The sequence below is a fragment of the Kineosphaera limosa NBRC 100340 genome, from assembly GCF_000298215.1.
In the GTDB taxonomy this organism is placed as follows: domain Bacteria; phylum Actinomycetota; class Actinomycetes; order Actinomycetales; family Dermatophilaceae; genus Kineosphaera; species Kineosphaera limosa.
On the sequence record NZ_BAHD01000044.1, the window covers coordinates 1 to 56,257 of the forward strand.

At 68.8% G+C, this 56,257-nt stretch carries 55 protein-coding genes and 1 pseudogene; 25 read left to right on the plus strand and 31 right to left on the minus strand.

The genetic code is table 11. The annotated features are described in order from the left end of the window. Positions 1-835, plus strand: an 835-nt coding sequence (locus KILIM_RS12915) for an IS630 family transposase (RefSeq protein ID WP_006593145.1), incomplete at its 5' end; no start/stop codon positions are given. Between the two features lie 27 nt (positions 836-862). Here KILIM_RS12915 and KILIM_RS12920 read toward each other — a convergent pair. Both KILIM_RS12920 and KILIM_RS12925 read right to left on the minus strand, forming a co-directional pair. Then, entirely contained in the window at positions 863-1,660 is a 798-nt protein-coding gene (locus tag KILIM_RS12920; protein WP_006593146.1) for a hypothetical protein, read from the minus strand. Between the two features lie 931 nt (positions 1,661-2,591). Then, positions 2,592-3,254: a hypothetical protein gene (locus tag KILIM_RS12925; protein WP_040563308.1), complete on the minus strand. Its 663-nt coding sequence runs from the start codon at positions 3,252-3,254 to the stop codon at positions 2,592-2,594. Positions 3,255-3,546: 292 nt separating this feature from the next. Between KILIM_RS12925 and KILIM_RS24050 the strand changes: the two genes are divergently transcribed. After that, positions 3,547-3,978 (plus strand): hypothetical protein, encoded by a 432-nt coding sequence (locus tag KILIM_RS24050; protein WP_006593149.1) that lies wholly within the window; start codon positions 3,547-3,549, stop codon positions 3,976-3,978. A gap of 710 nt (positions 3,979-4,688) precedes the next feature. Here KILIM_RS24050 and KILIM_RS12930 read toward each other — a convergent pair. From KILIM_RS12930 to KILIM_RS12945, 4 genes are read right to left on the minus strand one after another with little or no spacing between them, the layout of a single operon-like run. Further along, a complete protein-coding gene (locus KILIM_RS12930) occupies positions 4,689-6,413 on the minus strand; it encodes a TniQ family protein (protein ID WP_006593150.1) in 1,725 nt (574 codons plus the stop codon). Between the two features lie 34 nt (positions 6,414-6,447). Then, on the minus strand, positions 6,448-7,512 hold the full coding sequence (locus tag KILIM_RS12935; RefSeq protein ID WP_006593151.1) for a TniB family NTP-binding protein: 1,065 nt from the start codon (positions 7,510-7,512) through the stop codon (positions 6,448-6,450). Further along, complete coding sequence (locus KILIM_RS12940) at positions 7,509-9,572, minus strand: TnsB C-terminal domain-containing protein (RefSeq protein WP_006593152.1); 2,064 nt, start codon at positions 9,570-9,572, stop codon at positions 7,509-7,511. Before KILIM_RS12940 ends, KILIM_RS12935 begins: the two co-directional genes overlap by 4 nt. A 2-nt stretch (positions 9,573-9,574) precedes the next feature. After that, complete coding sequence (locus tag KILIM_RS12945; protein WP_083876160.1) at positions 9,575-10,246, minus strand: TnsA-like heteromeric transposase endonuclease subunit; 672 nt, start codon at positions 10,244-10,246, stop codon at positions 9,575-9,577. A gap of 859 nt (positions 10,247-11,105) precedes the next feature. Between KILIM_RS12945 and KILIM_RS12950 the strand changes: the two genes are divergently transcribed. Next, positions 11,106-11,588 carry a hypothetical protein gene (locus tag KILIM_RS12950; RefSeq protein WP_006593155.1) on the plus strand — a complete coding sequence of 161 codons (483 nt, stop codon included), beginning with the start codon at positions 11,106-11,108 and terminating at the stop codon, positions 11,586-11,588. A gap of 32 nt (positions 11,589-11,620) precedes the next feature. Here KILIM_RS12950 and lnt read toward each other — a convergent pair whose 3' ends face one another. The 8 genes from lnt to KILIM_RS12990 form a co-directional block, all read right to left on the minus strand. Further along, entirely contained in the window at positions 11,621-13,171 is a 1,551-nt protein-coding gene (lnt, locus tag KILIM_RS12955; protein WP_157551699.1) for an apolipoprotein N-acyltransferase, read from the minus strand. Positions 13,172-13,214: 43 nt separating this feature from the next. Then, positions 13,215-14,129, minus strand: a complete 915-nt coding sequence (locus KILIM_RS12960) for a cation diffusion facilitator family transporter (protein WP_006593157.1) — start codon at positions 14,127-14,129, stop codon at positions 13,215-13,217. Next, on the minus strand, positions 14,126-16,120 hold the full coding sequence (locus KILIM_RS12965) for a heavy metal translocating P-type ATPase (RefSeq protein ID WP_006593158.1): 1,995 nt from the start codon (positions 16,118-16,120) through the stop codon (positions 14,126-14,128). Before KILIM_RS12965 ends, KILIM_RS12960 begins: the two co-directional genes overlap by 4 nt. Then, positions 16,117-16,545: an ArsR/SmtB family transcription factor gene (locus KILIM_RS12970; protein WP_010148050.1), complete on the minus strand. Its 429-nt coding sequence runs from the start codon at positions 16,543-16,545 to the stop codon at positions 16,117-16,119. Before KILIM_RS12970 ends, KILIM_RS12965 begins: the two co-directional genes overlap by 4 nt. Positions 16,546-16,600: 55 nt before the next feature. Next, the gene (locus KILIM_RS12975; protein ID WP_010148049.1) at positions 16,601-17,143 is read right to left on the minus strand and encodes a vitamin K epoxide reductase family protein; all 543 of its coding nucleotides are present in this window, start codon (positions 17,141-17,143) and stop codon (positions 16,601-16,603) included. Between the two features lie 55 nt (positions 17,144-17,198). Then, entirely contained in the window at positions 17,199-17,858 is a 660-nt protein-coding gene (locus KILIM_RS12980) for a DsbA family protein (RefSeq protein WP_006593161.1), read from the minus strand. A 152-nt stretch (positions 17,859-18,010) separates the two neighbouring features. After that, positions 18,011-18,565, minus strand: a complete 555-nt coding sequence (locus KILIM_RS12985) for a cadmium resistance transporter (protein ID WP_051125172.1) — start codon at positions 18,563-18,565, stop codon at positions 18,011-18,013. A 91-nt stretch (positions 18,566-18,656) separates the two neighbouring features. Next, complete coding sequence (locus tag KILIM_RS12990) at positions 18,657-19,136, minus strand: signal peptidase II (RefSeq protein ID WP_006593163.1); 480 nt, start codon at positions 19,134-19,136, stop codon at positions 18,657-18,659. Between the two features lie 503 nt (positions 19,137-19,639). On the opposite strand from KILIM_RS12990, the gene KILIM_RS12995 reads away from it, so the two are divergent. From KILIM_RS12995 to ccsB, 4 genes are read left to right on the plus strand one after another with little or no spacing between them, the layout of a single operon-like run. Further along, the gene (locus tag KILIM_RS12995) at positions 19,640-20,236 is read left to right on the plus strand and encodes a TlpA family protein disulfide reductase (protein ID WP_006593164.1); all 597 of its coding nucleotides are present in this window, start codon (positions 19,640-19,642) and stop codon (positions 20,234-20,236) included. Further along, entirely contained in the window at positions 20,233-20,979 is a 747-nt protein-coding gene (locus KILIM_RS13000; protein WP_006593165.1) for a cytochrome c biogenesis CcdA family protein, read from the plus strand. Before KILIM_RS12995 ends, KILIM_RS13000 begins: the two co-directional genes overlap by 4 nt. Before the next feature lies 1 nt (position 20,980). Next, positions 20,981-22,630 carry a cytochrome c biogenesis protein ResB gene (gene resB / locus KILIM_RS13005; protein ID WP_006593166.1) on the plus strand — a complete coding sequence of 550 codons (1,650 nt, stop codon included), beginning with the start codon at positions 20,981-20,983 and terminating at the stop codon, positions 22,628-22,630. Next, positions 22,627-23,664, plus strand: a complete 1,038-nt coding sequence (gene ccsB / locus KILIM_RS13010; protein WP_006593167.1) for a c-type cytochrome biogenesis protein CcsB — start codon at positions 22,627-22,629, stop codon at positions 23,662-23,664. The genes resB and ccsB overlap by 4 nt, the downstream gene beginning before the upstream one ends. Positions 23,665-23,872: 208 nt before the next feature. Here ccsB and KILIM_RS13015 read toward each other — a convergent pair whose 3' ends face one another. Beyond that, positions 23,873-24,430, minus strand: coding sequence for a methyltransferase family protein (locus KILIM_RS13015; protein ID WP_006593168.1), 558 nt, complete (start codon positions 24,428-24,430; stop codon positions 23,873-23,875). Positions 24,431-24,496: 66 nt separating this feature from the next. Next, a complete protein-coding gene (locus KILIM_RS13020; RefSeq protein WP_174316830.1) occupies positions 24,497-25,114 on the minus strand; it encodes a class I SAM-dependent methyltransferase in 618 nt (205 codons plus the stop codon). A gap of 136 nt (positions 25,115-25,250) precedes the next feature. On the opposite strand from KILIM_RS13020, the gene KILIM_RS25010 reads away from it, so the two are divergent. The 4 genes from KILIM_RS25010 to KILIM_RS13030 all read left to right on the plus strand — a co-directional run bounded on the left by KILIM_RS25010 (position 25,251) and on the right by KILIM_RS13030 (position 27,182). Then, positions 25,251-25,397 carry an NAD-binding protein gene (locus KILIM_RS25010; protein ID WP_246308461.1) on the plus strand — a complete coding sequence of 49 codons (147 nt, stop codon included), beginning with the start codon at positions 25,251-25,253 and terminating at the stop codon, positions 25,395-25,397. 1 nt (position 25,398) lies between these two features. Further along, positions 25,399-25,608, plus strand: a complete 210-nt coding sequence (locus KILIM_RS25015; RefSeq protein ID WP_006593170.1) for a hypothetical protein — start codon at positions 25,399-25,401, stop codon at positions 25,606-25,608. A 307-nt stretch (positions 25,609-25,915) separates the two neighbouring features. Continuing rightward, positions 25,916-26,125 (plus strand): oxidoreductase dimerization domain-containing protein, encoded by a 210-nt coding sequence (locus KILIM_RS25020; RefSeq protein ID WP_237707524.1) that lies wholly within the window; start codon positions 25,916-25,918, stop codon positions 26,123-26,125. Between the two features lie 154 nt (positions 26,126-26,279). Continuing rightward, positions 26,280-27,182: an arsenic resistance protein gene (locus KILIM_RS13030; RefSeq protein WP_006593172.1), complete on the plus strand. Its 903-nt coding sequence runs from the start codon at positions 26,280-26,282 to the stop codon at positions 27,180-27,182. Between the two features lie 169 nt (positions 27,183-27,351). On the opposite strand, the gene KILIM_RS13035 is transcribed toward KILIM_RS13030, so the two are convergent. The 4 genes from KILIM_RS13035 to KILIM_RS13050 form a co-directional block, all read right to left on the minus strand. After that, complete coding sequence (locus KILIM_RS13035) at positions 27,352-27,951, minus strand: cadmium resistance transporter (RefSeq protein WP_006593173.1); 600 nt, start codon at positions 27,949-27,951, stop codon at positions 27,352-27,354. After that, positions 27,948-28,307 carry a Cd(II)/Pb(II)-sensing metalloregulatory transcriptional regulator CmtR gene (cmtR, locus tag KILIM_RS13040; RefSeq protein ID WP_040563313.1) on the minus strand — a complete coding sequence of 120 codons (360 nt, stop codon included), beginning with the start codon at positions 28,305-28,307 and terminating at the stop codon, positions 27,948-27,950. The genes KILIM_RS13035 and cmtR overlap by 4 nt, the downstream gene beginning before the upstream one ends. A gap of 755 nt (positions 28,308-29,062) precedes the next feature. After that, positions 29,063-29,365 (minus strand): DF family (seleno)protein, encoded by a 303-nt coding sequence (locus KILIM_RS13045; RefSeq protein WP_006593175.1) that lies wholly within the window; start codon positions 29,363-29,365, stop codon positions 29,063-29,065. 444 nt (positions 29,366-29,809) lie between these two features. Further along, a complete protein-coding gene (locus tag KILIM_RS13050) occupies positions 29,810-30,211 on the minus strand; it encodes a heavy metal-responsive transcriptional regulator (RefSeq protein ID WP_006593176.1) in 402 nt (133 codons plus the stop codon). 63 nt (positions 30,212-30,274) lie between these two features. On the opposite strand from KILIM_RS13050, the gene KILIM_RS13055 reads away from it, so the two are divergent. Next, the gene (locus KILIM_RS13055; RefSeq protein ID WP_006593177.1) at positions 30,275-30,589 is read left to right on the plus strand and encodes a thioredoxin domain-containing protein; all 315 of its coding nucleotides are present in this window, start codon (positions 30,275-30,277) and stop codon (positions 30,587-30,589) included. Then, on the plus strand, positions 30,586-31,938 hold the full coding sequence (locus KILIM_RS13060) for a dihydrolipoyl dehydrogenase family protein (RefSeq protein WP_006593178.1): 1,353 nt from the start codon (positions 30,586-30,588) through the stop codon (positions 31,936-31,938). Before KILIM_RS13055 ends, KILIM_RS13060 begins: the two co-directional genes overlap by 4 nt. A gap of 343 nt (positions 31,939-32,281) precedes the next feature. Here KILIM_RS13060 and KILIM_RS13065 read toward each other — a convergent pair whose 3' ends face one another. Continuing rightward, on the minus strand, positions 32,282-32,785 hold the full coding sequence (locus tag KILIM_RS13065; RefSeq protein ID WP_006593179.1) for a GNAT family N-acetyltransferase: 504 nt from the start codon (positions 32,783-32,785) through the stop codon (positions 32,282-32,284). Between the two features lie 188 nt (positions 32,786-32,973). Here KILIM_RS13065 and KILIM_RS13070 point away from each other — a divergent pair, with 188 nt between their 5' ends. Then, entirely contained in the window at positions 32,974-33,756 is a 783-nt protein-coding gene (locus KILIM_RS13070) for a MerR family transcriptional regulator (RefSeq protein ID WP_010148347.1), read from the plus strand. 16 nt (positions 33,757-33,772) lie between these two features. Here the strand turns inward: KILIM_RS13070 and KILIM_RS13075 are convergent, their stop codons facing one another. From KILIM_RS13075 to KILIM_RS13095, 5 genes are all read right to left on the minus strand, one after another. Then, the gene (locus KILIM_RS13075; protein ID WP_237707530.1) at positions 33,773-34,084 is read right to left on the minus strand and encodes a hypothetical protein; all 312 of its coding nucleotides are present in this window, start codon (positions 34,082-34,084) and stop codon (positions 33,773-33,775) included. Between the two features lie 99 nt (positions 34,085-34,183). Further along, positions 34,184-35,965, minus strand: coding sequence for a TniQ family protein (locus KILIM_RS13080; RefSeq protein WP_006593182.1), 1,782 nt, complete (start codon positions 35,963-35,965; stop codon positions 34,184-34,186). Beyond that, positions 35,934-37,001, minus strand: a complete 1,068-nt coding sequence (locus tag KILIM_RS13085; protein WP_006593183.1) for a TniB family NTP-binding protein — start codon at positions 36,999-37,001, stop codon at positions 35,934-35,936. The genes KILIM_RS13080 and KILIM_RS13085 overlap by 32 nt, the downstream gene beginning before the upstream one ends. Next, positions 36,998-38,869, minus strand: coding sequence for a TnsB C-terminal domain-containing protein (locus tag KILIM_RS13090; protein ID WP_010148344.1), 1,872 nt, complete (start codon positions 38,867-38,869; stop codon positions 36,998-37,000). The genes KILIM_RS13085 and KILIM_RS13090 overlap by 4 nt, the downstream gene beginning before the upstream one ends. 128 nt (positions 38,870-38,997) lie before the next feature. Then, positions 38,998-39,687: a TnsA-like heteromeric transposase endonuclease subunit gene (locus tag KILIM_RS13095; protein ID WP_255247650.1), complete on the minus strand. Its 690-nt coding sequence runs from the start codon at positions 39,685-39,687 to the stop codon at positions 38,998-39,000. 398 nt (positions 39,688-40,085) lie between these two features. On the opposite strand from KILIM_RS13095, the gene dnaK reads away from it, so the two are divergent. The 7 genes and pseudogenes from dnaK (at position 40,086) to KILIM_RS13130 (ending at position 48,062) form a co-directional block, all read left to right on the plus strand. Continuing rightward, positions 40,086-42,017, plus strand: coding sequence for a molecular chaperone DnaK (dnaK, locus tag KILIM_RS13100; RefSeq protein WP_006593186.1), 1,932 nt, complete (start codon positions 40,086-40,088; stop codon positions 42,015-42,017). A 221-nt stretch (positions 42,018-42,238) separates the two neighbouring features. Then, positions 42,239-42,952 (plus strand): nucleotide exchange factor GrpE, encoded by a 714-nt coding sequence (gene grpE, locus KILIM_RS22455; protein WP_006593187.1) that lies wholly within the window; start codon positions 42,239-42,241, stop codon positions 42,950-42,952. 102 nt (positions 42,953-43,054) lie between these two features. Further along, complete coding sequence (locus KILIM_RS13110; RefSeq protein ID WP_006593188.1) at positions 43,055-44,128, plus strand: DnaJ C-terminal domain-containing protein; 1,074 nt, start codon at positions 43,055-43,057, stop codon at positions 44,126-44,128. Next, positions 44,128-44,583: a heat shock protein transcriptional repressor HspR gene (locus KILIM_RS13115; RefSeq protein ID WP_006593189.1), complete on the plus strand. Its 456-nt coding sequence runs from the start codon at positions 44,128-44,130 to the stop codon at positions 44,581-44,583. Before KILIM_RS13110 ends, KILIM_RS13115 begins: the two co-directional genes overlap by 1 nt. An 89-nt stretch (positions 44,584-44,672) precedes the next feature. After that, positions 44,673-45,712 (plus strand): annotated as a pseudogene (locus KILIM_RS13120) (NAD(P)-dependent alcohol dehydrogenase). A gap of 185 nt (positions 45,713-45,897) precedes the next feature. Next, entirely contained in the window at positions 45,898-47,328 is a 1,431-nt protein-coding gene (locus KILIM_RS13125) for an NCS1 family transporter (RefSeq protein WP_006593191.1), read from the plus strand. Beyond that, positions 47,328-48,062 carry an aspartate/glutamate racemase family protein gene (locus tag KILIM_RS13130; protein WP_006593192.1) on the plus strand — a complete coding sequence of 245 codons (735 nt, stop codon included), beginning with the start codon at positions 47,328-47,330 and terminating at the stop codon, positions 48,060-48,062. The genes KILIM_RS13125 and KILIM_RS13130 overlap by 1 nt, the downstream gene beginning before the upstream one ends. A gap of 59 nt (positions 48,063-48,121) precedes the next feature. On the opposite strand, the gene KILIM_RS13135 is transcribed toward KILIM_RS13130, so the two are convergent. After that, positions 48,122-49,126 (minus strand): GlxA family transcriptional regulator, encoded by a 1,005-nt coding sequence (locus tag KILIM_RS13135; RefSeq protein ID WP_006593193.1) that lies wholly within the window; start codon positions 49,124-49,126, stop codon positions 48,122-48,124. Between the two features lie 119 nt (positions 49,127-49,245). On the opposite strand from KILIM_RS13135, the gene KILIM_RS13140 reads away from it, so the two are divergent. The 3 genes from KILIM_RS13140 to KILIM_RS13150 are packed head-to-tail and all read left to right on the plus strand — an operon-like array spanning position 49,246 to position 51,144. Next, positions 49,246-50,115, plus strand: a complete 870-nt coding sequence (locus KILIM_RS13140) for an NAD(P)H-dependent oxidoreductase (protein WP_006593194.1) — start codon at positions 49,246-49,248, stop codon at positions 50,113-50,115. Beyond that, positions 50,099-50,776: an FMN-binding negative transcriptional regulator gene (locus KILIM_RS13145; RefSeq protein WP_006593195.1), complete on the plus strand. Its 678-nt coding sequence runs from the start codon at positions 50,099-50,101 to the stop codon at positions 50,774-50,776. Before KILIM_RS13140 ends, KILIM_RS13145 begins: the two co-directional genes overlap by 17 nt. Next, positions 50,773-51,144, plus strand: a complete 372-nt coding sequence (locus KILIM_RS13150) for a cupin domain-containing protein (RefSeq protein WP_006593196.1) — start codon at positions 50,773-50,775, stop codon at positions 51,142-51,144. Before KILIM_RS13145 ends, KILIM_RS13150 begins: the two co-directional genes overlap by 4 nt. A gap of 19 nt (positions 51,145-51,163) precedes the next feature. On the opposite strand, the gene KILIM_RS13155 is transcribed toward KILIM_RS13150, so the two are convergent. Then, positions 51,164-51,529, minus strand: a complete 366-nt coding sequence (locus KILIM_RS13155) for a DUF2784 domain-containing protein (protein WP_006593197.1) — start codon at positions 51,527-51,529, stop codon at positions 51,164-51,166. A gap of 38 nt (positions 51,530-51,567) precedes the next feature. After that, positions 51,568-52,269 carry an alpha/beta fold hydrolase gene (locus tag KILIM_RS22460; protein ID WP_006593198.1) on the minus strand — a complete coding sequence of 234 codons (702 nt, stop codon included), beginning with the start codon at positions 52,267-52,269 and terminating at the stop codon, positions 51,568-51,570. A gap of 253 nt (positions 52,270-52,522) precedes the next feature. Between KILIM_RS22460 and KILIM_RS13165 the strand changes: the two genes are divergently transcribed. Further along, on the plus strand, positions 52,523-53,746 hold the full coding sequence (locus KILIM_RS13165; protein ID WP_006593199.1) for an RtcB family protein: 1,224 nt from the start codon (positions 52,523-52,525) through the stop codon (positions 53,744-53,746). A gap of 250 nt (positions 53,747-53,996) precedes the next feature. Here the strand turns inward: KILIM_RS13165 and KILIM_RS13170 are convergent, their stop codons facing one another. Together KILIM_RS13170 and KILIM_RS23340 are read right to left on the minus strand one after the other, a co-directional pair. Then, a complete protein-coding gene (locus tag KILIM_RS13170) occupies positions 53,997-55,256 on the minus strand; it encodes an NRAMP family divalent metal transporter (RefSeq protein WP_051988786.1) in 1,260 nt (419 codons plus the stop codon). A 417-nt stretch (positions 55,257-55,673) separates the two neighbouring features. Beyond that, positions 55,674-56,126: an HNH endonuclease signature motif containing protein gene (locus KILIM_RS23340; RefSeq protein ID WP_006593201.1), complete on the minus strand. Its 453-nt coding sequence runs from the start codon at positions 56,124-56,126 to the stop codon at positions 55,674-55,676. Positions 56,127-56,257: the final 131 nt, after the last annotated feature.

Consider the following 56,257-nt stretch of genomic DNA (forward strand, 5'->3'; position numbering starts at 1 on the left):
ACCTCGCTCGGGCCGGCCACGGCGCGTGGACCACGCGCGGATCGTGTCGGTGACGCTGGCGCCGCCGCCGAAGAAGTACGGGGTGACGCACTGGTCGACCCGGCTGCTGGCCAGGCACCTGGGGATCGGGAACAGGACGGTCGCGACCGCCTGGCGCGAGTACGGGGTGCAGCCCTGGCGGGCCGAGACGTTCAAGTTCTCCACCGACCCCGAGCTGGTGGCCAAGGTCACCGATGTCGTGGGCCTGTACCTGGAGCCGCCGCAGAACGCGATCGTGCTGTGCGTGGACGAAAAGTCCCAGATCCAAGCGCTGGACCGGACCGCCCCGCTGCTGCCGATGCAACCCGGGCTACCCGAGCGGCGCACCCACGACTACCGGCGACACGGCACGTCCACGTTGTTCGCTGCGCTGGAGATCGCCACCGGGAAGGTCACCGCGGCGTGCAAGCCCAGACATCGCCACCAGGAGTTCCTGGCCTTCCTCAAGCAGGTCGCCCGCGCCTACCCCGACCAGGACCTGCATCTGGTGATGGACAACTACGCCGCGCACAAGAAGGCCCAGGTGCGTGACTGGCTCAGCGCCAACCCGCGGATCCACGTCCACTTCACCCCGACCTCCGGATCCTGGCTCAACCTTGTCGAAGTCTGGTTCGGCATCATCGAACGCCAAGCCATCCACCGCGGCAGCTTCGGCTCGGTCAAAGACCTCAACGCCAAGATCCGCGCCTTCATCGACGGCTGGAACGACCGCTGCCACCCCTTCACCTGGACCAAGACCGCCGACGACATCCTCAAGAAAGCCAACCGTCAAACAACTTCAAACACGGCCCACTAGGTCAGGCCCCGCGGCATGGGCAGGGCTTCACGCTACGTGACCGGTCAGCTTCTCGATGAGGTAGGCGACGCATTCCCAATGATCGCGCAACCAATGGCTCACGGCTGAGTTCGGATTGTGCTTAGCCGGGTTCCGTTCCTCGTTGAGTTTCGCAAGAACTTCCTCGGGAGTATGCGCGTGAAGGCCAGGGGCCGCAGAATCCGTCAAAGCGTCGGCGAAGTGGTCGGGGTCGGGCAACAGCCCGCGGTGTAGGCATTCCTGGCGCAGCTTCGGCCACGGTAAGCGGTCGCTGGAGGGCACCAGTACCCGCATGACCTTCTCCGCGGCCGTGTGCAGTTCCTCCAACGCCACCGAGTCGTCGACGCGACCCAAGGCATAGTCGGCCAGGACGGTCTCGGAGATCCGCAGCCTCGCTCCCAACATCGGTGCGGACGCGGCGTCGCTAGCTATCTCGTATACGGGGTGATACAGGGATGTCGCTTTTCGCGGACGCAGTACCTGGCGGCCCTCCCCACGCTCGAGGTCTCGACCAACTAGGAACAGGTCCGCAATGCCCATCCCCAGGGCGTACGCCCGAGCCGGCGGAAGCTCGCCGTCGACTCCCTGGCAGATCATAGGGAGATCCAGTACAAGAACCCGTGCCAGCAGGTCGAGGCGACGGGTGGGCCCATCGATTGCGTGATACGCGACCAGCAAGTTGTCGTCGTGCGACGTGCGCCATCGACACGACAGGGTTCGCGCACGAGCCTTGCCGATTCGCTCAGACGCAGTCACGTAGGGCCGTTGCAGGTCGGTGTAGGAGAACTCGTACGTAAAGCCGGCCACGGCACGCAGTCTCCCAGAGTCGTGGCGGGCCTCGGGTTCGCCCCGTCTACGACGGTTCCCGGGTCTTCGACTCGATGTCGAACACCGCTTGAACGGGTCGTCGAGTCTCTGGCCGCGACCTCCCTACAGCAAAGAAGCGGACGATCCCGATCACCCCGATGATGAGACCACGGTTCTCATGGTCAACTCCAACCACGCGCGCAATGCCGAGGACGACATCGACTCCGACCCGCGGGAGGGGCCCGCTCTGTGGGGGCCGCCCCCGCCACCACATCCCATCGAACGGCAATGTCCGTTTGTGGGCTTCCGCAGGAGTGACGCACCCAGCCGGCTATAAATGGCGGGCATCGGCGCGTGCGGGCCTCCGGGCAGCGAAATGTGATCTGCTCGCGGGCCTCGCGCATCCATCCCATCAGCGCATTAGCGGGGGCTGCGATGCGACATTGTTCGTTCGATTCCCCGCTCTCACGATCTTGTCGAAATCTTTCGCACGGCGGCAAACTTCAGCGGTCTACGGGCCACAGTAGAGTCAGCCTCGGTAGCCGTCAGATCGGCGGATTTTTGCCGAGACTATGGACTTCATAGAGAAGTTGCTTCACATCTCCAGATGAGGCTCGGCACAAAACGCCGTACGCCGTCTACATGTTGTGGTCGGATCTCATTGTGGACGTTACATTTGGGTTCTCGTTTGTCTTGTTCCGAGTTGGTTTGCGTTCACGCTCAAGCGTGCAGCGAACTGTGGGAACTCCCCGACCTTGTCATCGGGGGTACGCGACTGGCCGGGCATGAACATTATCGGGCGATCGTGAGCGTCTCACGTTTCTGCCGAATCGTCAGCATGACTGATCAGTGATAAGGGAACGGGACTTTCGCGATGGCTCGGGCAGCGATCTCCGAAGAGAATCTCACCGATCGGGCCGCACGAGGGCGGTTAGCTGCAAGTACGGGGTCCTGTGGACAGATGGGTTGGCTGAGGGGCCGGCCAGGGGCACGAAGGCTGATGGCTCCGGAACGAATCGAGGTCGAGGTCGCCACCGCGTAGCGTGATGCGGGGAACGTCGATGCCGTCGACATCGATGACACCGGGACTCATGATAGCTACCTGGGCGGGGTCGACTTCGTCGGGCACGTTCTCGATGACTGACTGCCATGCGAGCCAGACAAGGCGACCGCTGGCCAACGGAAGGGGGTGACTGACTTGGCCCTCGCAGCCGCGGGGGTCCATACCGGCGTCGGTGACTCCAACGATGAGTCGGACGTAGCCACCATTCTCGGGAAACTTGAGTTGGATCGCCTCGGGGTCGAACGAGCGCGCACAAAGGGCTCCTCGGTAGGTGTCCCAGATGAGCGCAGTGCGTACCCCATCGATGAATGGGGTCGGAGTCCAGGTGTGGGTGAGTCGGCTGCGCCCGCCCCACAGGGGCTCTGCGCCCGAATCGCGGTGTTCGCTTGTGTAGCCCATCTGCCACGCCTCAGATCGACCGTGGGTGCCGCCGTGCAGGGAGATCTTGAAAGTCCCCATCCCCAACTGCGCGCCGATGTAGATGTCCTCGCGAGACGTCTTTATGAGGGTGGTGGGGCTCGTCGCTCTCACGCCTCCATCGTCGTAATCGGACACGGCAAAGCTGACGCGGTGTCCACGCTTCTTGCTCACTCAATCAGGTTACCGGGCGCTTCCAGATAAGTGACTGCTGCGCGATGAGGAGAGAATCGCGGTGTCGCGCCTCTGCGAGTCGGTCGGCTTGGGAACGATCTCCCGGCGCAGTCTCGGCTACTCTCTTTCCTCGCCGAGGGGTAGCAGGGAGGGGGGATAGTCGGCTATTGACAGAGCTTCGGCTCGGAATTGCATATCCGCCGACCGCAGGCGCCTGCCACACTCTGGTGACATGGTGATCACCGTCACGATCCGACCCAACGGCGCCCGAACCGAGATCCGCGGCCTGCCCTGGACCGGCAACTCGCGCGACAACTACACCGTGCTGGAAGCGGCAATCGGCGCCAGTCGGCGAGGGCAAGTGACTTACGACAGAACGGGGCGGTTCTTCAGCGTCGCCCGCGGGCACACCGGCGCCCTGATTGCCTATCTGGGCCAGCGCTATGGGGAGGTGGGCATCATCCAGCACGGCGGCGTCGCGCGATGCGTATCAGCCTGCTGGAACGCCGAGCCAGACACCGCGTGGGAATGCGAATGCTCCGGCGCTGGAAGCAACCACGGCAGTCAGCGACCGATTGGCCGGGTCGTAGCCGACGTCGGTGCCGCCGGCGCCCTGGCAGTGGCACCTCTTGAGCCACGCCGGTGGACCTATACCCCTGGTTAGCGACGTCACTGATCGCAGGGCCAGCGTGCATGTCACAGAGCTTGCACGAGCGCAGCCAGTCCAGCCACGACTGGTAGTTTCGCCGAGCCCTTCCGTCCCCCGCGCCCCTATAAACCCGCGTCGTCGCCCCCAGAGCCCTCGGGACAGATCAATAGCGTGGCGCCATAAATGCCAGGGCCCTTCGACGGGCGCGACCCGTCGATGAAGCCTCGAAACGATAGCTGTAGCCCTGGAGTTCGCTCTTCAGTGCGCTACTGACGCCGGGGCCGTCTGGGTGCGAGTCGATGACTTCGCGGGCTCGGTCGCCACCTCGACTGACAGCACCACGCTCAGCTGGTGTTCAACCCGGCCTCGTAGGCGACTGGGTTGGTGCTGATCAAGCGGGGGAGTGCGAACCATGCAGGGGCATCTGCGCTGGTGAAGATGGCGTTGACGAGGTCGGTGTGAACGTCGTCGGCGATGGCGGCGTAGCTACGGCGGGCCTGTTGAACGTCGGGATGGTCCTGGTAGGCGCGCGGGAACTGATCCTGCCAGCGTCCGCGGAGTCCGGGTGAGTCTTGGGCTGCGATGTCCAGGTCGCGGCCAAGGATGTAGCGGCCGATGAGGTGCTGGTGCCAGTGCTGTGCGGGCAGGTGCAGGGTCCGCTGCGCGGGGGGCAGCGGCGGCTGGGCGGCGACCTGCGGGGGCGGGTCGTTGGTGGGGTTCGGTAGTCAAGGTGGCTGCCAGGTCAGCGGGCCGTGGACGGGGATGGCGGCGTTGCGGTGGATGGCCTCGTGTGCGGCGTGGAACAGGGCGCCACAGGTGCGGTCGAGACCGTCCCGGGCCGCGACGTACTGGCGGTAGCTCACGTCATCATCAGGTAAGACCGGGGCTCGCAGGGGTTCGGGTGCGTAGGTGATGTCGCCGCCGGAAAACAGCTCCCAGAAGCGGGTACGCGCCGCGGGGTCGGGCGGGTCGAGGGCGAGCTGGTCGGCGGCGTAATCCAGGGCGGCGGCCAGCAGGTGGGTGTCTTCGCCGAGGAGGCGCCGGTCACGGTAGTTGATCGGGGGAGGGCTCTGTTCAAGGCGCCGGTGCAGGGTTTCGAGTTCGGTCAGGAATGCCTGCCAGTGGCCGCTGCGCTGGAGTCGGCGCCAGGTGGCGCCGACGGTGGTGGCGGTGCGGGTGGGTAAGGCCAGGTCGAAAGCGATCAGTCCGAAGGGTCGGATCGAGCCCATGCGGGCCAGGGCCAGCGCGGCGATGGCGGCGTGGACGGGTGAGTCGGCGGGGATGCTGGGAACGGCCCCTGGCCAAAGGACCTGCGGGATGCGGACAGGGTCCAACGGTGCCTGGTGGGGGCCGTGTTCGGGCAGCCGCAGCAGCAGCCAGTCCTGCTCGTGGGGTCCGGGGCTGGGGTAGCGCGGCAGAGGTGCGCCGCAGCGGAAGGTCAATTGCGCCGCGGGAGTCAGTTCCGGGCCGTGGTGGTGCAGCTGCAGCGCGGCCAGCACCGGGTTGCGGGCGCGGCGGGGCAGGTCGGTGCCGGCCACGATCGGGGCGTGCGGACCGGTGGGGGACAGCTGGTCGGCGGCGGCGCGTCCGCCGCTGTCGCGATCGGGCTGCTGCAGTACCCGCAGGGCCGCGGGCAGGTGCGCGGCGAGGCGGTCGGCGGTGGTGTCGGTGTCGGTGCCGGCGGCGGCGTCGAGGAGTTCGAGGACGGCGTGCCCGATCACCCGCGCGGGCGCCCAGATCCCGCAGACCTTCATGGGGGTGGCGTCGCGGTCGGCGAGCTCGGTCAGCAGCAGCTGGGCCAGCAGCTGCCGGTCATCGGCACGCCGGCGGGGCGCGGTGCGCAGGTCATGCCCGCAGAACGGACGTGTCACCCGCCGGGGCCGCCCGTAGGGTCCGCGTAGGACCGGCAGGCGGGAGGGGCAGGTCCAGGGCGGGGCGTCCTGCCCGATCCAGCTCAGCGCGTGGAGGGGCCGCTGTCGGCAGGCAGGGCAGGTGTCGCGCAGGACCAGGGCGTGCTCGGGACAGACCAGGTAGAAGGGGTTGTGCCAGGCGCGGGGCCAGATCGGCGGGTCCCCGGCGAGGCAATCGGGGCAGTAGCGCGACCAGCGCCGCGGCTCGTAGGCGAGGTCGTGGTAGACGCGCAGGTAGTCACCGACCAGGGGGTCCAGGGTGGTGGGCGCGTCGAGGCCGGCCAGGGCGTGGGCGGGAACGCCGATCTGTTGCTCGATCGTGGCGGCGGCCGCGACCAGTCGCCGGTGCAGGGCAGCGGCGCTGGTGACCTGCCCGGTGATCCCGAACAGCGCCAGCAGCTGCCGCGGGGTGAGGCCGTAGCGGTGCGCGGCGCGGCGTAGCCACGAGGCCGTGCCTTCCAGAGGGTGGGGGTCGATGCGGATGGGCAGGGCCTGGATGTCGTACCCGCCGGGGACAGAGCGCAGCAGCGCCGACGCCATCGACGCCCCGGGGCCGGGCGTAAGGCGGGGGTGGTCAGGCGGGGCTGGCGAGCTCGGCGGCATTGTCCAGCACGACCTGGGCGAGGATGTCGCGGGTGATGGCTTCGACGCCGGTGGTGATGGCCAGGTAGCAGGCCCGCTCCAGCAGCGTGGTCAGCGAGCCGATGTGGCCCTGGGTGCGGCGGTGCAACTGCCGTGCCTGCCCGGTCAGCATGCCCGGGGCCGCGTCGGCCAGCCGCAGGTGTGTTTCCAGGGCGGCCAGCAGGCTGGTCCACGCCCGGGCGCCGGCGTCGCTGCTCAGGGTGAAGGGGGCGACCTCGACGCGCGTGGCCCGTCGCGAGGTTTGGGCGAACGCGGCGTCTTCCCCGATCAGGCCCTCGTCGAAGAACCGTTTCTCGCGCAGCCGGACCCCGACGTAGACGAACGTCACGGGCATCTCGTTGGCCAGGCCCTTGAGGTGGTTGGAGACCTCCATGCCGTTGCGGTGCCGGAAGTCGATGAAATGCAGGTCGTCGATGATGATCAGCTGGGTCTGGCAGGACGCGACACAGTCGACCGCCAACGCCCCGAGCCGGCTGGTCGAGGCACGATCGGCGCCGGGATGGCCGTAGAAGCTGAGGATCTTCTGGTTCAAGCCCTTGAGGGTGATCCCCGCCGACAGCGGGATGAACGCGACCGGCAGCCGCTGATGACCGTCCTCGGTGTGCGGGCCGTAGCGGCGGTAGCAGGCCCGGTGGAAGTCGCGGCCGTAGCGGGTGGCGATCGTGGTCTTGCCCAGCGCGGGCGCGGCGTCGATGACCACCGACCCGCGCAGCCGGTCCCCGTCCCGACGGTTGGAGGCCATCACCTGGTCCATCACCGCGAACGCCGACGCCAGCTGAGAGGTCTTCACCGCCGAGGGGTTGGCGTGCCACACCGCGCGGGCCTCGTTGTAGTCGGCCAGCTCCTCCTCATCCAGGCGGGCCATGTCCGCCCGGGACAGCACGTCCAAGGGCCGGCGGGCGCCGGAGTTGACGAAGGCGTCCCAGCCGACCTTGGTGGCCATGTTGAACCGACTCGAGGGGTTCGCCGCCAGCCAGGCCGCCCACGGGTTACTCATTCGTCGAACACCTCGAACGCCTCCTGATCGGGATGCTCCTGGTAGTAGCGCTCGAACACCGCGTCCACGTCATCGACGACCTCCAGCGGCCGGGCGCGCTGCGCTCGAGCGGCCAGCAGATCGATCACCCCAGGCAGGGACGCCACCTGCCGCGCCGCATCCGGTCCGTTCCCGCCGGCCGCCGAAGAACCAGCGGCCGGCTCGTTCGTGGCGGGCCGGTCCGTGGCGCGGGTCGCGGCCAGTTTGATGGCCAGCGCGCGGTCGCGTCGGGAGCTGACTTCCTGACGGGACCAGTCGGCGAGCAGCCCCTGGACCGCGGCCGCGGGATCGACGTGGCGGTTCGTGCGCAGCGCGATCCGCTTGGTGTACTCGGCGGCCTCCCGGGAGAACGGCTGATCCAGGCCGGGCGCGTGTTCCCACTCCAACGGCGCGAACGCCTGGGTGTCGGGGTCCTGGAACCAGACCCGGCGCACGTCATGGGCGTCCACGAAGATGGGCCACTTCCCGGCATAAGCCCCGCCGTATGGCGACGTCCGGGCACGGTAGGCGTTCACCGCGGGCCCGTCATAGCGGCGCCCATCGACCTCGACGCCGTAGTGCTGGATCGTGCGCCACTTGACGTCCAGGAAGAGAAACGGCAGGTCCGGGCTGGACGGCACCGGGAGCCCGCCGGTCTTGGCCAGACCGATCTCGAACATCTCCGCCGGCGACAGGCCCATGCCGGGGACCTCGGGCACATACAGACCCTCGTGCTTGGTGTGGTGGTAGACCGTGCCGACCCACTCCCGGATGATCTGCTCCAACTCCGCCACGTACAGGAAAGCCTGGGACTCGACGTCCTGGCCGCGGTGGAACACATCTGGGCCCTTGTACGCCGGCAGGTGCTGCAACAGGCCCTCGCGCAGGGTCCGGAAGAATCGCTCCACGGTCGGCTTGTCCGTCGGCTTGTGCGGGATCGCCGGCTGGATCGTGATCCCCAACCGGGCACACGCTGCGATGACGTGATCGGATAGGTACGTCTTGCCGTGATCGACCACGATCGCCTCAGGCAGACACGCTGGCAGCCCCGCCACCCGCTCCTGGCAGACCCCGTCCGGTTCCTCGGTGCCCACCAGCAGATGCGAGGGCACCCCATGGAACGGCCACCAGCCGTCATCGGCGCCGCCTGGCTGCGCGGTCACGCACTGATACAGCACATTGGCCACGTCCCCCGACGTTGTCGAGCCCGCGGTCACCCGCAACCCCAGAATGCACCGGTCGTACAGGTCTTGGGCGACGGTCAACTCGGTGGGCACCCAGCGCAGCGTCACCGGTTCCATCGCAAACACATCCAGCGGGGTCGTGTCCAACACGACGTACTCCCCAGGGCGAGTCGCCCGCAACCGCCCATACGGGCCCGCCGGACGCTGCGCCACCGAACGGCGGGCCTTGCCCGACCCGAACGCATGCCGCCCCTTGGACAACTCACCCAACCGCCGGTACGCCGTCGTCCGCGGCGGGCAGGAAACCACGCCCGGGCCGTGCTCCTCGTCCACGCGTTGACGCACCCGGTCGAGCACCACATTCATCGTCGGCGTCGAAGCCGTCGTGTACTCGCCCAACACAGACAGGCACGCGCCGTCCCAGCGCGGGTCGACCGCTACTGAGCGTTGTTTCAGGACGCGGCTGTCGACCAAACCAGCTACGCCTGCTGCGCGATAGCCAGCCAGCCACCGCTGCAACGTGCGGACCGAATGCCCGGACGTCTGCGAGGTGTCTGCAAGGCGTTCATGAAGTGGGGGGTGATCGTCGGCGAGCAGCTGTCGAACCACGGTCGCGCGTGCCTCGACAGCGGCGCGCTGCGCCTTCGTCAGAGCCGTCATCGACACGTTGACCAGGGCATCGCCAGCTGTGGCGGGCTTGGGGGCGTCCATGAGGTGTGCGCGGTCCACCAGCGCAGCGATCGGCATCGTGCGATGAACCGACCCTGCCGCGATCATGGCGCCGTCAGCCCGCAGTTCGACCACCGACCACACCTGGCCGTCCAGCCATAGCCGCGAACCTGGCCGCAGATCCACCACGCTCAAGGGGAGGCCTTCTGCAGTGCCGCTGCGGTCAGCGGCGACGACAGATCGACCGGGCAAGACCCGTCCCAGGCCCGCGCCATCGCAGACCAGCGATCCATGCACACCGAGCCCGGGGGAGTCCCGTTCACGAAGCGCCGGACGACCGACAGGCTGCGCACGTTGGCCAACACGATCGGATCGCCGCCGGTCCATACCTCGTAGTCCCAGCCCGCCGCCGAGCAGACCCGCGAGGTCCAGGCGAACACCTCGGCAACCTCGGGCCGTGCTGCGAACACGGCAGGCTTCACGTCCACCACGAGCGGCTTAAGCCCCGTTCGGGTCAGCAGCAGGTCAGGGACATGCCTGCGCAGGCGATCCCTGTCGCGACCGGACAGCAGCATCGGTTGCGCCGCGATCCAGGACACCGCCGGATCGAAGTCGGCCAGCCACAACCGGTCCAGTTCCAGCCGACTTTCGTACGGCACGTGACCCCTGGTCGTGGCCGACCAGAACAGCCCTGGACGATGACGCTGACCAGCGCGGGAGCGGATCCGCCGCACCGGCAACGCAGTCATCAACCGAGCCGCGTCCACGGCCGCCACACTCGTGTCGACATGCATGCCGTCCGCGTCGACGTAGCGAACCTCCGTGTCCGACAACCTGCCAGCGCCCACGAGGACCAGCCTCATGGTTGTGCCAGATAAATGGGACTAGCGACACGCCACCGCCAGATAACTGGGACAGCGCCACCTCAAATGGGATCCCACACGTCGTGTAGGTTCTCGGGCGACCTGTCGGGCGCGCAGCCCACTGACCTGCGCAGCGACATCTTGGTGAGACTCCGGCTGTCTCAACAACTTGTCGGAATCTCGGCCCTGATCTGCAGACCAGGCTGGCTGGGGGTCGGCAGCATCGGTTCGTGGGCGGCTAGCGGGGGGCGCTCCCCGCATCTTCCTCGATCACCATCCCGAGTCGATAGAGAGCGTTGCGGCTCGCGAGCAGTTGCCCGAGCCGGATGGGGTCGTAGCAGCCGCTGCGACCTGCCCCAGACCACGCTGCCGAGGACGAGGTCCACCTGAGTCCCGCCAGCGATCGGGGTGACGGTGACGCGAAACCACCGTCCCGGTCCGGAACGGGACGAGCGCAAGACTTCCCGACAGACTGCTATTTCTCCTGCCACAACACGTGGCCCGCGGTCTCATCGGCGGTCGGCTCCAGCGCGCGGATCCGGCGCACGTAAATGCCCTGCAGCCTGCCCTCAGTGCGGTTGCCCTTGCGCATCGTGCCGATAGCCCGGGCCCTCGTCGGGCTGCAGATGTGGTGTCCGGAACGCCGGTGACCGGCGAGCCTGTCCAACTCGGCTCAGCGGCCAACTGGTGAAGCACCGGTCGCCTACAACTGGCCATTGACACCTACCGTGTGCTTGCAGGTTGCCGCTGTACCTGCGGTGCCCCGGTTCTGGTTGCCCCGCCGAGGCGTGGTTCATCCGTCGCCCGGGGCCGCGGAGTCGCGGGGACCGGGTCGTTGCAGTCTTCGGAGAGGTATCGCATGTCCCGTGCTGAGCCAGCCGAGTTCGTGGTGGACCGGCAGGTCTGGACCAGCTATCGACCCTTCCTGGTCCTCGGGTCCGTGGGGGTCGTGCTGGGTGGGTTGCTCGCTGCCGTCACAGGGCCTCTGGCGCTGCCCATGGGGTCATGGGCAGCTGCCTACCTCGTGCTAGTGGTCGGGGTCGGCCAGATCGTCCTTGCTGGCGGTCAGGCGTTCGTGGGCGGGTCGGAGCTGGCGTCGTGGCGAGTCTGGTCCGAGGTCATGGCGTGGAACCTCGGTAGCGGCATCGTTCTTGTCGGTGGTATGCCCGGGATCCCCGTGGTGGTCGCCGTTGGGGGGCTGGTGCTGCTGGCGGCCCTCGTGATCTTCGCGACCGCGGTGCGTGGCGGGGGAGCAGCCGTGGGCCTGTATCGCTTCTTCACGCTCTTCCTCGCGGCGAGCGTGGCCGTCGGGGTCGGACTCTCTGCCGTACGCCACGGATAAGCCGCCCCTGGCGTGATGGCCCCCACCTTGGATCAGGCGCCTGTGTGGGCCCCGGGTGATCCACGGCGAGGCAGCCGTCGCCGTGGTTGCCAGAAGAGCCCAACGGCGACGACGAGGGCGGCGGCGGGTACGACCCAGGGGCCGGTGTGGACGGCGAGGGTCTGCTCGGTGCGCACCGGCAGCTGCCCCAGCAGGGTCGCCTGGGTGTACGGGTCGCTGCGTTGGTGAACGACTCCGTCCGGGGTGATGAGTCCGGAGACACCGACGTTGCTGACGTGCGCGACGGAGCGGCCGTACTCGACCGCCCGGACCCGGGAGATGGCCAGATGCTGCACGGACTGGTCTCCCTCGCCGAACCAGGCGTTGCTCGTGGGGACCACGAGCAGCTGCGCGCCGCCGGTGACGAGGTCGCGCACTGCCCGGTCCACGACGAGCTCGAAGCAGATGGCCAGGCCCAGGTCCACGGGCCGGCCGTCGGCAAGCGGCACCGGCACCACGCCGGGGCGGTCGCCGGCGCTGAGGTCGACGATCCGGTCCACCCACGGGCTGAGGTGCCTCAGGAGCGGGCGCAGCGGCACGACCTCACCGAAGGGCGCCAGATAGATCTTGCTGTACGTCTGGTCGAGCCCTAGCCCGGGCAGGTAGCTGAACACCATGTTGGCGGGTGGCCCGGCACCGCCCTGTCGGGACAGGCCACCGAGCACCAGCGGGGCGCCGACGGCTTCCACTGCCGCCATGATCTGGTCGTTGGCCGCCTGGCCGACCCGCGGGTCCAGCGGGTCCAGGTCGGTGGCGCCCTCGGGCCACACGACCAGGTCCGGAGCCGCAGCCTGGCCGGCGTCGACACGGGCCGCTAGCTCGTGGGTGCGGTCGGCATACCGGTTGAGCATCGTCCCCGGCTCGGCGGTCAGGGTCCGGGTGTACCCCTCGGGGATGTCTCCCTGGAGCGCGGCCACGCGCACCGGCTCTCCCCCGGTCGGGCGGGGAACCAGCACCGGCCCGACCACCAGGACAGCGGCAGCAACCAGCGCTCCGGTGGCCCTGCCCAGGTGCGTGCGCCCAGGTGCGAGGAACCGCTGCACGGCCACGGCGAGCAGACCACCGGTCAAGGCGAGGAGGAAGCCGAATCCCGGGACTGCCAGGAGGCTGACGGCGCCGAGCATCGGTGAGTCCGCCTGGCTGAAGCCCAGCCGTGCCCAGGGAAAGCCGCCGAACGGGGTGACCGAGCGTGCCCACTCCATCAGTACCCACGCCGCGGCACCGACGACGGGGCGGACCGCGCCCGTGCGCTGCAGCAGCGTCAGCAGCACGCCGAGGGCGGCCGGGTAGAAGGCGGAGGCCACGCTCATGGCAAGCCAGGCCGGAGCGCCGGCGTAGGTGCCGGCCCAGGTGAACATCGGCGTGAACCAGGCCAGTCCCAACAGCAACCCGGACAGCGCACCGACCCACCAAGACGCCCCGGCCGTGGCCAGCGCGAGCGCAGCGCACCCGACGATCGCCAGCCACCACACGTCGTTCCCCGGGAACGCCAGCCACAGGGCGGCACCGCCCAGCAGACCGAGCAGCATGCGTGCCGCGAGCACCAGCAGGAAGTATCCATGGCCCGTCCGGACCGGACGGGCCAGCCTATGCATGGGCGGCGTGCTCGCGTTCGGCGTGGTGCGGGGGTTCGAGCTGGATGGTGGAGTGCTCGATGCTGACGGTGAAGTGGGCGGCGACGCAGTCCTGGAGCTGGGCGAGCATCTCGGCGGCGTGGCCGTCGGTGAAGCACTCCTCGTCGAGGACGACGTGGGCGGTCAGCACGGGCAGTCCGGTGGCGATGGTGGAGGCGTGCAGGTCGTGCACGTCCTGAACGTGCGGGACGGCGAGCAGGTGGGCACGGACGTCGTCCAGGTCCAGACCCTTGGGGGTCGACTCCAGCAGGATGTGGCCGGCCTCGCGCAGGATGGCGATCGCCCGGGGCACGATGAGGGCGGCGATGACCATGCCGGCGATCGCGTCGATGCGGACCCACCCGGTGGTCGCGATGACGATGGCGCTGATGATGACGGCCACGGACCCGAGGGCGTCGTTGACGACCTCGAGGAACGCGGCGCGCATGTTCAGGTTCGCGGCCCTACCGGTGCTGAGGACCAGCATCGAGGCGATGTTGCCGGCCAGGCCGACGATGCCGAAGAGGAGCAGGCCGGTGGAGCTGACCTCGTGCGGTTCGTAGAGCCGCCGTACGCCCTCGACGAAGGCGTAGATCCCGACCCCGAGGAGCACGGTCGCCTGGGCGCCGGCGGCGAGGACCTCTGCACGGCGGAACCCCCAGGTCCGGGCCGGGGTGGGTGGGCGCAGCGCCAGCGACGCGGCGACCAGTGCCATGGCCAGCCCGGCGGCGTCGGTGAGCATGTGCCCCGCGTCGACCAGCAACGCCAGGGAGCCGGTCCACACGGCACCGATCACCTCGGCGACCAGGATGGTCGCGGTGATCGCGAACGCGACCGCCAGCCGGCCCCTGTGGCTGGTCCCGACGCCGTGGTCGTGACCGGCGCTCATGCAGTCGCTCCTTCCAGACGGGCGGGATCCGCCGGGGAGGCGGTCAGGGTGGGCAGCTGCCGGGTGCGTCCGGCGCGGACGCCGTTGGCGATGACCAGGACCTCGGCCAGCTCGTGGACCAGCACCACGGCTGCCAGGCCAAGCACACCGAACAGGGCCAACGGGATGAGGACCGCGATCAGGACCAGGGACAGCACGACGTTCTGCAGCATGATCGTCCGGGTGCGGCGAGCGTGGTCGAACGCCAACGGCAGCAGCCGCAGGTCATCGCCCATCAGGGCCACGTCGGCGGTCTCGATCGCCACGTCGGTGCCCATGGCGCCCATCGCCACGCCGACGTCCGCGGTCGCCAGCGCTGGTGCGTCGTTGACGCCGTCGCCGACCATCGCGGTCGCGCCGTGGGCGCGCAGCCCGGTGACGACCTTCGACTTGTCCTCCGGGCGCAGGTCGGCGTGCACCTGCTCGATCCCGGCCTGGGCGGCCAGCGCTGCGGCGGTGGCGTGGTTGTCGCCGGTGAGCATGGCCACGGTGTAGCGGCGGTCGCGGAAGCGGGCGATGACCTCGGCGGCCTCGGACCGCAGCTCGTCCCGGACGGCGATCGCGCCGACCGGTTGACCGTTGACCTCGACCACGACCGCGGTCGCCCCCGCCCGCTGCATACTGATGACGTCCCCGGACAGGGTGCCCGGGTCGACCCAGTCGGGCTTGCCCAGCCGGACCCGGGCACCGTCCACGGTCCCGACCAGCCCGGCGCCGACCACCGCGTCGACGTCCTGCGCGGCAGGCGCCCGGTCGGCGGCGGCCAGGATCGCTGCGGCGAGCGGGTGCTCGCTGCGGGCCTCCAGCGCGGCCGCCCAGGCCAGCACCTGCTCCCGGTCGGTCCCGGCGCTGGTGGCGACGTCGACCACGGCCGGCCGGTTGCGGGTCAGGGTGCCGGTCTTGTCCAGGGCGACGGTGCGCACCCTGCCCAAGGTCTCCATGGCGGCGCCACCCTTGACCAGGATCCCGCGGCGGCTGGCGGCCCCGATCGAGGCGACGCTGGTGACCGGCACCGAGATCGCCAGCGCGCAGGGAGAGGCGGCGACGACCATCACCAGGGCCCGGTGCACCCACACCGACGGGTCGCCCAGGAGCGCGCCGAGAAGGGCCGTCAGGCCTGCGGCGACCAGGATGCCCGGCACCAGCGGGCGGGCGATCCGGTCGGCCAGTCGCTGGGTGGCGCCGCGGCGGGACTGCTCGGCCTCCACGACGTGCACGATCCGGGCCAGCGAGTTGTCCTGCGCGGTGGAGGTGACCTCCACCTCCAGGGCGCCGGTGCCGTTGATCGACCCGGCGAAGACGTCCTTGCCCGGCCCGGTCTCCACCGGCATGGATTCACCCGTGATGGCCGAGGTGTCCAGGGCGCTTCGACCGGTCCGCACGGTCCCGTCGGTCGCCAGCCGCTCCCCGGGCCGCACCACCATCACGTCGCCGATGACCAGCTGTGCCGGGTCCACCACGAGCTCCCGGCCGTCGCGGAGCACGCTCGCCTCCTTGGGCACCAGGTCCAGCAGCGCCCGCAGGCCGTGCCGGGTGCGGGCCAGGGAGTACTCCTCCAGGCCCTCGCTCAGGGAGAACAGGAACGCCAGCGCAGCAGCCTCCTCGACCTGCCCCAGCAGGGTCGCCCCGACCGCGCCGATCGTCATCAGCAGACCCACGCCGAGCTTGCCGCGCGCCAGACGGCGCAGCGCACCCGGCACGAACGTGGAGCCACCCACGAGCAGCGCCGCCGCGGCGAGCACAAGCTCGACGGTCTCCCATCCCCCGAGCCCGGCGAGGAACCCGGCCAGCAGCAGCGCACCGGAGGCCAGACCCAGCTGCACCTCCCGCACCTGCCACAGCCGGGTCGCCGGCTCCTCGACCTCTCCTGCTCGAGCTGGTGGGGCGACGGGAGCCTCGCATCCGCACGCGTCCACCGCCACCTCCCGCTGCGGCGTCTGCGGCCCGCTCACGCCCCCGCCTCCTGCCCGGCGTGGGGGCGCAGCTGCTCGGGGGCCGGGTTCCCCGCGGTCCCCGCGCCGTAGTTCGGGCACAGCGCGACCGCATACCCCGACGTCGCGAGCAGGCGCTCCGCCGCGTCCAGCACGTCCAGCAGCTCCGGAGCACTGGTCAGCGAGAACATCGAGGCCCGGCCCTCCGGGCGCGAGACCACCAGGCCGCAGTCTCGCAGGCAGGCCAGGTGCGCACTGACCGTGGACTGCGCCAGCCCCAGGTGCTCCGTGAGGTCGCGCACCTTGTGCTCCCCCAGCGTCAGGTGCTGCAGGATCGCCAACCGTGACCGGTCTGACAGACCGTGGAACAGCGCGGCCGCCACGTCGAGCCCTTCAGCTCGGGTGCCGTCGCCTGGCGCGGGTGCGCTCTGTGATGTCATCGTCATGCGCCGATCATAGCCGGATGCCGGCCGTCCCGGCGCCTGAGCCGCGGCAAGCGTCCTAGGCGAGGGTGATCCAGTAGTCCCAGAACCGGACGGCGATCAGAGCCGCGACCACCAGGCACCATGTCGTGACGATCGTGACGGCGTAGTCTCCGACCCACCGTGGAAGCGCCCCGGCGCGGGACCACCGGGCCAGTACCGCGACGAACGCGGCCACGGTGACGACCCAGACCACCATGCAGTACGGGCACAGCGCACCGATGCGGTGGACGCTCTGGAAGATGAGCCAGTGCACGAACACCGTGCCCAGCGCCGTACCCGCGGTCAGGCCGATCCAGTACCAGGACGGCAGCCGGGCGCCGCTGATGATCGTGACGGCGACGGTGACCAGGGCGGCGAAGCCGGCCACGCCCAGGATCGGGTTGGGGAACCCGAACAGCTCCGCCTGGGGGGTGCTCATCACCGACCCGCAGCTCAGCAGCGGGCTGATGCTGCAGCTGGGCACGTAGCTCGGGTCGGCGACCAGCCGGATCTTCTCCACCAGCAGCACGAACGCCGCCGACAGACCGACCCAGCCGCACACGAGCAGGACCCACCCCACGGCCCTCCCGACCGGCGCGCCGGGCTCCTGGGAAGGAGCGGTGAGCGCGGCGGGCTCAGCGGTTGACGGCTGCATCGATCTGGGCGCGGAAGTCGCCCTCGGAGGTGGGCTGCAGCAGCTCACCGTCCAGGAAGAAGGTCGGGGTTCCCTGGACACCCAGTGCCATGCCGTCCTGCCGGTCCTGCTCCACGCGCTGCTGGGTGGCGGGGTCGGCGACGGCGGCGTCGTAGGCGGCCATGTCCAGCCCGAGGTCCTGGGCGAACTGCCGGAACAGCGGCGCCTTGGAGTCCTGCTGCTCGCCCCATTCGCTCTGCGTCTGGTACATCCGCGTGTACATGTCCTCGAACCGGCCCTGCTGGGCCGCCGCCTCGACCGCCACCGCCGCGTTCATCGCGTTGGCGTGGCTGGGGATCGGGAAGTACCGGACCACGAACGTCAGCTCCCCGGCGTACTCCTCGCGGATCTGCTCCACCAGCGGGTAGGCCGCCAGGCACGCCTCGCACTCGAAGTCCAGGAACTCGACCAGCACCGGCGCGCCCTCACCGGCGTCGGAGAGCACGTGGCTGTCCTCCCTCACGACCGGCACGGCCGAGCTCGTTCGCGCCGAGTCCGCGACACCGGTGCCGGACGGCGGGCGGGTCACGCCAACGGCGACGGCCACCACCGCAACGAAGACGGCGATCAGCAGGAGGGACAGGATCACGTTGCGCCGCACGGGCACTCCTTCATCAGGCGACACGGACGATCGGCCAGTCTGGCCGAGGATGCGGGAAGTCCCGACGCGGATCGTAGAGCCAGACCCTGAGAAGACTCTGGCCCGGTGCGACAAACGCCATTCGGACAGGGCAGGGACCGATGCGCCCCTACCTACAGGCCGAAGGCGCCACCTTCGACGAGGATCGCCACGCCGAGTCCGATCAGGACCAGAGGGAACAGGACGTGCTCCCAGCGTTCCAGGACCTCTGCGATGGGCCTACGGGTGGCGACGAACTTGGCGAGCAGGACAAGCACCATGACGAGGACGAGGAAGACGACGCAGTAGGCCACGACCGCGCCGGCGCCGACGGTGACGAAGACGGGGACGTAGACGCCGATGTTGTCACCGCCGTTGGCGAAGGTGACACCGGCGACCGTCAGGGCGCTGATCGTCTTGTCCGCGACCCGGTCGTCATCGTCTCCGTCGCCGCGCCAGACCTTCCATGCGGTCAGCAGGCCGAGCAGCAACGGGATGAGCCCGAAGTAGGCGATCGCCGACTCGGGCAGGAAGGTCACCGCGCCCAGGGAGACCAGTACCGAGACGACGAGTATGCCGCCGAAGCCCAGGTACTGACCCACGACGATCTTCCTGGTCGTGCCGCGCAAGCCGGCGCCCCGGGCGAAGAAGAGTGACAGCACGATGATGTCGTCGATGTTGGTGGCCATGAACAGCCCGAAGGCCTGCAGGACTGAGGTGAGCACAGGGTGATGCCTTCGGTCGTGTGTGGTGGGTCAGGCGGGCGACGTGGCCACGCGGTCAGCCACTGGTGTCGGTCCCGGCCGGCTGCCGTGGTGAGCGCAGCTCGAGCAGCGCCAGCAAGACGACCCCGGTGACGATCGCGGTGTCAGCCAGGTTGAACGTGGGCCACCACCCGCTGTGCAGATAGTCGGTCACCACACCGTCAAGAGAGCGATCGATCCAGTTGCCGCACCCACCACCAAGAATCGCCGTCACTGCGGCGAGCCGCCAACAGTCCCACGTCGGAGCGGCCCGCCAGGCCACGACGGCGATCGCGACGATGACCAGGCCGGTGAGCGCGACGACCAGTGCGGCCGGCGCGTCAGCGCCGAGGGAGAACGCCACCCCCGGGTTGTGACTCAGCACGAGGTCGACTGGACCCAGGGCCAGCCCCGCCTCCAGCGCGCTCTCAGCCCACGCCTTGACCAACAGGTCCGTCACCGCCACCGCCGCGGCACCGGCCACCAGGACGGCGCGACGCGGTGCCAGTTTCGTCACGGACGCTGCTGTCCATCCCACACGACGCCCACCAGGGGTCGTTGACACCCGCTGGCGGGGATCGGCCGGGGCAGAACCGGACACGCCTGCTGCTCGAGGGCCACGCGCCGCAAGGCGGTTGGAGCGCCTCTGGTTGCCCCCAGCTCCTGGCGGGTCAGGCTGGGACCCACCGGGCGGGGTTAGAATCGACATGCGGCGATGGTAGCGAGTGACGCTGCTGTCGGCAAAGGGTAGAGTCGCACGGGCGGCCGTGTGGCCGGCTCGTCACCACCGTGGCGACCCTCAACCATCGCGTTCGGCAGGCAGAGTGGTAGCGGATGGAAGGTAAGCGGCATGGGCACCATAGGGCGACCCCGGGTGGAGCGAGGCGGTGGACGAGCAGGACGCCCCGACCCCCTCGAGCCGGCCAGCGGTCGACGGCCTCGCCGACAGACGATCTCGGTCGTGCGCTCGCGAGGCATGCTCGCAAACGGGGCACACGGCGACTTCGACGGGCTGCTCCGGTGACCCGCGGGCACCTCCTGGCCCTGCTCGCGGCCGTAGCAGTGGTCCTGGCCGGCTGCGGTGGCGAGGGCTCGACGATCAACGACCAGATGCGTCAGGGCGACCAGAAGGGATACGTCGCCGGTGACGGCACCATCCAGGTGCTGGCGCCGGAGGAGCGCGAGACCGTCATCACCCTGGAGGGGACGACCCTGGAAGACGAGGCGTGGTCCTCGCAGGACCACCTGGGCGAGGTCGTGGTGGTCAACGTGTGGGGGTCGTGGTGCGGGCCGTGCGTGGAGGAGGCGCCGGACCTGGAGGAGGTGGCCACCGAGTTCGCCGAGGCGGGTGAGCCGGTGCAGTTCATCGGGGTCAACAGCCGTGACTCGGTACCCAGCGCCCTGGCCTTCCAGCAGAAGTACGACGTGTCCTACCCCTCGCTCCAGGACGACGGCGGGCGCACCCGCGCCCAGCTGCAGGGGCTGGCCGTCGCGACGCCGACCACGATGGTCCTCGACGGACAGGGGCGCCTCGCCGCCCGGGTCAGCGGACCCGTGGAGGCGTCGACGCTGCGCGGCCTGGTCGAGGACGTGCTGAAGAGTGAGTCCGCCCGGTGAGCGAGGTCGTTCTCAGCGGGCCGCTGCTGCTGGCCGCCGCGATCGCCGCGCTGGCAGGTCTCGTCTCGTTCGCCTCGCCGTGCGTGCTACCGCTGGTCCCCGGCTATGTCGGTTACCTCTCGGGAATGGCGTCGCCCATGTCGGGCGCTCACGCGCCGGGGCGGTGGCGCCCGACGGTCGGGGCGCTGCTGTTCGTTATGGGTTTCTCGGCCGTCTTCATGGCGATGAGCGTGGTCATCTCCTCCCTGGGCATGGCCCTGGCGCAGCACCAGGGGCTGCTGCTGCGCCTGTCCGGCGCGGTCGTCCTCGGCCTCGGCCTGGTCATGCTGCTGCAGCCGACAGCATCAGTTTCGGTGCGATGGCGACCGGCCGCCGGGATCGCCGGGGCTCCGCTGCTCGGGGTCGCCTTTGGCCTGGGATTCAGCGCCTGCACCGGACCGGCGCTCGCCGCGATCCAGACGCTCGGCACCTCGATCCTCCCGGGGGACGACCAGGTGGGCCGCGCCCTGGTGCTGGGCACCGCATACAGCCTGGGACTGGGGGTGCCGTTCGTGCTCGCCGCCGCCGGGCTGGGCTGGGCCAGCCGCGCCTCGCGCTGGCTGCGCGACCACTACCTGCTCGTGCAGCGCGTCGGCGGCGGGCTGCTCGTCCTCCTCGGCCTGCTCATGATCGCCGGCATCTGGGCCGAGGCCATGGCGTGGGTCCAGACCCGACTGACCAGCAACTTCACCACGGTGATCTGACATGGCCAGCACGCGAACACCGGAACGGATCGAGCCGTCCTATCCCAAGGACCGCACCACCTTGGGCGGCCCCCGGCTCGGCGCACTGGGCTGGGCACGTTGGGCCTGGCGGCAGCTGACCAGCATGCGCACCGCCATCTACCTGCTTCTGCTGCTGGCGGCCGCGTCCTTCCCCGGCTCAATCTTCCCGCAACGTTCCGTGGACCCGGTGCAGGTGCGCACCTTCTTCGAGAACAACCCCGACCTGGCGCCCTGGCTGGACCGGTTGTTCCTCTTCGATGTGTTCTCCTCCCCGTGGTTCGCCTCGATCTATCTGCTGCTGGTGATCAGCCTGGTCGGTTGCATCATCCCGCGGATGCGCCAACACTGGCGTTCGATCCGAGCCCAGCCGCCGCCGGCACCCCGGCGCCTGGCCAGGCTGCACGCCCGCGCCGACGGAACCCTCACCGCCGAGGCACCCGAGGTACTGGCCGCAGCCCGGCAGTCGCTGAAGGCGAAGGGCTACCGGCTGCGCGAGGCCGAAGACGGCGATCTCTGGGTCACTGGCGAGAAGGGGTACCTGAAGGAGACCGGAAACCTGCTCTTCCATCTGGCTCTGCTGGGTGTGATCGTCGCCTTCGCCGCCGGTAACCTGTTCGGCTGGCGCGGGGAGATCATCATCCAGGAGGGGCAGTCGTGGACGGCCACTGCCGGCACCTTCGACACGCTCAACTTCAGCCCGCTGGCCGGTGAGGGGGACATTCCCACGTTCACCGTGGAGCTCAACAAACTCGACGTAGCCTTCGAGAGTCAGGCCGAAGGCGCCCAGTTCGGCCAACCCCGCAGGTTCGACGGGTTGGCCACCGTCGAGGTCCCCGGCCGGGAACCCGAGCAGCAGGAGTTCGCAGTCAACCACCCGATCTCCGTGGCCGGAGACTCCATCTTCCTGCTCGGCAACGGCTACGCCCCCATCGTGACCATCCGCGACCCCGACGGAGAAGTCCTCTACTCCGACGCGGTCACCTTCCTCCCACAGGACAACAACTACGCCAGCGAGGGCGCCATCAAGGTCACCGCGCGAGACCCCGGCCTCGGTCTGGTCGGCGGCTTCCTACCGACCCTGCGCATTGATCCCGAGCTGGGGATGACGTCCTCCTTCCCCGGCCTGGTCGACCCCGTGCTGGCACTGACGGCATTCGAGGGAAACCTGTTCCCCGACGGGCGCCCGCAGTCGGTCTTCAATATCGACACCGACCAGATGACCCAGCTCACCGACGAGGAGGGCAACCCCGTCGCGATGCTGATCCGCCCGGGCGAGTACTTCGAGCTACCCGACGGCACCACCGTGGAGTTCGACGGCATAATCCGCTGGGCCGGGCTACTGGTGCGGCACGACCCGGGCCGGATACCAGCCCTGGGCTTCGCGATCGCCACCACCGTCGGCCTGGCCCTGATGCTCGGTATCAAGCGACGCCGGATCTACGTACGGATCAACCCTGAACACCCCATCAATGGTCCGATGCAGACACTAGTGAGCATCGGTGGCCAGTCCAAGGGCAGCGACCCCGGACTCCAGGCCGTCGTCGACGACGTCCTGCTCCGGATCACCGGGACCACGGGTGGCCGGACCAATACTCCTAAAACCCACCATCGAGACAAGGACACGGTATGACCGACCCACAGCTGGCCCTGTCCAGCGACATCGCCATCTGGGCCAGCCTGGCCGTGCTCGCGCTGGCCCTCATCTCCTTCTCGGCACACCTGGCCGTCACCGGAACCGCCAGGGAACGCCACGATAAAATCAAGGCCCGCGAGAAGGTCCGCGTGGGTGTTGGCGCCGACGGTGAGCAGCCAGCAGACACAGTCGTTGACGACTGTGCCACTGGACTGACGGACTCGACCACGCCGACCACCGCCGCAGTCGAGCCACCAACAGTCAGTCATCCCGCCGAGGTCACCCGCCGCTGGGGCATCATCGGGGTCCAACTCACCTGGCTGGCGACCTTCGGAGTCGTCGGCGGCACGATCTTGCGTGGCCTGTCGGTACAACGCTGGCCGCTGGGCAACATGTACGAGTTCGCGATCGTCGCCGCATCCTTCGCCCTCATCGTCTACTCCACGTGGAGCCTGAAACGCGACCGGCTGTGGCTCGGTCCCTTCGTCGTGCTGCCAGTCATGGCCGTCCTTGGCGCTGGCAAGATCTGGTACACCGAGGCCTCCCAACTCATGCCCGCCCTGGACAACACGATGTGGCTGTCCATCCACGTCACCCTCGCCACGCTGTCCGTGGCGCTGTTCATCATCGGGGCCGCCCTCGGCGTCGCCTTCCTGCTCCGCGACTCAGCCGAGAAGAGAAACCGCATCCGGGGTTGGCTGGCCGGCCTGCCCCAGGCAGACAAACTGGAGACGATGACCTACGGGATCCACATCTTCGCCTTCCCGCTCTGGACGTTCACCCTCATCACCGGCGCGATCTGGGCCGAGGTGGCCTGGGGCCGCTACTGGGGCTGGGACCCTAAGGAAATCTGGACCTTCATCATCTGGGTCGTCTACGCCGCCTACCTGCACTCCCGCGCCACCAGCGGCTGGACCAAACGACACGCCACCTACGTGGCACTCCTCGGCATGCTCTGCATCATCCTGAACTACACCGTCGTCAACCTGCTCATCACCGGCCTGCACAGCTACTCGGGGGTGAGCACGTGACGCCTTCCGCTACACCGTGAATGCGGCTGATGAACGCCAGCAACCCCAAGAACGTCGACTCCGACCACTACCAGCAAGATCATGGCCGTCAAGTGACCGACGCCCGTGGCCAAGACGGACCCGACCTGAAACGCCATCCCGCAATCGCTGGCCTCCAGCGACGTCATGTCCCTGGGGCACCAGGGCCTAAAGCGTGGCTACCTGGAACTCAAGAAGTCGGACGCAGGCGTCCAATCCCGGGGACGAACCGCCCCACGCGGGCGGCATAGTCGGCATAGGCCCGCCCGTGCGTGGCCAGCAGGTGCGGCTCCTCGACGGCGCGGACCTGCATCTGGATGCCCGCATAGACCAGGACCAGGCCCGCCAAGGCAACAAGGTTCGGGGAGGCCAACGCGAGCCCGGTGAAGGTGATAAGAGCGGTGGTGAAGATCGGGTTGCGGACGAACGCGAAAGGCCCGGAGGTGACCAGCTCGGTGCGTTCTGTCGGGTCGACACCGATGCGCCAGGCGGTGCCCATGGCCAGCTGCGCAGCGTAGGTGCAGAAGATGCCTGACGCGGCCACCACGGCCGCTGCAGTGCGCAGGGCCGGCGAGCTCAGCGGTGACACCACCGGGTCGAGCCCGAGTAGGTCTGCGACCGGTGCGGCGACGCCGACCAGGAGAGAACCCGCACCGCTGATGCGATTGGCCCACCACTGCCGGGTGCCGCGCGCGGCGGCCGCGAAGCGGAATCCGCTGTCACCGGTGCGCCGCCGCTGGACGGCCATGCGACCCACCCCCGGCGAGCAAGGCCCACACGACGAACAGCGCCAGACCGAGGATCGCATGGCCGCTCACAGCGGACCTGGGCTCGCGGCCGCCGGCTTGACGGCGACGCCGAGGACGAAGTCACCGAAGAACCGTGTCACAGCAGGGACCGGCAGCGACAGACCCAGCTCCCCCAGCGCCTCGACGAACTCCTCGGCGCTGAACCGGTCGACCTTCGGGTGCTCGAGGAACGTGCGGTAGGACCAGCGCTGCAACGCGTGGCGGGTGACCTCTTCAAACACAAGCTGCCCGCCCGGGCGCAGCACCCGCACCGCCTCGGCCACCGCCTCGCGCCAGACCGGGACGTGGTGGACCACCGCGAAGTCCACGACGGCATCCACCGCCGCGTCGGCGACCGGCAGCGCGCATGCGTCACCGACGCGCACATCGACCCGCGACCCGAACCGCGCCAAGCGCCGCCGGGCACGCTGGACCATCACCGGGTCCAGATCCACCGCTGTGACATGCGCGGCGCCCCACCGCTGCAGCAGCAGCTCGGCACCGGCGCCGCGCCCACAACCGATCTCGACCACGCGCAGGCCGGCGATCCGGGCGCCCAGACGCTCCAACAGCGGCAGTTCGTACGAACGCTGCAGCCACGCCCGGGGTGGGCTGTCGACGAGCATCGTCTCGATCCGGTTCATCAGCACAGCTGCCCTCCCTGGGCCTCGGTCTTGCCTCGTTGCCGTTCATCCCGCATGGACGCTAGCATCGACCAATACCGATCATCGCTGCAAGTCCAAATCTACGTAGCCGGCCGACCTGACCTCGACCACCGCCATGGAGCAACAGGACCTGCCCACCTCCATGGTCGTGCTCGGTGGTGGGTACGTCGGCTTGGAGCAGGCCCAGCTGTGGGCACACCTGGGCGTCGACGTCACCCTCGTGGGCCGAGTGGCCCCCCTACGCCGAACCCGAGGTCGCTGACGTGCTCCGCACCGCCTTCCAGGAGGAGGGCATCACGGTGCTCGAGGAATGCGGGCGGGAAGTAGCGCCTCACGCCGGAGGGGTCATCGTCACCACCGACAGCGGCGTTCAAGTCCATGGCCAGCGGTTGTTGATCGCCACCGGCCGCCGCGCCAGCACCAGCGGTCTTGGGCTGGAGGCCGCCGGGATCGGCACCGACGCACGTGGATGAGAACCTGCGCACGACCAACCACCGCGTGCACGCGGCCGGGGATGTCTCCGGTGCGCCGCAGTACGTTTACGTCGCCGCGAAGACTGGCCGAGTTGCCGCGGCCGGTGCGCTGGGTGAGCCCTCCACGGTGGACTACCGCGCGGCCTGCCGGGGGTCACCTTCACCACTCCGCAGATGGCCAGCGCCGGACTGACCGAAGCCCGCGCCCTCGAGCTCGGCCACGACTGCGACTTGCCGAATCCTGGGTGCACAGGACATTCCGCGCGCACTGGTCAGCCAGGACACTCGGGGGGTCCTCAAACTCGTCATCGACGCCCAGACCCGCAAGGTCCTGGGTGTGCACGCCGCACCTTACGGCGCCGGAGAGCTCATGCTCGCCGCGACGTACGCCATCAAGTTCGGGCTGACCGTCGACGACCTGGCCGACACCTGGGCGCCCTACCTCACGATGAGCGAAGCCCTCCGCATAGCGGCCGGCCTGTTCCGGACCACCATCCCCACCAGCTGCTGCGCCTGAACAACGCTCACGCCGAGCGTGGACCCGTCCCCAGGTACGAGTCGCCAGCGCGGGCCTCTTTACGCTGGCACGGTGCCGTTGACCCCCTTGATCCAAGCGATGGAGCGCCACCAGATTGGCCTGTATCTCCTCGCCATCGCAGGTGGAGCGATCCTTGGCTGGTTCGCTGCCCGCTGCCGCCGGGCCTCTTGAAAATGCCATCACTCCCGTGCTCGGGCTGTTGCTGTTCGCCACGTTCCTGGGGATCCCGTTCTCGGCGATCGGTCAGGCCGTGCGCGATGTGCGCTTCATCGCCACGATCCTGGTCCTCAACTTCGTCATCGTTCCCGCCGTGGTCTTTGCCCTGTCGCGGTTCGTGGCCGACAGCCCGGCCCTGCTGGTGGGTGTGCTGCTGGTGCTGCTGACCCCGTGCATCGACTACGTGATCGTCTTCGCCGGGCTGGCCGGCGGCTCCAGTGAGCGTCTGCTCGCTACAGCGCCGCTGCTCATGCTGGCCCAGATGCTGTTGCTGCCCTTCTACCTGCTCCTCTTCGTCGGGCCGGAGCTCGTCTCGGCCATCGAGCCAGGCCCCTTCCTCGAAGCGCTCATCGGGCTCATCATCGTCCCGCTCACCTTGGCGGCTTTGACCCAGTGGTTGTCCCGAGAACAGGCAGCCGGCAAGACCGTGATGACCGTTGTGCAGGCGATGATGGTCCCGTTCATGATGGCGACACTGGCTGTGGTGATCGCATCGCAGATCCACGCAGTTGGGCAAGAGGTCACCGCGCTGTTGGCCGTCGTCCCTCTCTACGTAGCCTTTCTGGTGGTGATGGTTCCCCTCGGGATGGCGTGCGCACGAGTCGCACGGCTCGATTCGGGCAGCACGAGGGCCGTGATCTTCAGTGGCGCCACTCGAAACTCGCTAGTGGTACTCCCGCTGGCGCTGGCCCTGCCGGCGCCCCTGGGCCTGGTTCCGCTCGTCGTCGTCACCCAAACCATGGTCGAGCTCCTCGGCATGGTGATCTACGTCAAGGCCATCCCACGCCTGGTCGCCTCGGGGCCGATTCTGCGGAACTGATCCAAGGGTTGACGTGCCGTGAGAGTCCATGGGCATCCGTACCGCGACTCGTTGCAACAGAGGTAACTCATCGACGCACTGCGCCCCGTCGGCTTCCGTGGAACGTCAGGAGTGTTCGGAACGCGGAGGCTGGGTAACTGGCGCACGATCGTAGCCCCGTCGGCCCTGGTCAGAGGCCGAAGGCTCCGCCACCGACCAGGATGGCGATGCCCAGGCCGATCAGGACGATGGGGAACAGGATGTGCTCCCACCGCTCGAGGACTTCGGCGATCGGGGGGCGGGTGGCCACGAACTTGGCCAGCACGACGAGGGCCGCGACAAGCACGAGGAACACGATGCAGTAGGCCACCACGGCCGCCGGTCCCACGCTGAGGAAGACCGGCACGTAGACGCCGATGTTGTCCCCGCCGTTGGCGAAGGTGACCCCGGCGACGGTCCAGACCGCGACGTTCTTGCCGGCGACCTTGGCGTCGTCATCATCGTCACCGTCCCCGCGCCAGGCCTGCCAGGCGGCCCATAGACCCAGAGCCAAGGGGATGAGTCCGAAGTACGGGATAACTTCCGAGGGCAGGAACGCATCCGCGCCCACGGTGACGAGCACGGCCGCGCCAAGAATGCCCGCGAACCCCAGATACTGGCCGACGGCGATCCGGGCGGTCGTCCCGGGCTGTCCCGCACCGCGGGCGAAGAACAGCGAGAGCACGATGATGTCGTCGATGTTGGTCGCGATGAACAGGCCGATCGCCTGCAGGATCGAGGACAGGATCATGCGCGCGCCTCGGCGATGCAGCATCCGTCAATAGAGCAGGCAGGATCGAGGCACGGCGCGTTCTCGTCTACTGCGAGAGTGACCTCAACCAGTGCGTTCAGCGCCCGCGAAAGGTGTGGATCCGCGATCTCATAACGCGTCCGACGGCCCTCGAGTTCGGCGACCACGATGCCGCAGTCCCGCAGGCACGCGAGATGGTTGGACACGTTAGAGCGCGTCAACCCTAGGTCGCTCGCCAGCTCCGCCGGGTAGGCCGCCCGCTCGAGCAGCACCAGAAGAAGTCGTGACCGGGTGGGATCGGCCAGCGCCCGACCCAACCGGTTCATCACATCGAGACGAGAAGCAACGGTCAGCACACGCTGAACAATACAGCAACGACTGAATTGATCACGGTGACGGCAAGCGCATTAGGGCGGGCATGCCTGCCTCATGCGTGGGCGGCGTGCTCGCGTTCGGGCGTGGTCGGGTGGTTCGAGCTGGAAAGTGGAAGTGCTTCATGCTGACGGAGAAGTGGGCGGCCACGCAGTCCTGCAGCCCGGGTACCGCATCACTGGGCGCGGTGCCGCCCGCCTTCCCCGAAGGTGACAGCGTCCGCTCAGCGAGGCTGACCCAGCAAACGTGCTTCTCTCCGGGTCGTTGGCACCGGGGCTCCTGGGTGCGCCCTGCTCCTGGTCACGGCCAGGGCTAGGCCCGGCGTGGCGCCACATGAGTGGCCTAACGGCGAGTCTGCTGTCTTGGCGGCAACCCTCGCGCACCCGGCGAAGGGGTCCTCCGCGGAACACCCTTGGTGCTGACCGCCCGAGCGAGCCGCGGTAAACCGGTAGGCCGCTTCTCCGCACATCCGAATCGGTGGCGTCGCGTTCGTCGAAGGAAGCGTTGGGACGGACGTCGACCTGCGACTACTCCTGCGATACCTCGAGTGAGGCCTTTTCATGGGCGGTGTGGGTGCTGCGGTGTCCCCACGGGAAGACCCACCGGAACAGATTCAGGCCAGGACGTCTGCACCAGCAGTCCTCCGCGCAGCCGCACCTGATCGCTCCGGCCGCCTCGGCTGCCTTGTTGCCGAGAGCGAGAAGTAGGTAGCCACCAGCGAGCAGCCTCAGTACACGCCTCACGAGAGCACCTCGGTGAGTTGATCTACGGTCGGTGAGCCCGCGAGACCTGCTGGTATCTGGTAGACCCGGCACGCCAGACCGACCTGCTCGGCGCCGCTGGAGAATGGATCGTGGCCGTCGATGCGGATCGTGGGTGATCCGGTGAAACCAACCCGTTCGGCGTCCTCAGGTGTTTCAACCTTGCGCCGCTCGACCACAACGTCGACACGACCCAGTCGGGTCAACGCCTCGGACAGTCGCTCATTCGCGACGGTCCAGTGCGGACAGCCGTCGAAGTAGAAGAGTTCGAGTCGCAACACTTGCCTCCATCTCCTGACCCCTGCACCAAGTTGGTCAACGGGCTCTCCATTCTCGACCACCGGGTGGCTATGACAACTTGCGCGAGCAACCTACAGGCTGGTCTGTTTGTAGGTTCTCGGCCGATCTGTCGGGGGGAGCGGGTACGTGACCTGCGGAGCGACATGCTGATGAGAGGCCGCAGGTCTCCCTAACTTGTCGGAATCCTCAGCGAAGACTCTCAGAGTCGGTCGGGGGCCGCCCCCAAGCCCCTTGCCAATGGTCGTGACATCACTCTCACGCATGACGCCGATGTCCGGATGTTCTCTCCCGACTGGAGAGGAGGCCGGCGGGCGATCCTCTTCGCGGATCCGGAATTCCCACGAGTCACGCCTGTTACAGGGCGATGCCCAATGCTGCGGGTGTGCACCCGTTCTCGTTCTGGGGGGTCATACCCTGTGCGGCTGTTACTGCGACGGGGACAGGATGTGGCATATGTCCTGGTCTGCGCAGTGGCCGGGGTCAAGCAGCTGGCTGCGCTGGAGCAGGGCCTCGAGCTCTGCCTGCAGCGTGAGGAGGTTGCGGATCCGTGTCCGAACGTCAGCGAGCTTGGTGTCCAGGAGCGTGGTGACGTGCTGGCAGGGGGTGGACCCCTGGTCACGTAGGTCCAGGATGCTGCGGATCTGTGACAGCGTGAGCCCGGCCGCTTGCGCCATGGCGATGTAGCGCAGCCGTGTTGCTGCGGAGTCGTCGTAGACGCGGTAGCCGTTCGCCCCTCGCTCGGCCTCGGGCAGCAGGCCCTGGCGCTCGTAGAAGCGGATGGTCTGACTGCTCACTCCGGCCGACTCGGCCAGCTCTCCGATCCGCATTCGCCCGTCTCCCACCTCTCGCGCTTGACCTTGCACCACGGTACAAGGTCTAGCGTCGCGGGCATGGACGTCTGCCTGCTCTACTTCGAGGACTGCCCCAGCTGGAAGGTGACTGACCGCAGGTTGGTCGCGATCGCGACCGAACACCCCGAAGTCAGGATCCGGCGTCAGCGCGTCGAGACCCTCGAGCAGGCCGAGCGGGTGGGCTTTCGGGGCTCACCGACCGTCCTGGTCGACGGGGCCGACGCGTTCGGCTCACCCGATTCAGCAGCTGGCCTCTCCTGCCGGGTCTATCGCACGGCCGACGGCCTTGCTGGGGCACCGACCCTGGAACAGCTACACGCAGCGCTGGGGCTGACCCAGGAGGTCACGCGATGATCTACGACTACGACCTGATCGTCATCGGTGCCGGCATGGCCGGGGTCACGGCGGCGAACAAGTGCGCCGCCGCTGGATGGAAGGTCGCGATCGTCGACGCCCTTCCCTACGGCGGCACGTGTGCCCTGAGAGGGTGTGATCCCAAGAAGATCCTGCGCCGCGGTGCCGAGATCATCGACAGTGCCCGCCTGATGCGGGGTAAGGGCATCAACGACGACGGCCTGTCGGTCGACTGGGCCGACCTCATGGCGCACAAGCACGGCTTCACCGACCCCGTCCCCGCCAGTATGGAGGCAGGACTGACCGGTAACGGCGTTACCACCCTGCACGGGACGGCGCGGTTCACCGGTCCCCAGACCGTGGCCATCGACGACGCCCCCTGCACCAGCCGACACTTCCTCATCACCACCGGTGCGCGCCCCCGCCCGCTGGACCTGCCCGGGCACGAGCACCTGCTGGACAGCACCGGCTTCCTGGACCTGACCGAGCTGCCGCGACGGATCCTGTTCGTCGGCGGTGGCTTCATCTCCTTCGAGTTCGCGCACATCGCCGCCCGGGCCGGAAGCACCCCGGTCATCCTGGACCGCAAACCACGACCGCTGAAGGCCTTCGACCCCGACCTCGTCGACCTCCTCATCGACCGCGGCACCAAGGCCGGCATCGAGAACTGGCCCTCTGCGACGCTCACCGCCGTGGAGAAGACCAGCACCGGCTATCAGGTGAGCGTCGATGAACCAGGGCGGTCAACGACAAGGGAGTTCGACCTTGTCGTGCACGGCGCAGGCCGGGTCCCCGAGCTGACGACCCTGGACCTGGAGACCGCCGGCGTGCAGTGGGACGAGGACGGGATCCGCGTAGCAGCCCATCTGCAGAGCACCAGCAACCCGGCGGTCTACGCCGCCGGCGACGCGGCCAGCACCCCTGGCATGCCATTGACCCCGGTCGCCGTGTTCGAGGGCAAGGTCGCCGCGTCCAACATGCTCAAGGGCACCACGACCGCCCCTGACTACACCGGCGTGTCCACCGCGGTGTTCACGATCCCCGAACTCGCCCGGGTCGGCCTGCTCGAGGAAGAAGCCCGCGACCGGGGCATTGACATCGACGTCCGCTACACCGACACCAGCAGCTGGTACTCCAACTACCGGATCGGGGAGACGACCGCCGCGACCAAGATCCTCATCGACCGCTCCGACGACACCATCGTGGGAGCACACCTGCTCGGACCCGAGTACGCCGAACTCGTCAACATCCTCGCCCTCGCCATGAAACTGCGACTCACCACCCGCCAGCTGAAGTCGATGACCGCCGCCTACCCCACCGTCGGATCAGACCTGGGCTCCATGCTCTGAACCAGGCACGAGCAGCAATCCCACAACACCGTGTGCTCAGCAGCGGTTCCACTGTCACGAGACTCAGCGTGACACTCCGCCATTAACTGGGACGACCGACACGCGTCCGCCAGTTAAGTGAGAAACCGACACGTTAGATGAGATCCCACAGCTGGCAAGATGTAGGTTCTCGGCCGATCTGTCGGGGGAGTGGTTCGTTGACCTGCAGGGCGACAAGATGGTGAGACGAGGGCTGTCTCACCAACTTGTAGGGAATCCTCAGGCTCGAAATCCGGGCTCAGCAAGCTCGAAGGCGGCGCATGCACCTGTGAACCTGCAAAGCACACCCCAGCGCGGGCCTCCGCTAGGTGGTTTGCACTGTCGTGAATCCCAGGCCGCGGTATAGGCCGTGCGCGGCGGAGGAAGTGCCTTGCCCGACGCGCAGCGACAGCTGCCGGTCGCCAGCGCTTGTGCAGGCCTCCATCGCGGCCAGCACCAGCGACCGGCCCAAGCCAAGGCCCCGCGCTTCGGGATGCACGAACAGGTCGATGACGAAGGGCCCGTCGAGGTGGTCGTCCCAGATGGAACGCTCGACGACCAGGATCGCGCCCGCCGGCCTGCCGCGAACGCGCGCGAGCCAGCTCGCATCCGTTCGCAGGGTTCCGAACTGGCCGGTGAAGGTCTCATCGATCTCGCGTCGGGCGTCGTCCAGGTCCTCGGCTCCCACCTGGGGCGGGTAGCTGGCCAGGTAGAGCCGAGCCAGATTCTCACGCTGGGACTGATCGAGAGGCATGAGGCGCTCGGCGGGATGAGCGGCGGGTGGATCGCCGGCCGCAGGCAGCGTGATGCTGAGCAGGTCAGAAGGCATGAGGGTTCCGTTCCAATGGTCGATGACGTGGGGATGAGAGGCGACGTCAGGAGCGGAACATGGTGAGGAGGATAGCAACCACGTGATGCCGACCGCCCGCCCTCCGGGGACGGGCGCCCAGGGCATGTGTTGACCTTGACACTGTGGAAGGGCGTCAGATGGCTGTCGACATGCTGAGTATCGGACATATGGCGCACGTGACCGGGGTGTCCCGGCGGATGCTGCGGCACTGGGAAGAGGTAGGTCTGCTCGCGCCGGCCTCCGTCGATGAGTTCACCGGCTACCGCCGGTACGCGCGGAATCAAGTTGGCCGGGTTCGGGCGATAGCGTCATTGAGAGCCGTCGGCTTCAGCCTCGACGCGATCAATGATCTTCTCGGTGGGCAACTCTCGGAGCGGCGACTCAAGGAGCTCCTGCGAGCTCGTGAGAACGAGCTCGTGGCCCAGATCGACGAGGACTCAGCGCGTCTGAAGGAGGTGCGAAAGCGCCTCACCGCTCTCCAGAGAGGACACCGAACGATCATGAACAACCTCGAGCTCGGCACGCTACCTACCTTGCAACTGGCAGCCCTGCAGACCTTCGTGGCTGATGAGTCGGAGATCGGCGACGCGGTCGCCGATCTACTGCCGCGAGTACGGGACCAGCTGGCCAAGAACGGCGTCACCGACGTCGACATCGTGCTCACGTACGACGGGACCTCCGAGGACAGCATCGTCGTCACCGCAGGGGCTCCGACCTCTGATGCACGCGTCATCCCAGGCCTCGAGGCAGTCCGGGTCGAGGGAGCCGAGCACGGTGCCAGTGTCCGTTTCGACACACCGCCCTCTGATATCGGTGATGCGTGGATCGCGATCGATGCGAACCTCGAACAACGCGGTCAAGAGACGACCGGGGTCTACCGCCAGACTCTCACGCGGGACGGTGGCGTCGTCCTGCAGGCGCCCCTCAAGAACCTGCCACACGAGGGCTGATGTGCGGCCGCGGGTCTCAGCCTCGGGTTGCTGCCCGGTGGTCCCCGTCCAGTTCCCAGGTGATGTGACCGCGCCTGGATAGGTCCTCAGTGTCGAGGGCGAGGGTGTGGCGGATCTGTCGGTGGACCAGCGGGTCGACGATGTGCTTGTCGTGCGGGAGGCCGCGCAGCGCCTGGTAGGTGGCGCGCGCGGTGGGGAGGAGGTGGGCCAGGAGGTCGGGGTTGGTGATGCCGTAGGTGCTGTCCAGGACGGCCGCAGCAGCCGGTGAGAACGCCTGCGACGGTAGTTCGTCCTCGGCAAGGAGGATGCTGACCGTCCTGCTGATCACCGTGGAGTGGTCCCAGTGCACGGACCATGGCAGCAACGCCGGCGCTGACCCGGTGTCATCTCGTACCGGCGGCCGTGCCGGCCCGGGAGACTGGCTGCTTCAAGGAGGTCGCCACGTCAACGGTTCGCCAGGGTTGTGGCCGGCCGCCTCGGCGACTGCGGTGGCGACCATGGCCAGGAATCGGGCCAGGTCGGGGTCGGCGGTCGGGTCGGTGTGGGCGCCCTCCTCGTCGTCGCGGTGGTACAGGTCGGGGTTGAGCAGTGTTCCCTCGGTGGGCGCGGCCAGCCGTAGGTCACCGCCGGTGTAGACGGACCAGAAAAGTTCGACCAGGGCGCTGGTGCTGACCCAGCCGTGGCACGCGCAGAGGAGGCTGCGGGTGTGGTTCACCGCGGCGACGAGCAGGTCCTGGTCGGCGGCGATCCACCGGCGGCTTTGGTAGTCGATCGGCGGGGGAGTGGCCTCCAGGAGGGTCGCGACCTCGTCCAGGCGGCGCAGCACGGATGGCCAGGCGCCGGTGCGGCGCAGGTGCCGGACCAGGTTCGGTGGGTGGACCGTGAACGAGGCCGGTAGGCCGAGGTCGATCGCGATCAGTCGCCAGGGCCGGGTGCTGCCGACCTTGGCCAGCAGCATGCTGGCGGCGGCCCGGTCCCGGTAGTCGCTGTCGCGGATCCACGGGTGCAGCGTGCCGGGCCAGAGCAGCTGCGGGATCCATGCCAGCCGTGCCTGTCCCGGCGCCGGGCTGGGCGCACCGTGCTGGGTAGGGCAGGGGTAGCGCGGGTTGTCGCTTCCGGTGCGGAAGACCAGTTGGCTGCTGGCGGGTAGTCGCTCTCTCAGGGAGGTGAGGCGGACCGCGGCCAGCAGAGGGTTGCGCCGGCGTTTGGTCAGGACGTGGTCGGGGCCGATGGGGGTGACCGGCCCGGCCGGGTGCAGCAGCCCGTGCCGGTCGGCGATTGCTCCCGCGGCGGCCGGGTCCGGTTGTGCGATCACTGCTCGTGCGGCCAGGACCGCGTCCAGCAGGTCGCCGGTGGCACGGCCGGGACGGGTCAGGTGCTTGACGTCGCCGAGCCGTTCGACGACGAGCTCCAGGGCGGCGTCGAACAGGTCCGCGTGGGACACCTCGAACCCGCAGGCCCGGATCACGTGTGCCGGATCGTCGTCGGCTTGTCGGGCCACGGCGTGCAGCCATAGCTGGACAGCTGCCACGTCCTGGTCGACCGGCGGTGCGGGGGCTTCGCGCAGGTCGTGCCCGCACACCTGGTACCTGGTCCGTGGGGTGTGCTGTCCGGGCGCGGGTTCGCTGCAGACCCAGGGGGCGTTGTCGTGGGTCATCCATGCCGAGCTGGTGAACCGTGCGCGGTGGCACGCCGGGCAGCGGCGGACCAGGAGCCGTCGGTGCGTCGTGCAGACCAGGTTCAGCGGTGCCGCCCAGGCCTGCTGCCAGATGCCGCCGGTCTCGGCGAGGCAGGAGGGGCAGAAGCGGGTCCGGTCCGGGGCGACCTGGCCACGGCCGTGATAGGCGCCCAGGTACCGGGCCACCTGGGAAGGCAGCGCATCATCGCCGCAGTCGGTGCCCGGCGGGCGGGAGTCGAGCCCCGCCGCGGTGGCCAGGGTCTGGACGTGCGGTGCCAGGTGCGCCTCGACGCGGGCGGCCGGGCCGGCCACGACCGCCACGCCGAGCTCGCTCAGAAGACCGGAGACCGGCAGCCTGTATCGGTGGGCCAACCGCGCCAGCCACGACGCCAGCTGCTCCCCCGCGGCCGGAGGCACGGCCAGCGGGAGCCGGGTGATGTCGTACCCGCCCGGTACCAGCCGCGCCCGGGCACGCCCGGTGACCGGCCGGAGGAGGGGATCAGGTGCTCTGGCTGAGATGCTCGGCGGCATTGTCGATCCGGACCGATGACAGTACGTCGGCGTCGAGCACCTCGGTCCCTGTGGTGATTGCTCGTGCGCAGGCACGTTCGAGCAGGGTCGCCAGCGACCCGATACGACCCTGGGTGCGTTTGTGCAGCAGGTCGGCGTGGTCGGTCAGCATCCCCGGGCGGGCCCGCGCCAGCTTGTAGTGCGGTTCCAGGGTGGCCAGGAGCGTGGCCCAGGCACGGGCACCGGCGTCGGTGCTAGTGGAGAAGGGGACGACCGGGCAGCGGGTAGCCCGCCGGCTGGTCTGGGCCAGGACGGCCTGGTCGCCGTGCAAACCTTCGTCGAAGAAGCGTCGCTCACGCAGCCCGACCCCGACGTAGATGAACGTGACCGGTAGCTCGTTGGCCAGGCCCTTGAGGTGGTTGGACACCTCGGTGCCGTGGCGCCCGGCGAAGTCGACGAAGTGCAGCTCGTCGATGACGATCAGGCGGGTGTCGCAGCTGGCGACGCAGTCGATGGCCAGTGCGGTCAGCTCGGTGCGTGAGCCGCGACGGGCCGCAGGGTGGCCGTAGAACTCCAACAGCTTCTGGTTCAGGCCCTTGAGGGTGATGCCCTCGTTCAACGGCACGAACGCCACCGGCAGCCGCTGATTCCCCTCAGCCGTGGTGTGCCCGTAGCGGCGGTAGATCCGCCGGTGGAAGTCGCGAGCGTACCGGGTCGCGATCGTGGTCTTGCCCAGGTACGGCTCGGCGTCGATGACCACCGACCCGCGCAACTTGTCCGCATCGCGACGGTTGGAGGCCATCACCTCATCGATCACCTGGTAGGCCGAGACGAGCTGCTGGGTGCGCACCGTCGGAGGGTTGGTGTTCCAGACAACCCGGGCCTCGCCGTAGTCCTCGGCCTCCTCCGGACTCAGATCGGCCATCTCGGCGAGGGTCAAGGTCGGGAAGTCCGGCCGGGGAGCCGCGTTCACGAACGCGTCCCACCCGGCCTTGCGGGACATCTGGAACAAGGCGGTGTCGTGCACGGCCAGCCACCGGGCCCACGGGTTGCTCATTCGTCGAACACCTCCAGCACCTCGCTGTCCGGGTGCTCGGCGTAGTAGCGCTCGAACACGTCCAGGTCGTCCGGGTGCTGCGTCGGCGCGGCCTTCCGGGCCTCGCGGGCGGTGAGCAGGTCGATCACCCCGGGCACGGAGGCGCGGTCGGTCACCTCGCCTGCGTCGAACACGTGGCTGCTGGGCTGGGTGGCCAGCCGGATCGCAAGGTTGCGTTCTCGGCGGCCCATCACCTCCTCCCGGCCCCACCGGGCCAGGAGGTCTTCCACAGCCTGCTGCGGGTCGACGTGCCGGTGCTCGGCGATGCTGATCCGGCGGGTGTAGTCAGCTGCGTCCTTGCTGAACGGGGCGTTGATCCCGCTGGCGAGCCGCCACTCCAGGCGGTGCCACCTCTTATCGGCCGGGTCCTGGAAGTAGACGGCCCGCACATCGTCGACATCGACCAGGATCGGCCACTTCCCGGCATGGGCGCCGCCGTAGTCCGATCTCCTGGCCCGGTAGGTGTTCAAGCCCGGACCGTCGTACCGGCGCCCGTCGATGTCGACGCCGTAGTGATGGATCTTGCGCCACTGGACCTCCATCAACTCATACCGCAGGTCCTCGGCCGCCGGGAGCCGCAGCAGCCCGGAGAACTCGATGCCCCGGTTGAACATCTCCTGCGGGGACAGGTCGACCTTCGGCAGCAACGGGTCCCGCAGCCCCCGGTGCGCGCGGAGGTGATAGACGTCACCGACCCACTCCCTGATCAGGTCCTCCAGCTCGGTGACGTAGTAGAACGCGCCCTTCTCGACGTCCTTGCCGCGGTAGGCGATGTTGGGACCCTTGTAGCCGGACAGCTTGTCCAGCAAGGACAATCGCAGGCTCTTGAAGAACCGCTCGAGTGCCGGTTTGTCGGTCGGCTTGTCCGGGATCGCCGGCTGCACCGAGATCCCCAACCGGCGGCACACCCCCATCGTGTGCTCAGACAGGTACACCTTGCCGTGGTCGATGACGATGGTGTCCGGGAACACCCCGACCGACCCCAGGACCACGTGTTCCGGGACGCCGGCGTACGGACCTGACGGGGAGTCGGGTCTCCGTCCCCACTGCTGCGGGGTCAGGCACTGCAGCAGCACGCTGGCCACGTCCGCCGACTTCGCCGCGACCGGGCGCAGACGCAGGCCTTTCACGGAGCGGTCGTACAGGTCCATCGCCAACGTAAGCTCGGTGTTCACCCACCGCATCGTCACCGGCTCCATCGCGAACACGTCCAGCTTGTACCCGTCCATCAGCACGTACTCACCGGGACGGTTCGGACGCAGCTGCCCCAGGACACCCTGCGGGCGCTTGGCAACCGAACGACGCCGCGGAGCGTCCCCGAACGTGTGCCGGCCGGCGTCCAGCTCGACAACGCGTTCGTAGGCCACCGACCGGGTGGGTACTACGCCGTCGGGTACCGACTCCAGGAACACCCGGTTCGTCTCCCGGATGACCGTCTGCTGCGAGGGTGTGGACCGGTTGGTATAGCGGGAGAGGACCTCGGTGCACGCATCATCCCAGCGGGGATCGACGCTGCGCCTGGTGTCCTTCAGGAGCCGCTCATCGATCAGCCCGGCCGGGCCCAGCTCGTCGAACCGGCGCAGGCGCCGTTGCACCGTTCGCAGCGACAACCCCAGCTTCGTGGCCGCTGAGCGCATCCGGGCGGGCGCCTCGTCAGCTCCTCGAACCGCGAGCAGCTCAGCGAAGATCTCCACCTCCGCCTCCAACCGGGTGCGCTGCTTGAGGGTCAAGGACTCCAGGCCGATAGCTGACAGGAGGTCCCGCTGCCCTGCATCGACGGCGTGACTGTCGGGGTCCAGTCCGGAGGCACCTTCGAGCAGGTCCGTCACCGCAGCTGTCCGATACCGTCCACCGTCTCCCTGCAGACGCACAGACGTGCCGCGGACCTCGCAGACGGCCCAGCCCTCGCCGTCGAACCACAGTCGAGTGCCGACCCGGACCTCAAGCAAGGACCCTGTCACCCTCGGGACACCTCCCGGACGCGATCGATCCGCGTCGCCGAGCTGAGGGGCTCATCCAGGTCGATCTCCCACGCCTGGTGCCAAAGGAGGCCAACCATCGCTGCCCGCAGGGCGTGCGCCGTGTAGTCGGTGGCGCGGCTCGCGGCCCTGAGCGACTCGCCCAGTGACCGGTCCACGGCGCCGTGGCGATGGAGCTGGATCGTGGCTCCGGGGTCCACCAGGTGTGCCCGGCGCCCCTGAGCCAGGAACCGGACGTTGGTCAACCGACGCGAGTCGGTGCCGGACCACACCGAGTAGCGCCACCCTCGTTCAGCAAGCACCCGGCCCGTCCAGCCGAGAACTTCGGCGACCTCTGGCTTGTCGACCAGATGTCCGGGCTTGACGTCGACCACCTCGACCGACCCATCACGTCGTTGCAGCAGGTAGTCCGGGACATGTCGGCGCACGACGTCGCCATCACGACCGGCGAGCCCGAACGGTTGACTGGCTACGGCGACCACGTCCTGGTCGAAGTCAGCCAGCATGAGCCGGTCCCGTTCGAGCAGGCTCTCGTACCCGACCAGGTCACCCATCGTCGCCGCCCACCACCAGCCCGGGTAGTGACCCATCCCCGCGTACGACCCGAACCGGCGAACCGGGAGCCCGCGCACCACCAGGTCCGCTCGGACAGCATCCCAAGTCGTCACGACGTCCTCGCCGTCTCGGGACGTGTAGCGGACCTCGACCAGCCTTCCCGGCTTCTCCCTGGCCACGGCTCCAGGGTCCACCTCGCGACAAGATCCCCGGACAACGACACGCCGACGACAAGAAACCTGGACAACGACAAGTTACGGCGGAACCTACACCGCACGACGCCAGAAACTCCTCCCGGATCTGGGAATGATCCCCCGCATACAAGAGTTGAGTCGAGTAAGCGCAACTTTGCAGAGCCTCCACTTGACACCGGCCGTGCGGCCGACGAGATTGAGCGACGGCACCGCAACTTTGCGGCGGACAGCTCAGACCACCAGATCTGGCCGGCACGCGTCAGCGATCGACGCGCGCGTGCCGGGCAGCCACCTCACCAACAAGGGAGCATCACCACATGGCTCGTGCAGTAGGCATCGACCTCGGCACCACCAACTCGGCCGTCTCTGTCCTCGAGGGCAACGAGCCGACCATCATCGCGAACGCCGAAGGCGGTCGCACCACCCCGTCCGTCGTCGCCTTCAGCAAGAACGGCGAGGTTCTCGTCGGCGAGATCGCCAAGCGCCAGGCGGTCACCAACGTCGACCGCACCATCCGCTCGGTCAAGCGCCACATCGGCACCGACTGGAAGTCCGAAGACATCGACGGCAAGAAGTACTCGGCGCAGGAGATCAGCGCCCGCACGCTGATGAAGCTCAAGCGCGACGCGGAGAGCTACCTCGGTGAGCCTGTCACCGACGCGGTCATCACCGTCCCGGCGTACTTCGACGACGCCGAGCGCCAGGCCACCAAGGAGGCCGGCGAGATCGCAGGCCTCAACGTGCTGCGCATCGTCAACGAGCCGACCGCGGCGGCCCTGGCCTACGGCCTCGACAAGGGCAAGGAGGACGAGCTCATCCTCGTCTTCGACCTCGGCGGCGGCACGTTCGACGTCTCCCTCCTCGAGGTCGGCAAGGACCCGGAGGACGGCTTCTCCACCATCCAGGTGCGCGCCACCCACGGTGACAACAAGCTCGGTGGCGACGACTGGGACGACCGGATCGTCAAGCACCTGCTCACCACGGTGAAGAACAACACCGGCGTCGACCTGGCCAACGACAAGATCGCGATGCAGCGTCTGCGTGACGCCGCGGAGCAGGCGAAGAAGGAGCTCTCGACCGCGACGAGCACCAACATTTCTTTGCAGTACCTGTCGATGAGCGAGAACGGCCCGATCCACCTCGACGAGACGATCACCCGTGCGCAGTTCGAGAAGATGACCCAAGACCTGCTGGACCGCTGCAAGGCGCCCTTCCACCAGGTCATCAAGGACGCGGGTATCTCGGTCAGCGACATCGACCACGTCGTCCTCGTCGGTGGCTCGACCCGCATGCCGGCCGTCACCAACCTGGTCAAGGAGCTGACCGGCGGCAAGGAGCCCAACAAGGGCGTCAACCCCGACGAGGTCGTCGCTATCGGCGCCTCGCTGCAGGCCGGCGTTCTCAAGGGCGAGCGCAAGGACGTCCTCCTCATCGACGTCACCCCGCTGTCCCTGGGCATCGAGACCAAGGGTGGTCTGATGACCAAGCTCATCGAGCGCAACACGGCCATCCCGACCAAGCGCTCCGAGGTCTTCACGACCGCGGACGACAACCAGCCCTCGGTGCTCATCCAGGTCTTCCAGGGCGAGCGCGAGCTGGCCAGCGCCAACAAGCCGCTCGGCACCTTCGAGCTCACCGGCATCGCACCCGCCCCGCGCGGCGTGCCGCAGGTCGAGGTCACCTTCGACATCGACGCCAACGGCATCGTGCACGTATCCGCCAAGGACCGCGGCACGGGCAAGGAGCAGTCGATGACGATCTCCGGTGGCTCCGCGCTGCCGAAAGAGGAGATCGAGCGCATGGTCAAGGAGGCCGAGGCGCACGCCGAGGAAGACAAGAAGCGTCGCGAGGAGGCCGAGGCCCGTAACACGGCCGAGCAGGTCGTCTACTCGACCGAGAAGTTCCTCGCCGACAACGGTGACAAGGTTCCCGCGGACACCAAGACGCCCGTCGAGGAGGCGCTGGCCGACCTCAAGGCCGCACTTGCCAAGACCGGCGACGAGGCTGCCTCGGCCGAGGACCTCAACGCCAAGGTGACCAAGCTCAACGAGGTCAGCCAGGCGATGGGCTCGGCGATGTACGCCGCCGCTCAGGCCGAGCAGCAGGCCGGAGAGGGTGCCCAGCCGGGCCCCGACGCCGGCACCCAGTCCGGTCCGGCCGGCGAGAAGAGCCCCGGTAGTGACGACGATGTCGTCGACGCCGAGGTCGTCGAGGACGAGCCGCAAGACAAGACCCAGGACAAGAAGTGACCTGATCGGCGATCGGCGGGGCCGTCGGCATCAGTGCCGGCGGCCCCGCTGCCGAAGGGACACTAGAGCACCTGGGAGACATCATCGACAGCCATGACGAGCAGGCGCGCTACGTCGTCCGCGACAAGCGCCGCCTGGATCCGCACACTGGAGACCTACGCGACGGTGCCACCGGCACCGCGCAGACCCGAGCAACCAACGACGCGCAGGAGGCAGCGAGCATGACCGACGGCAATCCGCGCTCCAGCGGCGACGACGCCTTCGGCGGTGCCGTGGGCGACGACCTACCTGGACGCCAGCACGAAGAGGCCGAGCCGGCAGCCCCCGGCGGTTGGCCCGGCGAAGACGAGCGGGGACACCGCCCGACCTCTCCGGCTCACAGCCACGCCTCCGCGGCGGCCGCGCGGGCCGCCTACGCCGACGCACCCAAGGGCAGCGACCCGGCGCGCAAGAGCGCGACGACAGAGCAGCCGGAGCCGGCCGGTGACGCCGACGGCCAGCACCCCGACACCGTGCTCGCGACCGAACTGCGGCAGGACCTGCAGCGGTTGCAGGCCGAGTACGTCAACTACAAGCGGCGCGTCGACCGCGACCGCGATGTCGCCAAGCAGCGCGCTGTCGCCGGCGTCGTCGAGGCGATGCTGCCGGTGCTCGACGAGGTTCACCTCGCGCGCCAGCACGGCGAGCTCGAGGGCGGGCCGTTCGCGAAGATCGCCGAGAAGCTCGAGGCGATCCTCGGCAAGTACGGAGTGCAGCGCTACGGGCAGCCGGGCGACGCCTTCGACCCGATGGTCCACGAGGCCGTCATGCACACCCAGGCCGAGCTGGCTCCGGGCACGACCACGACGACCGTCGTGCAGGTCATGCAGCCGGGGTACAAGATCGGTGACCACGTGGTGCGCGCGGCCCTGGTGGCCGTGGCGGACCCGACCTGAGCACCACCACCTGCGCCCCGCCGGGCCCGGTCCCAGTGACCGGGCCCCGGCGGGCAGGCGCAGCAACCACACACATTCCTGCGATCAGCGAAGGAGGGGACATTGGCCAGTCAGGACTGGTTCGAGAAGGACTTCTACGCCGTCCTCGGGGTCGCGTCCGACGCTGACGCGAACGCGATCAAGAAGGCGTACCGCAAGCTGGCCCGCGAGTACCACCCGGACAGCAAGCCTGGTGACGCCGCGGCCGAGAAGAGGTTCAAGGAGATCGGGGAGGCCTACGCGGTGCTCTCCGACGCCGAGCAGCGCAAGCAGTACGACGCGATCCGCGCGATGCGCAGCGGCGGGCCCCGGTTCACCGCCGGTGGTCCGGGCGGAGGCGGCAACGCCGGCTTCGAGGACATCTTCTCCAACCTCTTCGGTCAGGGCGGCGCCCAAGGCGATCCGCGGTTCGGGACGCCCGGTGGGCAGCCCGGCGGCCGCGCCTACGCCGGCGAGGCCCCCGACCTGGAGGACCTGCTGTCGATGTTCGGCCAGCAGGCCGGGCACGGCGGGGCCGGAGGCGGGTTCGCCGGTACCCGCGATCGTGCCGGCAGCTACGGCGGGGCCCGCCGGGCTCCGCGCAAGGGCCGGGACGTGCACGCGACCGCCACGATGAGTTTCCGGCAGGCCGTGATGGGCGACACCGTCCGCGTCAACGGGGTCGGTGGCAAACCGATTACCGCGCGCATCCCCTCGGGGGTCAAGGACGGCGCCACGATCCGGCTCGCCGGCAAGGGCGAGCCGGCCATGACCGCCGGGGCGCCCGCCGGTGACCTGCTGCTGAAGATCTCCGTCAACCCGCACTCGGTGTTCACCCGCGACGGTGACAACCTCGTGGTCGACCTGCCGGTGACCTTCGCCGAGGCCGCCCTCGGCGCCACCGTGGCGGTGCCGACGCTCGATGGCACCAACGTCAAGGTCAAGATCGCGCCGGGTACCCCGTCGGGGCGCACGCTGCGCGTCAAAGGCCGCGGCGTGCCGAAGAAGGACGGGGCCGGCGACCTGCTGGCCCGGGTGCTGGTGCAGGTGCCGCAGCGGTTGGACGAGGCCAGCAAGGCCGCCGTTGAGACGCTGCAGCGGGCCGACGCGGGCCACGATCCGCGCGCCGAGGTGTTCCGCAAGGCAAGGAGCGACTGATGATGGCGCCCGCCCGCGGATTCACCCACGACGACGACGCCCCGGTGTTCGTCATCTCGGTGGCGGCCGAACTGGCGGGCATGCACGCCCAGACGCTGCGTCAGTACGACCGGCTCGGCATCGTCACTCCCTCGCGCACCCGCGGCGGCGGGCGGCGCTACTCCTCCCGCGACATCGCGCGGCTGCGCGAGGTGCAGCGACTCTCCCAAGACGAGGGCGTCAGCCTCGCCGGCATCCAGCGCATCCTGGCGTTGGAGTTGCAGGTCGACGCGATGCGCGGGCGACTGGCCGAGCTGGAGGCCGAGAACGCGCAGCTGCGCGCGGCCGCGCACCACACCCAGCGGGTCTTTGCTGCCGGGCGCGCCGGCGACGTCGTCGCCGTGCGCGCCGGGCAGCGGCCCTCCCGCCCCGCCGCCCGCTCCCAGGCCCTGGTCGTCTGGCGCCCGGGCGAGTGATGGGGGCTTGGGCGGTGCCCGGTCGGGCCGCGCGCCAGGCGTAGCCTGAGGCCGACCACCTCCCAGTCTCAAGCCCGAGGGGAATCTCCATGCAGGTCAATGCCATCGCGGCGCTCGCCCCAGACGCTCCGCTGGAGCGCACGACGATCGAGCGGCGCGAGGTCGGCGAGCACGAGGTGCTCATCGACATCAAGTTCGCCGGCATCTGCCACTCCGACATCCACACCGTGCGCGCCGAGTGGGGCTCGATCGAGTACCCGATGGTCGTCGGGCACGAGATTGCCGGCGTGGTCAGCGCCGTCGGTTCCGGCGTCACCAAGTACGCCGTCGGCGACCACGTCGGCGTCGGCTGCTTCGTCGACTCCTGCCGCGAGTGCGTGAACTGCCGCGCCGGGCTCGACAACTACTGCCTCAAGGCAACGTCGGCACCTACAACGGCACGGGCCGCGACGGCCTGCCCACCGCCGGCGGCTACTCGACGCATCTCGTCGTCGACGAGAACTACGTGCTGCGCATCCCGGCCAACCTGCCGTTGGACGAGGCCGCGCCGCTGCTGTGCGCCGGCATCACCACCTACTCCCCGCTGGCCCATTGGGGTGCCGGGCCCGGTAAGCAGGTCGCGGTCATCGGCCTCGGCGGGTTGGGCCACATGGGCGTCAAGCTCGCCCACGCGATGGGTGCGGAGGTCAGCGTGCTGTCCCAGTCGCTGAAGAAGCAGGAAGACGGCCTGCGCCTGGGCGCCGACCACTACTACGCGACCTCCGACGAGTCGACGTTCCAAGACCTGCGGGGCCGCTTCGACCTCATTCTCAACACCGTCTCGGCCAACCTCGACCTCAGCCAGTACCTCAAGCTGCTGAAGACCGACGGGGCCCTCGTCGAGCTCGGCGCCCCCGAGCACCCCATGGAGGTGCCGGCGTTCGCGCTCATCACGCAGCGGCGCACGCTGGCCGGGTCGATGATCGGCTCCATCGCAGAAACTCAGGAGATGCTGGACTTCTGCGGCGAGCACGGCATCGGTGCGGAGGTCGAGGTGATCTCCGCCGACCAGGTCAACGAGGCCTACGAGCGGGTGCTGGGCTCCGACGTGCGCTACCGCTTCGTCATCGACACAGCGACCTTGGCTTGATGCCGGCCTGACCCGCACCCGACTCTCACGCGCGCCCGGCTGCACCAGATGGTGTGCAGTCGGGCGCGAATATATCTTCACCCATTGCGCCCTGATTTGGTGGACGCCGACGGTTATCCGTGCCAGATTCACAATCTAATGTGTTTCGTCGTCGGCGTGTGCGGTCGGCAGTTCTGGAGGGCGTTATGACATTGTCAAGCAGCGGCAACAATCACGTAACAAACCCATCTGGTGTCGATGTCGTCACCGACAAGGGCGTGGGTCAGGAGAGCCTGGCGCCGCAGCAGAAACGCATCATGGGCAAGGTCTCCTACCTGCTGGCCTGGCTCGGGGGGTGCGTCTCCATCGGTACCTTCACGATGGGATCGAGCCTGGTCGGCACGCTGAACCTCACCCAATCCGTCGTGGCCATGGCCATCGGCTGCTTCATCATCGGAGTCGGCCTGGCCGTCAACGGTGCTGCCGGCTACCGCTACGGCATCCCGTTCATGGTGCAGGCCCGCAGCGCCTTCGGCTTCTCCGGCACCCGCATCCCGGGGTTCATTCGGGCGGTGCCGGCCCTGGTGTGGTTCGGGTTCCAGAGTTGGATCGGCGCGGCCGCCCTCAACCAGGTCAGCGCCACCCTGTTCGGCTTCGACAATCTCGTGGCATTCTTCATCGGTTTCCAGCTGCTGCAGATCCTGCTGTCGATCTTCGGATTCCACGGAATCAAGTGGCTCGAGAACATCGGTGCCGCGTTCATTCTCGTGGCTTTGGTGTATATGTTCTTCAGCGTCATCAACCGGTACGGTGCCCAGATCCAGGAGTCGCTGGTCGCCACCGACGGCACGTGGGGGCTGCCGTTCTGGAATGCCACGATGCTCTTCCTCGGCATCTACGCCACGATGATGCTCAACGTCAGCGACTACTCCCGCGAGCACGCGCACGGCACCAGCCCGGGTCTGCTCGTGACGATCTACGCGATGTCGATCCTGCCGGTCACTGTGTTCATGGGGCTCATCGGCCTCATGGTTTCCAGCGCCACCGGCGTCGTCGACCCCATCCAGGTGTTCGCCAACGCCGTCGACAACACCCTGCTCATGGTGGTGACCCTGTTGTTCATCGCGTTCGCTCAGGTCACGACCAATGTGTTGAACAATGTCGTGCCGCCGACCTATGTGCTGATGGACGTCTTCAAGATGCCTTTCCGCGCGGCCGCCGTCGTCGTCGGATTCCTGGCATTCGCGACGTTCCCGTGGCTGTTGGTGCGGGACGAGTCGGCCGCCGGCCTGCAGGTCTTCGTGCAGACGTACTCGGCCTTCCTCGGCCCGATCTTCGCGGTGCTCGTGACGGACTACTACATCGTGCGGCGCCGCCAACTCGACCTGACCGCGCTCTACGACGCCGACGGTCCGTACCGCGGGGTGAACCCGGCCGCGCTGATCGCGACGGTCGTGGGGGTCGCGGTGGCCTTCGCCATCCCGGCGATCGGCTGGTACGCCAGCCTCCTACCCGCCGGCCTCACCTACTGGCTGCTCATGCGGCATTGGCCGGCCTGTCGTCGGTTCCTGCCCGCCGGTGACGCTGTGGCCGCTGGCAACGCTGTGGGTCACGGCGACCGTGACAGCGTGGCGTGATGCGCTTCCTCGTCGTCAACGTCAACACTACGGAGTCGATGACCGCCGCGATCGGTGCGGCCGCCCGCGCCGTGGCCGCGCCGGGCACCGAGATCGTCGCGCTGACCCCGTTCGTCGGAGCCGAATCGGTCGAGGGCAACGTCGAGAGCTACCTGGCCGCGATCGCCGTCCTGGACCGGGTGCTCGCCTACGACGGGCCCTACGACGCGGTGATCCAGGCCGGCTTCGGCGAACACGGCCGCGAGGGCCTGCAGGAGTTACTCGACGTGCCGGTCGTCGACATCACCGAAGCGGCTGCGCAGCTGGCGATGCTGCTCGGGCACCGCTACTCGGTGGTCACGACGCTGGACCGCACCGTGCCGCTCATCGAAGATCGGTTGCTGCTGGCCGGGCTGATGAGCCGGTGCGCCTCGGTGCGGGCTTCCGGCCTGTCGGTGCTGGAGTTGGAGGAGTCGCCGGAGCGGACCGTGCAGGTCATCGCCGCGCAGGCCCGCCGCGCCGTGCAGGAGGACCGGGCCGAGGTCATCGTGCTCGGCTGCGGCGGCATGGCCGGCCTGGCGGAGGCGGTGCACGACGCCACCGGGGGAGCTCCCGTCGTCGAAGGCGTCACCGCCGCAGTCAAACTCGCCGAGTCGCTGGTGTCCCTGGGGCTGAGCACCAGCAAGATGCGCACCTACGCACCCGCCCGCCCCAAGCGCATACGTCACTGGCCCCTGCACCAGCACCTGCGCTAGCCCACTTCTCGACGATCGGCGGGAGAGGCGGGGCGCTCTGCGGCGAAAAGGGGGCGGGGTCAGGAGGCAGGGGCGGCGAGGCTCGGGTCGCGGAAAGTCGTGCGGTAGGTCTGCGGGCTGACTCCGAGGCTCGCTCGAAAGAGTTGCCGGAAGGCCGCCCCGGAGCCGAAACCTGCCTGGGCGGCGATGCGATCGACCGTCAGGTCGGAGGTCTCCAGCAGCTCTCGCGCGCGCATAATACGCTGCTCACCGAGCCACTGCATGGGGGAGAGCGCGGTCTCCTCCCGAAACCGGCGCGTGAACGTGCGCTTACTCATCGCGCAGGTGCGGGCGAGCTCATCGAGCGTGATCGGACGGTCGAGATGGTCCAACGCCCATGCCCGGGCCCGGCTCACGTTCGATGACGCCGGCTCCGGCACCGGGCGCTGGATGTACTGCGCCTGACCGCCCTCGCGGTGCGGCGGGATGATCGTGCCGCGCGCGACTTCGTTCGCGACCGCCGCCCCGTGGTCGGAGCGGATCATGTGGATGCACAGGTCGAGCCCCGAGGCGACACCGGCCGAGGTCAGCACGTTGTGGCAGTCGGTGAAGAGCACCGTGGGGTCGAGATCCACCTGCGGGAACCGGCGCTCGAAGTCCGGGGCGTTCTTCCAATGGGTCGTCGCGCGGTGCCCGTCGAGGATCCCGGCGGCCGCGAGCACGAACGCGCCCGTGCAGATCGACGCGACGCGCGCGCCGGGCCGAATGGTCGCGAGAGCCTGGCGCAGCTCGTCCGAGATCCGGCCTTGGGTCTGTGGGTCGTAGTCCTCCGGTGCGGCCGGCACGATGACCGTGTCCGCCTCGCTCAGCGCCTCGGCGCCGTGGCGGACGTCGAGGCAGAAGTCGGCCTCCGCGCGCACCGGCCCGGGCTGCAGGGCCGCGGTCAGCACCTCGTACAGCGGCTCGCCGTCGATGGATCGTGCCTGGCCGAAGAGTCGATGCGGAATGCCGACCTCCAGGGGGATGACGCCATCGCGCACCAGCGTCACGATGCGGTGGCGGCCTGGCCCGGCGGGAGCGCTCATGGCCCGATTCTTGCACTATCTGGCCCGCGGGCCACTAGAACGGGGGCCTGGGCCGGACCCAAACTGGTTGCAGAGCGTGCGGCGAACCCGCGCATAGCGACTGACGAAAAGGAAACACCATGAAGATTCTCTGGGTGGTCGTATCCCCCGAGCAGCAGTCCCTCACCCACTCTCTGCACCGCGAGGGCCTGGAGGCGCTGCAGGCGCAGGGCCACGAAGTGCGGGTGTCCGACCTGTACGCGATGAACTTCAACCCGCTCGTCACCGCTGCCGACTACGGTCACGACATCGACGGCCCGCTGCGCGTCGGCGGCGAGTCGCAGAAGGCCTACGAGGGCGGCACGCTCGCAGCCGACATCGTCGCGGAGCAGGAGAAGCTGGCCTGGGCGGACGCCGTGATCTTCCACTTCCCGCTGTGGTGGTACGGCATGCCGGCGATGCTCAAGGGCTACTTCGACCGGGTCTTCGTGCAGGGCTACGCCTACCGGGTGCGCGACCCGCACGACCGGCGCCGCACGCTGCGCTATGGCGAGGGAAACATGGCCGGCAAGCGGGCCCTGGTCATCACCTCCTGCGGCAGCGCCGACTACGCCGTCGGGCCGCGGGGGATCAGCGGCCAGCTCGACGAGGTGCTCTTCGGGCTGCTGCACGGCACCCTCTGGTACACGGGCTTCTCCGTGCTGCCCCTGGTCTGCATCGACAGCGCCGACCGCCTGGGCGAGCACGGCTACGCGAACGCCGTGAACACTGTGCGATCCGCGGTCACCGCGATCGAGGAGACCGACCCGATCGCCTACCGCTTCCAGAACTTCGGCGACTACGACCGCGACGTCCTCAAGGACGACATCCTGCCCGGCCAGACCGGCCTGAGCATCCACACAAAGACGCCCGTCGAGATCGCCACCGACATCGCGACCGACATCGCGACCGACATCGCGACCGAGATCGCCACCGAGTACGAGGAGACCCTCTGTGTATCAGCCCGTTGAGTTCCGCGACGACGCGGCGGAGCGCGCCTACGACCACGTGCGGCGCAACCCGTTGGGCATCCTGGTCAGCGCCGGCACCGGCCTGGCGGCCACTCACACTCCGATGCTCGTCGACGACGAGGCGGCTCCCACGGGGCTCGTCGGCCACTGCGCCATCCGCAACGAGGCGCTGACGAGCCTCGAGGACGGCGCCCGGGTGCTCGCGATCTTCCCCGGAGCCCACGCCTACGTGCATCCCAGCCTGTATCACGTGGACCGCAGCGCCCCGACGGTCAACTACACCGCCGTGCACGTCTCCGGCACGTTCCACCGCGCCACCGATGCCGAGCTGCACACAATCCTGAAGCGCACCGTCGCCCAGTTCGAGAGCGACCAGCGTCCGGGCAGCAAGGCGTGGACGGTCGCGGACCTGGCGTCCGGCCAGTACCGCTCGATGATCCGCGGGATCATCGGGTTCCGGATCGTCGCCGATCGCGTTGAGGGCGGCTACAAGCTGAGCCAGAACAAGGCGGGCGACGACGTGCGGTCCATCGAGGCCTCGCTGGCCGGGTCGGGCGACAGCAACGACCACGCCGTTGCGCAGGAGATGCGGGCGACCGGGATGATCGGCCGCACCGGCCCCTCCAGCACCGACCCCAACGTCTGGCTGGGCCCGCTGTGAACGCGCCCACGACGTCGGGTGCCTTCGCCGTCGCCACGACCGACGTGGAATTGCAGCTCAGCGAGCAGATCCCCGGACGGATCCTCGCCGGCGCGCCACGGCCCAGGTCCGGGCTGATGTGGCGCAGCGACGACGGCCTGCTGGAGCGCGGCGTGTTCGAGGCCGACCCCGGTGCCTTCTCCTTCACGTTCGGTTGGGAGGAGTACTTCGTGGTGGTGGCGGGGCGCGCCACCGTCGAGCTCAGCACCGGGCAGGTGCTGGAGCTGGAACCCGGTGTCGCCGGCGCCTTCTTTCCCGGAGACGAGACGACGTGGACCATCCACGAGACCTTCCGCAAGGGCTTCCACTGCGACCTGCGCGCCGTGTGACCCGGCGCGCCCATTGGGGTCAGGGCTTGGGCGCTCGGGTGACGCGGGCGGCCAGGCCGATCCATGAGGCGAGCACGATCACCGCGACGCCGGCCTGGATGAGCTCGAGGTGCTCGGCCGGATACACGACTCCGGTGAGGTAGTGGTCGATGAAGCCGGAGGAGGTGAGCGTCTGCCCTCCGGCCATCGAGCGCCCCCAATTCTCCAGATCCGTGAGGGGGCAAGGGAATCCGAAGACGACCGTGCCGCCGCCCCAGGCCGCGGCGGCCAGGTGCGGCCAGATCAGCCAGCGCCACCGCCAGGCCAGGAAGCCGCCGACCACGAGAAACACCAGGAAGCCGAAGTGCGCCGTCATCGCGGCGTCGGCGATGAGCCGGTAGATCACTGCGGCGCTCCTCTCCGGGTCGGCGGCGCTCGGCGCGGTCAGCCGGGCAGGGGGTGGCCGAGGAAGTCGTAGAGCAGGGCGTTGAAGGTCGGCGTGGCGTCGCGCATGACGTCGTGGCCGGCGCCCTCGACGATCTCCAGGCGAGCGCGGGGGATGGCCGCGGCCATGTGCTTGGCGGCGGGCTGGTTGGGGCGGTCCCGGGAGCCGTAGACGACGAGGGTCGGGCAGCGGATCTGGTCCAGCGAGCCCTGAGCGTCGAACTGGCTGCCGTCCCGCAGCGCCTCCATCAGGTTTTCCTTGCTGACGCCCTGGGCCGCGAGCCGCCGCTTGGAGACGAACTTCAGCGCCACCCGCTGCAGCTGCATCACGGCCTTGGGCGGGCGCGCCTGCCCGGCGACCAACACCAGGTGGGAGACCGAATCGGGGTCGTCGAGCGCGCATTGCAGGGCGACCATCGCGCCCAGGGAGTGCCCCACGAGCGCGCCGGTGCTCACCCCGTCGAGCTGCCGGCTCAGCAGCACGTCGCCGACCGCCCCGGCGAGGGTGAACTCGTCGTTGCCGCCTGGGCGCATCCCCTTGAGCCAGGGCGCGACGGCCGGCAGGTCCCGCGGGAGCTTCGACACCTGCTCCTCCCACGACAGCGGCGACCCACCCAGCCCGTGCAGGAACGTGACATGGCGGGCGGGCTCGTGCCCTGGGAGATCGGGGGTCTGCGGCCAGGGGGAGTCGTCGGTGGGCATGCCCCCGATCCTGACACGCCCGCCGCTTCCCGGCAGCGGGCTAGTGCCGCGAAGCGCGCGCCTGGCCCCACCCGTGCCGCCCGAAGCTTGGCTCCCATTCTCGACGGTCGCGCCCGCTGCGTTGCGTTGCTGTCGCGACCACAACGCAACGCAGGGAGCGCAACGGTCGGCGGCCCGGGGCCGCGGCGGGGCGGCGGCGGCGCGAGCGGCAGCGCCGAAAACCAGGTGACTCGGCCTGGGGCGCTGCGCACACTTGGTCCTCGTGACTACTGTCCAGTTTCCGACCGACCTGCCGCACTCCTCCGGGGCCGCTGTTGCCATGTGGGCTGACCCGGCCGACATCGAGCCCGCCGCCCAGGAGCAACTGCGCAATGTCGCGGCGCTGCCCTGGACGCACCGCCTCGCCGTCATGCCCGACGTGCACTTCGGCAAGGGCGCCACGGTCGGCTCGGTCATCGCGATGCACGGGGCGGTCAGCCCGTCCGCGGTCGGCGTCGACATCGGGTGCGGGATGGCCGCGGTGCGCACCAGCCTCACCGCCTCGGACCTGCCCGACGACCTGGGACCGCTGCGTTCGGCGATCGAGGCGGCGGTGCCGGTGGGCTGGAACGCCCACGACGGGCACGCCGACGTACGGCACGACCCGGGGCTGACCTCTCGAGTCGATGAGCACCTGCGGGGCTTCGGCTCGTTGCGGGCGCCGGGCATCGGTGAGCGGCACGGTCGGGCGGTCGCGCAGTGCGGCACCCTCGGCGGCGGCAACCACTTCATCGAGGTGATGCTCGACGAGGCGCAGGCCGTCTGGCTGATGCTGCACTCCGGGTCGCGCAACATCGGCAAGGAGTTGGCGGACCGGCACATTTCCGCCGCCAAGGGGCTGGAGCACAACCTCGACCTGCCCGACCGCGACCTCGCGGTGTTCCTGGCCGGCACGCCGGAGATGGACGCCTACCTGCACGACCTGTACTGGGCGCAGACGTACGCGCGGCTCAACCGGGAGGTGATGCTTGCGCTCGTCGAGGATGTCGTGCGGGGCGCCTTCCCGGGTGTCGGCTTCGGGGAGCGGGTGACCTGCCACCACAACTACGTGGCGCAGGAGACCTACGACGGAGTCGACGTCATCGTGACTCGCAAGGGCGCGATCCGGGCGGGCCGCGGCGACCTGGGGCTCATTCCGGGCTCGATGGCCACCGGCTCGTACATCGTGCGCGGCCTGGGCAACGAGGCGGGGCTGTGCTCGGCGTCGCACGGCGCGGGTCGGCGGATGTCGCGCAACAAGGCGCGCAAGGCGTTCACGGTCGAGGACCTGGAGGCCCAGACCGCGGGCGTGGAGTGCCGCAAGGATGCCGGCGTGCTCGACGAGATCCCTAGCGCCTACAAGGATCTCGGGGCCGTCATCGCCGCGCAGACCCAGGGTGACTCGCCGCTGGTCGAGGTCGTCAGCAAGCTCGACACGATCGTCTGCGTCAAGGGCTGAGGTCCCGGACATGTCACGTGGCATGCCCGGGACCTCGGTCCGGCTGGCGTAGTCGCACAGCCGCGGCTTGCATTTGGGTTTGTGGTGAACTAATGACGTGCCCCCCTCGAAGCGCTCGGGGCGCTCAGCGTTGCCGCAGGTCAGCGCCCTGGGGTGGTCGACCCCCGGAGGGGCACGTCATTAGTTCACCCCCACAACAATCCGGCCGGGCCGGTCGAAGTCAGGCAGCGCCCGCATCGCGCCCGGGCGGTCAGCCCAGGAAGCCCAGGAGGTTGGCGATGAAGAGGGCCGTGAACCCGAAGAGGAACACGAACCCGGCGTAGGAGAGCCAGCGCAGCACCGGGGAGAGGTCGTGCCGGTCGCGCACGAGGGAGTAGTTGAGCCAGGCGAAGACCGGTGCGGTGAGGAAGGCGCTGATCATCGCGAACCGAAGCATCGTGGCCAGGGAGCCGCTCATCCAGATGATGATGGCCAGGCCGATGAGGGCGATGGCGATGATCCACAGGCTGATGGCTCGGCGCGACATCGCCGACTGGCCCCGCAGTAGGCGCACGGATTCGGCGCTGGCCCGCGCGTAACCGTCGACGACGGTGATCGTCGTGCCGTACATGGCGAAGAACGCGACGATCGTGATGAGGGGGATGGCCCAGGTGCCGATCGTGGCGCCGTACATGCCGATGAGCTGGGCGACGTACGCGCCGCCGACGGTCGGTACCTCGACGCCGGTGCCGTATTGCACGAGCGCGCCGAGCGCCACGAAGAACAGCGCGAGGATGGCCGAGACGATGTAGCCGGTGTTGAAGTCGAAGATGATGTCCTTGGGGTGCACCTTGCGGGCCTGCTGTTTGGCCTTGATCCACAGCGAGTTCAGCGCGGAGATCTCGATGGGCGCGGGCATCCAGCCCATGAGGGCGATGAGGAAGGCCAGGGAGGCCAGCGACCAGGGCGAGGGGCCCTCGAAGCCGGGCTGAGCCTGCGCGCCCTGGCTGGCGGCGAGGATGACGGCGATGACCGTCGTGATCGACAGCACGATGACGATCACCTTGCTCAGGGCGTCGAGCGCCTTGTACTTGCCGCCGAGCAGCAGGAGCAGCACCGATGCCATGACGATGCCGGCCAGTTCGGGCACCCCGATCGGCCAGCCCTCGGGGACCGCGTGCGCGAGGATCGCGGCGGTCAGCAACCCGACGCCGGCGGTCGAAATGACCGACGAGACGGCGCACAGGATGAAGAACACCCACAGGTACGCCTTGCCCTTCAGCGCGTATCCCTCGACCAGGCTGCGGCCGGTCTCGGCGGTGTACTGCGGCCCGAACCGGAAGAACGGGTACTTCAAGAGATTGGCGATGATCACCAATCCCACCAGTTGCCAACCGAAGACCGCCCCGGCCTGCGTCGAGGAGACCAAGTGCGAGGCCCCGATGGCGGCCGAGGCCATGAGGATGCCTGGTCCCAGCGCCGCGAGCCGGTTACGAGCGGGCGCGGGTGGTGGTTCCGTCTGTGTTGCCATGAATCGCAGAGTAGGGAGCGCCCGTGCACGCCTCCTAGACCCCGATCCACGGCTACATGGTGGATCGGCGGCAGGTGGTTCCAGGGCCCCATGTGCAGATGCGGTCTGCAGACAAGAGTGTGGATATATCGGGCCTGACCGAAATGCGACAGCGTGACAGCCGGATGATCCGCGTCAGGATGGGCGCCCGTCGGGCTTGTGCGGCGCGTCGCTCAGAGCCGCAGCCCCCTTTGATCGCATGGCGAGGTACTTCGCCGACGGGCGGCTCCTCGGAGGCGCGCGCTGCTTCGACCATGGAGTGCCGCTAGTGCCCGCCCGTCTCCAGAGGAGTCATGGTCGTGCCCAGCGTGGGCGCAATGGCCGCGCAGCGCCACTGCGATAGTGCGCCTGGGGTGCCTTCGCTGTCGCCCGCGCTTGCTACTGGGTGGTGACGGTGAGTGGGGCGCTGCTCAGCTTCTTACGTTCGGCCGGCTGGGCCGGAGTGCGGGCGTCTACGCCTATCGAGAGCGTCGGCCCGTCCATCGTCGTTGCCGCCGTCGCTGACGCAGTTGCCACTGTGGGCGTGGTCGTCGTTGTCGCGACCGCCGTCGTGTTCCCTGTCGCTGCTGTGGTCGTCGTGGTCGTGGTCGTCGTGGCAGGCGTCGCCGTCGCGGCAGGTGAGGTGTCGTTGTGGCGTGGTTGGTTGCCGATGGGGGTGCCGTCGGCGCGCGTCCAGGTGACCCCGGTGGGGGTGACTGTTCCGATGTGTCCGTGGCGGTGGATGACGGTGTGGTGGTGCCGGCAGACGCAGGCCATGTTCCATTCGGTGGTCGGTCCGTGGTTGGCCCAGTGGATGAGGTGGTGTCGGTCCAGGCGGCCGGTATTCGGCACCCAGGGTAGGTGCAGGTTTTGTCTCGCAGCTCGAGTGCGGTGACCAGCCCGGGTTTGGCGAGTCGGTGGGCGTGGCCGAGGTCGAGGAGTTCGCTGCGGGTGCCGAGGACGGCGGGGATGATCTGGGCGTC

Coding starts and splice junctions, on each gene's coding strand:
- KILIM_RS24050 (WP_006593149.1), top strand. CDS start 3,547: ATGGTGATCACCGTCACGATCCGACCCAACGGCGCCCGAACCGAGATC.
- KILIM_RS12930 (WP_006593150.1), bottom strand. CDS start 6,413: ATGGCGTCGGCGCTGCTGCGCTCTGTCCCCGGCGGGTACGACATCCAG.
- KILIM_RS12935 (WP_006593151.1), bottom strand. CDS start 7,512: ATGAGTAACCCGTGGGCGGCCTGGCTGGCGGCGAACCCCTCGAGTCGG.
- KILIM_RS12945 (WP_083876160.1), bottom strand. CDS start 10,246: ATGAGGCTGGTCCTCGTGGGCGCTGGCAGGTTGTCGGACACGGAGGTT.
- KILIM_RS12950 (WP_006593155.1), top strand. CDS start 11,106: ATGTCCCGTGCTGAGCCAGCCGAGTTCGTGGTGGACCGGCAGGTCTGG.
- KILIM_RS12960 (WP_006593157.1), bottom strand. CDS start 14,129: ATGAGCGCCGGTCACGACCACGGCGTCGGGACCAGCCACAGGGGCCGG.
- KILIM_RS12970 (WP_010148050.1), bottom strand. CDS start 16,545: ATGACGATGACATCACAGAGCGCACCCGCGCCAGGCGACGGCACCCGA.
- KILIM_RS12985 (WP_051125172.1), bottom strand. CDS start 18,565: ATGGCCACCAACATCGACGACATCATCGTGCTGTCACTCTTCTTCGCC.
- resB (WP_006593166.1), top strand. CDS start 20,981: ATGGCCAGCACGCGAACACCGGAACGGATCGAGCCGTCCTATCCCAAG.
- ccsB (WP_006593167.1), top strand. CDS start 22,627: ATGACCGACCCACAGCTGGCCCTGTCCAGCGACATCGCCATCTGGGCC.
- KILIM_RS13015 (WP_006593168.1), bottom strand. CDS start 24,430: ATGGCCGTCCAGCGGCGGCGCACCGGTGACAGCGGATTCCGCTTCGCG.
- KILIM_RS13020 (WP_174316830.1), bottom strand. CDS start 25,114: ATGAACCGGATCGAGACGATGCTCGTCGACAGCCCACCCCGGGCGTGG.
- KILIM_RS25010 (WP_246308461.1), top strand. CDS start 25,251: ATGGAGCAACAGGACCTGCCCACCTCCATGGTCGTGCTCGGTGGTGGG.
- KILIM_RS13035 (WP_006593173.1), bottom strand. CDS start 27,951: ATGATCCTGTCCTCGATCCTGCAGGCGATCGGCCTGTTCATCGCGACC.
- KILIM_RS13050 (WP_006593176.1), bottom strand. CDS start 30,211: ATGCGGATCGGAGAGCTGGCCGAGTCGGCCGGAGTGAGCAGTCAGACC.
- KILIM_RS13055 (WP_006593177.1), top strand. CDS start 30,275: ATGGACGTCTGCCTGCTCTACTTCGAGGACTGCCCCAGCTGGAAGGTG.
- KILIM_RS13060 (WP_006593178.1), top strand. CDS start 30,586: ATGATCTACGACTACGACCTGATCGTCATCGGTGCCGGCATGGCCGGG.
- KILIM_RS13065 (WP_006593179.1), bottom strand. CDS start 32,785: ATGCCTTCTGACCTGCTCAGCATCACGCTGCCTGCGGCCGGCGATCCA.
- KILIM_RS13070 (WP_010148347.1), top strand. CDS start 32,974: ATGGCGCACGTGACCGGGGTGTCCCGGCGGATGCTGCGGCACTGGGAA.
- KILIM_RS13080 (WP_006593182.1), bottom strand. CDS start 35,965: ATGCCGCCGAGCATCTCAGCCAGAGCACCTGATCCCCTCCTCCGGCCG.
- KILIM_RS13085 (WP_006593183.1), bottom strand. CDS start 37,001: ATGAGCAACCCGTGGGCCCGGTGGCTGGCCGTGCACGACACCGCCTTG.
- dnaK (WP_006593186.1), top strand. CDS start 40,086: ATGGCTCGTGCAGTAGGCATCGACCTCGGCACCACCAACTCGGCCGTC.
- grpE (WP_006593187.1), top strand. CDS start 42,239: ATGACCGACGGCAATCCGCGCTCCAGCGGCGACGACGCCTTCGGCGGT.
- KILIM_RS13115 (WP_006593189.1), top strand. CDS start 44,128: ATGATGGCGCCCGCCCGCGGATTCACCCACGACGACGACGCCCCGGTG.
- KILIM_RS13125 (WP_006593191.1), top strand. CDS start 45,898: ATGACATTGTCAAGCAGCGGCAACAATCACGTAACAAACCCATCTGGT.
- KILIM_RS13130 (WP_006593192.1), top strand. CDS start 47,328: ATGCGCTTCCTCGTCGTCAACGTCAACACTACGGAGTCGATGACCGCC.
- KILIM_RS13135 (WP_006593193.1), bottom strand. CDS start 49,126: ATGAGCGCTCCCGCCGGGCCAGGCCGCCACCGCATCGTGACGCTGGTG.
- KILIM_RS13140 (WP_006593194.1), top strand. CDS start 49,246: ATGAAGATTCTCTGGGTGGTCGTATCCCCCGAGCAGCAGTCCCTCACC.
- KILIM_RS22460 (WP_006593198.1), bottom strand. CDS start 52,269: ATGCCCACCGACGACTCCCCCTGGCCGCAGACCCCCGATCTCCCAGGG.
- KILIM_RS13170 (WP_051988786.1), bottom strand. CDS start 55,256: ATGGCAACACAGACGGAACCACCACCCGCGCCCGCTCGTAACCGGCTC.